This is a genomic window from Paractinoplanes deccanensis, assembly GCF_016862115.1.
Taxonomy (GTDB): Bacteria; Actinomycetota; Actinomycetes; order Mycobacteriales; family Micromonosporaceae; genus Actinoplanes; species Actinoplanes deccanensis.
In genome coordinates this window covers 1-55,765 of record NZ_BOMI01000192.1, presented here as the reverse complement: position 1 = coordinate 55,765, position 55,765 = coordinate 1, and the positions used below count along the sequence as shown (strand labels likewise).

Genomic DNA, 55,765 nt, shown 5'->3' with positions numbered 1-55,765 from the left:
CGCAAGCTGGCCCGCTCGCGGGAGCAGGCCGCCGCGCTGGTGGAGGCGGGCCGGGTGCAGGTGCGGGGGACCGTCGCGCGCAAGGTGGCCGCGATGGTCGACCCCGCCGATCCGGTGCTGGTCACCGGGGAGGACCCCGCCACCGAGTACGTGTCGCGCGGCGGCCACAAGCTGGCCGGCGCGCTCGACGCGTTCGGCAGGGACGGTCTGACCGTGACCGGGCGGCGCTGCCTCGACGCCGGCGCGTCCACCGGCGGCTTCACCGACGTGCTGCTGCGCGCGGGCGCGGCGCGGGTCGTGGCCGTGGACGTCGGCTACGGGCAGCTCGCCTGGCCGATCCGCAACGACGAGCGGGTGGACGTCTTCGAGCGCACCAACGTGCGCACCCTCACGCCCGACGTCATCGGCGGGCCGGTGGATCTCACCGTGGCCGACCTGTCGTTCATCTCGTTGCGGCTCGTGCTGCCCGCCCTGACCGCGTGCACGCGGGCGGACGGCGATCTCGCGCTGATGGTCAAGCCGCAGTTCGAGGTCGGCAAGGAGCGGGTGGGCGCGGGCGGTGTCGTCCGGGACTGGCAGCTGCGCGCCGAGGCGGTGCTGGACGTCGCCGCGGCCGCCGCCGGGCTGGGGCTCGGCGTGCGCGGGGTGACCGCGAGCCCGCTGCCGGGGCCGAGCGGCAACGTCGAGTTCTTCGTGTGGTTCCGGCGGGACGCGCCGCCCGCCGATCGTGCGGAGATCGAACGAGTGGTCGCCGCCGGGCCCATGATCGGAGTAGCTTCGCACGCGCCGGAGCAGCCGTCGGAGCCCGCGCCGGCCGCCCCCTTGGAGGACACATGACGCGCTCGGCCCTGCTGGTCACGCACACCGGCCGGCGGCAGAGCACCCAGCACGCGCGGTCCGTGGCGCTGGACCTGGTCGCGGCGGGATTCGAGGTCCGGGTGATCGCCGAGGAGGTGGCCGATCTCGATCTGCCGCCCGGGGTGACGCCGGTGAGCGGGCCCGCGGCGGCCGAGGGCGTCGAGATCGTGCTGGCGCTCGGCGGTGACGGCACGTTTCTGCGCGCGGCCGAGCTGGCCCGCCCGGTGAAGGCGCCGCTGCTCGGCATCAACCTCGGCAAGGTCGGCTTCCTGGCCGAGGCCGAGATCGAGCACATCGACCAGGCGGTCAAGGACGTCGTCGACGGCACGTACAAGGTGGACGAGCGGCTCACGCTGGACGTGCGGGCCGAGTACGACGGCCGGCTGATCGCCGAGTCGTGGGCGCTGAACGAGGTGAGCGTCGAGAAGGGGCAGCGGGCGCAGATGCTCGAGCTCCTCGTCGACGTGGACGGCCGGCCGCTCGCCCGGTACGGATGCGACGGTGTGGTGTGCGCCACTCCGACGGGCTCGACGGCGTACGCGTTCTCCGGCGGCGGCCCGGTGGTGTGGCCCGAGGTCGAGGCCCTGCTGCTCGTGCCGATCAGCGCGCACGCCCTGTTCAGCAAGCCGCTGGTCACCGCGCCGACGTCGTCGTTCGCCCTGACCGTCGACCCGTACACGTCGTTCGCCGTGCTCTGCTGCGACGGGCGCCGCACGTGGGACCTGCCGCCGGGCGCGAAGGTCACCGTCGAGCGCGGTCAGCTCCCCGTACGGCTGGTCAGGCTCGCACCCAGGCCATTCACCGACGTTCTCGTCGCCAAGTTCGCCCTTCCCGTGGAGGGCTGGCGCGGCAATCGCCGGTAACCGCAGTGGGCGATTGTCGGTGGGGACCGATACTGTCTGCCGTGTGCTGGAGGAACTGCGCATCACGGGGCTCGGTGTCATCGATGACACGACCCTGCGGCTGACGGCGGGCATGAACGTCATCACCGGCGAGACCGGTGCCGGCAAGACGATGGTGGTGACCGGCCTGGGCCTGCTCTTCGGCGGCCGGGCCGACGCGGGCCGGGTGCGCGCCGACCCGGGCCGGGCGGTCGTCGAGGGCCGCCTGCGGCTCGCCGGCAAGCTCGCCGACGAGGTGCGCGAGCGCATCACCGAGGCCGGCGCCGAGGTCGACGACGACGGCTCGGTGCTGCTCAGCCGCACGGTGACGATCGAGGGCCGGTCCCGCGCCCACGTCGGCGGCCGCAGCATGCCGGTGTCCATGCTGACCGACATCGGTGAGCGGGTGCTGGCCGTGCACGGCCAGTCCGACCAGCTGCGCCTGCTGCGCCCGGCCGAGCAGCGCGCCGCGCTCGACCGGTTCGCCGGCGCCGAGCACGAGAAGCTTCTGGAGACCTACCGTGAGGCGTACGGCCGCTGGCGTGCCGTCGTCGACGACCTGGCCGACCGGCGGCGCAACGCGCGCGACCGCGCCCAGGAGGCCGACCTGCTCAAGCTCGGCCTCGACGAGATCAGCCGGGTCGACCCGCAGCCGGGCGAGGACGAGGAGCTGCGCGCCGAGGTGCAGCGTCTCGAGCACGCCGAGGGCCTGCGGGTGGCCGCGACGATCGCCGCGCAGGCGCTGGCCGGCGGCGTCGAGGTGAGCGACGAGACGCCCGACGCGACCCAGCTGCTGGGCACCGCGCGGCGCACGCTGGAGGCGCAGGCCCAGGTCGACACGTCGCTGGGCGAGCTGGCCGGGCGCATCGAGGAGGCCGCCACCCTGGTGGGCGACGTGGCGTCCGAGCTGTCGGCCTACCTGGGCACGCTCGACGCCGACCCGGCCCGGCTGGAGCAGATCTACGAGCGGCGGGCCGCCCTGCGCAGCCTCACCCGCAAATACGCCGACGACGTCGAGGGCGTCATCGCCTGGGCCGAGAACGCGCGCACCCGGCTGTCGCAGCTCGACTCCTCCGACGAGCTGCTGGAGGAGCTCGACAAGGAGCGCCAGCGGCTCGCCACCCAGGTCGGCGAGCTGGCCGGGCGGCTGACCGCGGCCCGCTCCGAGGCGGCCGGCCGCTTCTCCGAGGCGGTCAGCGTCGAGCTGGCCGGCCTCGCCATGCCGCACGCGCGGGTCGAGGTCGCCGTGGTGCCGCGCACCGCCGGCAAGGAGGAGCCCAGCGTCGGCGACCTCGCCGTCGGGCCGGACGGCGCCGACGAGGTCGAGCTGCGGCTGCTGGCCCATCCCGGGGCCCCGTCGCTGCCATTGCAGAAGGGCGCGTCCGGCGGTGAGCTCTCCCGGGTGATGCTGGCGATCGAGGTGGTCTTCGCGGGCGCCGGCGGCCCCGAGACGCTGGTCTTCGACGAGGTCGACGCGGGCGTGGGCGGTCAGGCGGCGGTCGAGATCGGCCGGCGGCTGGCGCGTCTGGCCCGCACCCACCAGGTGCTGGTCGTCACCCACCTGCCTCAGGTGGCGGCGTTCGCCGACCGTCACCTGGTGGTCGCCAAGGACACCGGCGGGGCCATCACGACCAGCGGCGTGCGGGTGGTCGAGGAGACCGAGCGGGCGCGCGAGCTGTCCCGCATGCTGGCCGGTCTGCCCGATTCCGACCTCGGCATCGCGCATGCCGAGGAGTTGCTGGCGGTGGCCGGTCGCGAGAAGGTCGGCCGGTAGGAACGAGCGGGGCGTTATGCCCCTTTTGTGGGTGAGATCGCGCATGTCGCGTGCCAGGCGCGTGATCCGGCATGTCAGGATGGCCGTGATGCGACTTCCCACCTTGCGCCGAACCCGGAGCACCGATCCCGAGGCGATCACCGGCACCGCCCGGCTCGACCGGCGCACCAAGCGCCTGACCGGGCGGCTGCGCCCGGGCGAGATCGCCGTGATCGACCACGTCGACATCGACCGGGTGGCGGCCGACGCGCTCGTCGCCGTCGGCGTCAAGGTGGTGCTCAACGCGAAGCCGTCGATCTCGGGCCGCTACCCGAACCTCGGCCCCGAGGTGCTGATCAAGAACGGCGTGCTGCTCATCGACGACCTCGGCGAGGAGGTCTTCGAGCGGCTGCACGAGGGCGACCAGATCGTCATCGACGGTGACACCGTGCTGCTCGACGGCGAGGCCGTGGCCACCGGCGTGCGGCAGGACACCGAGACGGTCGCGCGCTCGATGGCCGACGCCCGCGAGGGCCTGTCCGTGCAGCTCGAGGCGTTCGCCGCCAACACCATGGACTACCTCAAGCAGGAGCGCGACCTGCTGCTCGACGGCGTCGGCGTGCCGGACGTGCGCACCCGCATCGCCGGGCGGCACGTGCTGATCGTCGTGCGCGGCTACGACTACAAGGACGACCTCGACGTCCTGCGCCCGTACATCCACGAGTACAAGCCGGTGCTCATCGGGGTGGACGGCGGCGCGGACGCGCTGGTCGAGTCGGGCTACACCCCCGACATGATCATCGGGGACATGGACTCGGTCACCGACGACGTGCTGCGCTGCGGCGCCGAGGTGGTCGTCCACGCGTACCCCGACGGGCGCGCCCCGGGCCTCGAGCGGGTGCACAAGCTCGACGTGCCCGCGCTGACCTTCCCGGCCGCGGCCACCAGCGAAGACCTGGCGATGCTGCTCGCCGACGAGAAGGGCGCGACGCTGATCGTCGCCGTCGGCACCCACGCCAACCTGGTCGAGTTCCTCGACAAGGGCCGCGGCGGCATGGCCTCGACGTTCCTCACCCGGCTCAAGGTCGGCGGCAAGCTCGTCGACGCCAAGGGCGTGAGCCGCCTCTACCGGCAGGGCATCTCCGGCTCGGCGCTGCTGCTCCTGGTGCTCTCGGCCCTGGCGGCCATGGCGTCGGCGGTCGCCGTGTCGACGATCGGCAAGGCGTACCTCACCGTGGTTTCCGAGTGGTGGGACAATCTGGTTTTCCAGCTCGGTCACCTCTTCTAGCCGATCTCCGGGGTCTTCGTCGTGATCAACTTTCGGTACCACGTGGTGTCGCTCACCGCGGTCTTCCTGGCCCTGGCCATCGGCCTGGTCGTGGGCACCGCCGCGCTCAACGGCCCGGTCGCCGAAAACCTCAAGAGCCAGATCACCGCGCTCAACAAGGACAACAGCAACAAGCGCGACCAGATCAACCAGTACCGCGAAGAGATCAACCGCAGCCAGGAGTTCGCCACCGAGATCGCGCCGGCGCTGCTCAACGGCAAGCTCACCGGCCGCAAGCTCGCCATCGTGGTGCTGCCGGGCACGGGTACGGGCGACAACGCGGACGCCATCGCGCAGATGCTCACCATCGCCGGCGCCACGATCACCGCGCGGGTGAACGTTCAGGACAAGTTCTTCGATCCCGCGGTCGAGGTGGAGCTGCTCGACCTGGCGAGCCAGTCGTCGCAGCCGACCATCTCGACCGAGGTCCTGCCGCTCAACAGCGACGGCGTCGAGACGGCCAGCGCGCAGCTCGCGCTCACGCTGCTGCAGCGCACCGGCGGCACGCAGCCGGCGGCCGGCGACGTGACGGCCGTGCTCACCGCGTACTCCGACCAGGGCTACATCAAGGTCGACGACAAGGCCGTGGGCGGCGCCGAGGGCGTCGTGATGGTCTCCGGCGAGCCGCCCGTCGACAAGGACGCGGCCAAGCGCAGCCAGTCGGCGCTGACCATGGCCGACCAGTTCAGCGGCGACGACCGCCCGCTGGTCGTGGCCGGGGCCGGCGTGGGCGACGGCAACCTCATCTCCGAGGTGCGCGGCGACCCGACGCTGGTCAAGCAGATCTCCACGGTGGACAACGCGAGCACCACCGACGGGCAGGTCGCGACCGGCCTCGCCACGGTCGAGCGGGTGGTGCAGGGCAAGGTCGGCCAGTACGGTCTCGCCGCCGGCGCCTCGTCGCTGGTGCCGAAGGCGGCGTCGTAGCGGCCGGTCACTAAACTCCCCAGCCATGGCCACTGGAGTCCTCAGGTCGTTCAGCGCCGGCGCGGCCGTCGCTCGCGCCGCCCTCGCCTGGATCCGCCGCGACCCCAAGGCGCCCGCCCTGGAGCGCACGAACTTCCACGGGCGCACGGTCACGCTGGCCGGCGGCCCGGCCCTGGCGCTCGGCGCGACCACCGCCGCCGCGCTCGGCGCCCGCGACGGCCGGTCCGCCGCGGCCGCGCTGACGGCGGGTGCCGTGGCGGGCGGCGTGGGCTTCTACGACGACGTCGTCGGCAACCGCCCCGAGCAAAAGGTGTTCAAGGGCTTCGCCGGCCACCTCGGCGCGCTGCGCGAGGGCATGGTCACCAGCGGCCTCGTGAAGATCGCCGGGGTGGGCGCGGGCGCCCTGGTGGCGAGCGCGCTGATCGGCAGCGAGCGCCGCGGCCGCCTCGGCCGCACGGCCGACGTGCTGCTCGGCGCCGGGGTCATCGCCGGCACCGCCAACCTGGTCAACCTGCTCGACCTGCGCCCGGGCCGGGCGATCAAGGCGGCTGCGGTCATCGGCGCGCCGCTCGCGCTCGGCAAGGGCGGCGGCATCGCGGCGGGCACGCTCGGCGCGGCCTCCGGCGTGGTCGCCGAGGACCTCGGCGAAGAGATCATGCTCGGCGACGCCGGGGCCAACGCGCTGGGCGCGCTGCTCGGCGTGGCCCTCATCTCGCGCACCGGCCCGGCGGGCCGCGCGGCCGCGCTCACGGTCCTCGCGTCGCTCACCGCGGCCAGCGAAAAGGTCAGCTTCACGCAGGTCATCCAGGACACGCCGTGGCTGCGCTACCTCGACGAGCTGGGCCGCCGCCCCGCGCAACCGTGACGGTCCGGCCGGCGGCGAGGATCGCCGGGGCCGCCGCGCTGATCACCGTCCTCACGGTGGTGGCGCGGATCGCCGGGTTCGGGCGCACCTTCGTCTTCCTGCACACGGTCGGGCACGGCCCGCTCGGCGACATCTACAACGCCGCCAACACGATCCCGAACATCGTCTTCGAGCTGGTCGCGGGCGGCGCGCTGGCGAGCCTGGTGGTGCCGCTGCTCGCCGGGCACGTGGCGGCCGGCGACCGGCGGCGCGTCGACGAGGTGGCCTCCGCGCTGCTGACCTGGGTGCTCGTGCTGCTGGTGCCGCTGGCGGTGCTGGTCGCGCTGCTCGCGGGGCCGATCGCGGCGCTCTTGCCGGACGTGCCGCCGCAGCACCAGGAGACGGCGGCGAGCATGCTGCGGGTCTTCGCACCCCAGCTGCCGCTGTACGGCATCGGGATCGTGCTCACCGGCGTGCTCCAAGCTCACCACCGGTTCGCGTGGCCGGCGATCGCGCCGCTGCTGTCGAGCGTGACCGTGATGAGCGCCTACCTGACGTACGCGGTGGCCGACGGCGCCCGGACCGACTTCGCCGGGCTGACGCGCGCCGGCGAGCTGACGTTGTCGGTGGGGACCACGGCGGGCGTGGTGGTGCTGGCGCTGTGCCTGCTCATCCCGCTGCGCAAGCTGCGCCTGCGGCTGCGGCCCGCGCTGCGCTTCCCGGGCGGCGAGGGCCGGCAGGCCGTACGGCTGGGCTGGGCCGGCGCGGTCACCGTGGGCTCCCAGCAGGTCATGACCGTCGTGGTGATCGCGCTCGCGGCCGGGGGCGGGCTCACGCTCTACAACGCCGCCCAGACGGTCTTCCTGCTGCCGTGGGCGGTGCTCGCGGTGCCCGTGGCCACGGCCGTGTACCCGTCGCTGGCGGCCGCCGCCTCGACCGGGGACGACGACGGCTATCGGCGCTCGCTGTCCGGCGCGGCCCGCTCGGTGATGCTGCTGGCCGGGCTCGGGGCGGCCGCGCTGATCGCGCTCGCCGGGCCGATCGCCTATCTGACCGGCGCCGCTCCGGCATCTTCCGGAATTGTCGGATTTGCGCCGGGACTGCTGGGGTACGCGCTCTTCGCGCTGCTGTCGCGGGCGCTCTACGCGCGCGGGGCGACGGTGGCCGCGGCCTGGTCCACGGCCGCGGGCTGGTTGGTGGCCGCGGTCGCAGCGCTCGCGCTGGCCGGCCTCGGCGACTCCCGCCAGGTGCTCGGCCTCGGGCTGGCGAACACGATCGGCATGACCGTGATCGGCGTGTTGCTGATCCTCGCGGTGTGGCGGGTCGCGGGGCGTGATGCGCTCTCCGGGCTTCCCCGAGCCGCCGCTGTGGCGGTCGTGGGCGGTGGCGTGGCGGCGCTCGCCGGGTGGGGCGTGGTGTTCGGAATCGGACGGCTTTTCGGCACGACCCCGACAGTCGCCGGGAGCATCGTGCAAGGCATGCTTGGTGGGCTCGTCGTGCTCGCCGTGTTCCTCGCGGTCGCCTATCCGGCGGCCCGGCGCGACCTGGCGCCCTTCGCGGCCACGCTGACTCGGCGCTTGCGGCGCGGCCGGAAGTGAGGGCGCGGCCGGAAGTGAGGGCGCGGCCGGAAGTGAGGGCGCGGCCGGAAGTGAGGGCGCGGCCGGAAGTCAGGGCGCGGCCGGAAGTCAGGGCGCGGCCGGAAGTCAGGGCGCGGCCGGCGGCGATGGCGTGGGCCGGAGGCGAGCGCGGGATCTTCGCGGTGACGGCGCGACGAGCAGTGAGGGTGCGGCCAGGAGTGACGGCGCGGTGAGCAATGACGGCGCGGACCGTAGTGGCGGTGCGGCCAGGATTGAGGGTGCGGTGCCGGCCGGAGTGACGGCGCGGACGGAGCAGCCGGAGTGAGGGAGGGGCAGGCCGTGGGGTGGCGCGGATCGGTGGCGCTGGTGCTCGCGACGAGCACGGGCGGGGTGGGCCAGCACGTCGGGTCGCTGACCCGGGGACTGGTCGCCGCCGGGTGCGACGTGATGGTCTGCGGGCCCGCGGCGACCGACGAGCTGTTCGGCTTCGCGGCCGCGGGGGCCACGTTCGTTCCGGTGGAGATCCCGGCCAACCCGGGCGCCCAGGACGCGGGCACCGTCCGCAAGCTGCGCGGCGTGCTGAGCAGCCGCCCGATCGACGTGGTGCACGCGCACGGGCTGCGCGCCGGCTTCGTGGCCGCCGTGGCGCGCACCGGAAAGCCTCTGATCGTCACCCTGCACAACACGGTCATGGCGCGCAGGGGGCTGCGCGGGCAGGCCGCCGCCCTGGTCGAGCGGGTCGTCGCCCGCAGCGCCACGCTCACCCTCGGCGCCTCCGAGGACCTGGTCGAACGGGCCGTCGCGCTCGGCGCCCGCAACGCCCGGCTCGGCGCCGTCGCCGCGCCCACGCTCTCGCCGCCGCGCCGCACCCGGGCCGCGGTGCGCGCCGAGTTCCGGCTGCGGCCCGAGACGCCGCTGATCGTCTCGGTCGGCCGGCTCCACCCGCAGAAGCGCTACGACCTGCTCGTCGAGGCGGCCGCCCGCTGGAAGGGCCTCGACCCGGCGCCCGTGGTCGTGGTCGCCGGCTCCGGCCCCAGCTACATGTCGCTGGCCCAGCTCGCGTCCCAGCTGCACGCCCCGTTCCACCTGCTCGGCCGCCGCTCCGACGTGCCCGACCTGCTGCTCGGCGCCGACCTCGCGGTGGTCACCAGCGACTGGGAGGCGCGGCAGCTGTTCGCCCAGGAGGCCCTCGAGGCCGGCGTCCCGCTGATCACCACGGCGGTCGGCGGGCTGCCCGGCCTGGTCGGCGACGCGGCCGTGCTGATTCCGCCGGGCGACGTCGACGCGCTCGACACCGCCGTTCGCGAGATGCTGGCCGACCCCGCCAAGCGGGCCGACTACGCGGCCCGCGGCCCGCGCCGGGCGTCCACCTGGCCGGGGGAGAGCGACACCGTGGCCGACGTGCTCGCCGCGTACGCCGAAGTGACGGACCGCGGGTGAAGGCTTTCGACCGCCTCCGCCGCGTCGCGCCGCCCCGGCGCCCCGGTAGCCGCGCCTGGGTCCCGTACCTGCTGGTGGCCCTCATCGCGGTGGCGAGCCTCGCCGGGCTGGCGATCCGGCCCGGCACCACCGCGACGCCCGGCAGCGCCGACTACGTCATCGTCGCCGGTGCCGCCGGCCTGCGCTGGGACGACCTCGACCCGCAGCGCACCCCGGCGCTCTGGCAGGAGGCCACCAAGGGCTCCGTCGGCTGGCTGTCGGTGCGCTCGGCGATGAAGGTGACCTGCCCCTCCGACGGCTGGCTGACACTCGGCGCCGGCAACTACGCGGCGTGGCCCCGGGCCGGCGCCGGCAGCCAGTGCGCGCCCGCCGAGCCCGCGCTCACCCAGCCCGACAACATCGGCGCCAACGTCACCGACCAGCGCTCGGTCGTGCAGAGCAACCAGGACCGCTTCTCGTACGGGGCGACGCCCGGCGCGCTGGCCGAGTCGGTGCGCTGCACGGTCGCCGTCGGCCCGGGCGCGGCGATCGCGGCGGCCCGCCCCTTCGGCCGCGTCGACAAATACCAGCCCACGCTGCCCGCCGACCCGGCCAAGCTGCTCTCCGACTGCGTGCTCTCCTTCGTCGACCTCGGCACCGTGAGCGGCAGCGGCGCCGCCCGCGAGGCCCAGGTCGCGAAGGCCGACGCGCTGCTCGCCCGGGTGGTGGCGGCGCGCCCCGAGCGGTCGCTGCTGCTGGTCGCGGGCGTCTCCGACACCGACCGCACGTCCCGGCTGCACGTGGCGATCGCCGAGGGGGAGGGCTGGAACGGCGGCTGGCTCACCTCGGCGGGCACCGGCCGCGACGGCTACCTCCAGCTCATCGACCTCGCCCCGACGATCCTGTCGGCGCTGGGCCGCCCGGCGCCCGAGAAGCTCTTCGCCGGGCGCGCCGCCACCGTCGCCGCCGGCCGGCCCGCGGACATCACCGACGCGATGCTCGGGGCGCACAACGCCGACCTGCGCGCCAAGGCACAGAACGCGGTGGCCGGCATCTTCTTCACCGTGCTCGCCGTCGTCCAGGCGCTGCTGTTCCTCCTGCTCGTGCCCGTGATGGTGCGGGCCCGGCGGCATGCCGGTCCGCGCGGCCCGGCGCTGCCGCCCAAGCGGCTGGTCGACGTCGCCGAGCTCGCCCTGATCGCCGGCGCCCTGGCCATCCCGGCGGCGCTGCTGGCCGACGCGACGCCGTGGTGGCGTTACGGCCATCCCGCCTGGGTCTTCGGCATCGTCACGGGCGTGTTCACCGTCATCGGCACCCTGGTGATCAGGGCCTCGCCGCGCTACGGCCGCACGCTGTGGCCGATGGGCGCGGCCGCGGCGGTCGGTGCCGTCGTGGTCGGCATGGACCTGCTCACCGGCGCGCGGTTGCAGCTCAACGGGGTCGCCGGATACTCGGCGACGCAGGGCGGGCGCTACGCGGGCGTCGGCGTGGTCGGCCTCGGCGTCTTCGTGGCCGGCATGCTGGTGACGGCCGGCTGCGTGGCCCAGTGGTTCAGCAAGCCGTGGCGGCCGGTCGTGGTGGTGCTCTTCGGCGGCGTCGGCGTGGTCGTGGTCGGCAGCCCCTACCTCGGCGCCGACCCGGTCGGCGCGGTCGCGGTCACCGCCGGCGTGTGCGTGGCCGCGGCGATCAGCACGGGCGGCTGGCTGACGTTCCCGCGCTTCGCGTGGGCGGCGGTCGCTGGGCTGGCGGTCACCATCGGCTTCGCGCTGGTCGACGTCAACCGGCCGGCGGCCGAGCAGAGCAGCCTCGGCCGGCTCCTCTCCGAGCTGGCCAACGGCACCGGCGGGCCGGCGATGCAGCGGGCCGCCGCCGCGAACGGTCAGACGTTGCTCAACAGCCCGCTGACGGTCCTCGCCCTGGCCGGGGTGCTGATGCTGGCGTTCTGCCAGTTCTCGCCGTGGGGCGGGCTGAAACGCGTGTTCGGGCTCCACCCGGCGCTGCGCGCGGCCGGCGCGGGCGTGACCGTGGCGACACTCGCGGCGGGAGTGCTCAGCGGCTCGGCGCTCACGGTCGCCGGCGCCGCGGCCGCCGCCGTCGTGCCCACGGCGGTGCTGACGGCACTGCGCGTGTTGCTGCACGCGGCGGACCGTACGCGACCGGAGGGCGAAACGGACGGACCGGGCGGTCCGCTTCTGCGCGAAGATCGCGCGATGTCCGGTTGACACGCGTCACGAGCAGCCCGAACGTGCGTCGTCGTTCTCAGGTGTTACGGTGGACTCCCGTGGATGGGGCAGAAGTTGGCCCCGGTCTGCACGTCGGTTAAACAACAGGCGACCACGGGAGCAAGGCCTTGGCCTCTACAGTGCGCGAAACGCGGCACATCTTCGTCACCGGGGGCGTCGCCTCCTCGCTGGGCAAGGGCCTCACCGCCTCCAGCCTCGGCAACCTTCTGACCGCGCGCGGACTGCGGGTCGTCATGCAGAAGCTCGACCCCTACCTCAACGTCGACCCTGGGACGATGAACCCGTTCCAGCACGGCGAGGTCTTCGTGACCGAGGACGGGGCCGAGACCGACCTGGACGTCGGCCACTACGAGCGGTTCCTCGACCGGTCGCTGTCCGGCAAGGCGAACGTCACGACCGGCCAGGTCTACTCGGCGGTCATCGCCCGGGAGCGGCGCGGCGAATACCTGGGCGACACCGTCCAGGTGATCCCGCACATCACCAACGAGATCAAGTCGCGGATCTTCGCGATGGCCGACCCGGACGAGAGCGGCCGCGTGCCCGACGTCGTCATCACCGAGGTCGGCGGCACGGTCGGCGACATGGAGTCGCTGCCGTTCCTCGAGGCGATCCGCCAGGTGCGCCACGAGGTCGGCCGGGACCACGTCTTCTACCTGCACGTCTCGCTGGTGCCCTACCTGGCGCCGTCGGGCGAGCTCAAGACCAAGCCGACCCAGCACTCGGTGGCGGCGCTGCGCAACATCGGCATCCAGCCCGACGCGCTGATCTGCCGCAGCGACCGGGAGATCCCCGAGAAGCTCAAGCACAAGCTGGCGCTCTACTGCGACGTCGACCGCGAGGCCGTCATCGCCTGCCCGGACGCGCCCAGCATCTACGACATCCCCAAGGTGCTGCACGACGAGGGCCTCGACGCGTACGTCGTACGCCGCCTGGGCCTGTCGTTCCGCGACGTGAACTGGTCGAGCTGGAACGACCTGCTCGAGCGCGTGCACCACCCGAAGCGCACGATCACCATCGCGCTGGTCGGCAAGTACGTCGACCTGCCCGACGCGTACCTCTCGGTGAGCGAGGCGATCCGCGCCGCCGGCTTCGGCAACAACGTCAAGGTGCAGCTGCGCTGGGTGCCCAGCGACGACTGCGAGACCACGGCGGGCGCGGCGGCGGCCCTCAAGGGCGTCGACGGCATCGTGATCCCCGGTGGGTTCGGCGTCCGCGGCATCGAGGGCAAGGTCAACACTTCCCGGTACGCCCGGGAGAACATGATCCCGATCCTCGGCCTCTGCCTGGGCCTGCAGTGCATGACGATCGACGCGGCGCGCCACATGGCCGGGCTGGCCGGGGCCAACTCGCTGGAGTTCGACGAGCGCGCCCCGTACCCGGTGATCTCGACCATGGCCGACCAGGAGGACATCGTCGCCGGCAAGGGCGACCTCGGCGGCACGATGCGGCTCGGCGCCTACCCGGCCACGCTGCGCGAGGGATCGATCGTCGCCGAGGTGTACGGCTCGACCGACATCTCCGAGCGGCACCGCCACCGGTACGAGGTCAACAACGACTACCGGGCCAAGCTGTCGGCGGCCGGGCTGGTCTTCTCGGGCACCTCGCCGGACGGGCGGCTCGTCGAGTTCATCGAGCTCGACCGCGAGACCCACCCGTACTTCGTGGCGACCCAGGCGCACCCCGAGCTGAAGAGCCGCCCGACCCGGCCGCACCCGCTCTTCGACGGCCTGGTCAAGGCGGCCATCGAGTACGCGTCGGCGGACGAGCTGCCGGTGGACGCGTCGTGACGTCGTTCGTGCATCAGACGGTCTCCAGCACCTCCCGCTACCGGGGCCCGATCTTCGAGGTCTTCAGCGACGAGGTGACCATGTCGGGCGGCGGCACGGCCAAGCGCGACGTGGTGCGCAACAAGGGCGCCGTCGGCGTCGTGGCCCTGGACGAGGTCGACCGGGTGGTGCTGATCAAGCAGTACCGGCACGCGGTCGGCCGGCGGCTCTGGGAGCTGCCGGCCGGCCTGCGCGACGTCGACGGCGAGGACCTCGCCGCCACGGCCGCCCGCGAGCTGGCCGAGGAGGCGGACGTCAACGCCGGCCGCTGGGACCTGCTGATCGACATGTTCAACTCGCCGGGCTTCAGCGACGAGACGATCCGCATCTTCCTGGCCCGCGACCTCACCGAGGTGCCGGACGCCGAGCGCTACTCGCGCACCGACGAGGAAGCCGACCTGGAGGTCACCCGGGTCGACCTCGACGAGGCGATCGCCATGATCTTCCGCGGGGAGATCACGAACGCGGCGGCCGTGGGCGGCCTGCTCGCGGCGGCCCGCGCCCGCGACGAGGGCTGGGCGACCCTGCGACCCGTCACCTGAGTATTCGCTGTCACACGGCCCGGCGGTTCTCCCGCCGGGCCGTCGTTGTTAGCGTCCGATCATGACAGGGCTTCACGCGGACGAGCGCTGGCGCGCGCACTGGGTGCCGGTCGACCGGCGCCTGCTCGGAATGGACAGGCGCACGCTGCTGCCGGCGGCCGTGGTCGTGCTGCTCTTCGTGATCGCGGTGTGGGTCGTGCCGGCGATCGACGACCGGGTGGCGGTGGACGACCCGATCCGGGCCGGCGACGTGATCCAGGTGGGCACGGACGTGCAGTTCGTACCGGTGGCCGGGGCGAACCTGCTCGCCGGGTTGCGGCAGGGCCAGCCGGGCCCGGCGGGGATCTATCCGGGGACGGCGGCCGTCTCGTACGGCGGGGTCACGTTCGAGGTCATCGCCGACACCTACCGCGGCACGCCGGCCGAGCTGCTGGCGCAGATCAAGAAGACGAACGAGGGGCTGCGCGTGCCCGACGACGCGGGCTTCCACGTGACCGGCGACCCGGTGACGATCACCAACGGGAGCGGCGACCACGGCGTCGCGGCCGACTTCGAGGGCACCAACGGCACCGGGCTGGTCGCGGCGTTCGTCTTCGGCGAGACCGGCGTCGAGGTCGAGATCGTCGGCCCGCAGCAGGTGCCCGAGGGCGTCACCCGGCAGGTCGTCACCATGCTCCAGTCCGTCGAGCCGATCGGGAGCGGATCATGACGATCGCCACGCGGGAGGCCGCGATCGCGCGCACGGGCTGGGGCAACCCGTTCACCCTGTGGCAGCCGCGCAACGCCTGCTTCTGGGTGTACGTGCTCGGCGTCGGCTACGGCGCCTGGGTCCTGTTCGGCACGATCAACGAGGGCATCCGCCTGTACGCGCCGGCGCTGACCGCCAGCGCGCTCATCTTCGCGATCTACGCGGTGCTGTTCTGGTGGTTCACCGAGCGCATCGACCGCTACTCCAAGCAGCCGCTGGCGCTGGTGGTGGCGGCGTTCGTCTGGGGCGGCTTCGCGGCCACGTGGGCCATCGCGCTCTCCGGCAACAGCGCGCTGATCGACCTGTACGGCAAGTGGTTCGGCGAGGGCTTCCAGCAGGCGTTCGGCGCGGGGCTGACGGCGCCGCTGTTCGAGGAGCTCGGCAAGGCGTCCGGCGTCCTGCTGCTGATGTTCATCGCCCCGCAGGTGGTGCGCACGGCGTACGACGGCTTCATCCTGGGCGCGTTCGTGGGGCTCGGCTTCGAGATCCTCGAGGACATCTCGTACGGCCTGAACTCGGCCTCCGACGAGTTCGGCTCCGACCAGCTCGGCACCAGCCTGCACACGGTGGGCCTGCGGCTGCTGACCGGGTTCTCGTCCCACATCCTCTACTCCGCGATCGCGGGCGCCGGCATCGTCTACCTGGTCGGCACGGTGGCCCAGCGCCGGCGGCCGGGTCTCGGCCTCGGGCTGGTCCTGACGGCGATGCTGCTGCACGGCCTCTGGGACGCGAACGTCGGCCTGGCGAACGGCAACGGCAGCGTCATCCTGCTGCTGATCATCGTGGAGATCGCGCTCGCCTTCGCCGCCGTGATCGCGGTCTTCCACCTGACGGTCCGCCCGGAACGAGAGGCGATGCGAGCGGTGATGGCGCCGGAAGCGGAGAACGGCGTGATCACGCAGGAGGAGCTGGACGCGCTGTCGGGCGGCTGGCGCCAGAGGCGGCGCTACCGGGCGGCGGGACAGGGGCGGGCGGCGAAGAGGGCCCGGCACCATCGGCTCGAGGCGGCGCACGATCTGGCGGATCAGCTGGCGGCGTCCGGCGGGGTGGAGAGTGGGCGGGTGGCTTTCGCGCGCTCTGAGCTGGAACGCCTGCGGACGTCTTAGCCCGCGGGTTCTGCGCTGATCCGGTGCTGCCGCTTGTCCACAGCTCGCGCGGTTGTCCAGTCGTTGTCCAGTCGTTGTCCACGTCGTTGTCCACAGGGGAACGGCGTTGATCTGGACTTTGTGGCAGGCTGTCGCTAAGAGGCCGGGGGCCCCCTGGGAGGGCGGGGTCCGGCTGACTTGTGACCGGTGCGGGCGCCGCTTGGCGCCCGCACCGTCGGTTCGGCGGTTACTTCTTGGCGGCCGGGGCCGCGGTTTCCTCGGCGCCCGTGCCCGCCTCCTCGCCGGCACCGGCTTCCTCGCCCGCGCCCGCCTCCTCGCCGGCACCGGCCTCTTCGCCGGCGCCCGCCTCTTCGCCGGCGCCCGCGTCCTCGCCGGCGCCCGCGTCGTCGCCCGCGCCGGCGCCGGCCGCTACGGCCTTGGCGTCGGCCAGGGCGAGGCAAGCCTGCAGCAGGCTCTGCTGGGCCGAGGCCACAGCGGCGGCGGCAGCGGCACCCGCGTCACCGGCCGCGCCCTCCTCGCCGGCGGCACCCTCTTCGCCCGCGGCGCCTTCCTCACCCGCGGCGCCTTCCTGACCCGCGGCACCTTCCTCGCCGGCGGCACCTTCCTCGCCGGCTGCGCCCTGCTCGGCCGCGCCGTTCCCGGCCGCGCCCTTCTCCGCGGCGCCCTTCTCCGCGGCGGCCTTCTTCGCGGCGGCGGCCTTCAACGCCTTGGCCCACTTCTTCGCCGCCGCCTTGTTCTCGGCCTTGGCCGCCGCCGAACCCGGGGCGGCTTCCTCGGCGCCCGCGTCCTCGCCGCCCTCGGCGGCTGCCGCGTCGGCGGCGAAAGCGTCGCATGCCGCCTCCAGCGCGGCGGCCGCGTCGACGGCGGCCTCGCCGGGCGGCTGCTCCTCGACCGGTGCCAGTTCCTCGCCGTCGCAGACGACCGCGCCGGCGTTGATCTGCACGTCCGCGCACGGGGAGACGTCGAACTGCTGGCCGTCGACCGTGACGACGTCGACCGCCTTCGTCTCGGCTCCGGTGTCGGCGTTCGCGAGCTGCACGCCCGCCGCGCCCAGCGCCACCACGACCCCCGCGACGACCACCGCGCCTATCGTCTTGCGACGACCACCCTGGTTCCCTTGACTCCGAAAACGCCGGTATGCGCGCGACCTCATGATCACTCCTCGTCGTTGGACGTCGATGTCACCTGGTTGCGGGCCAGTACGGGCACCGACGCCCGGACGGTTCAACGCGGCATCCGCAAAGGGTTCGCCCAGCGCGTTGTTTTCGCAGGTCAGCGAAGCGTAAAAAATTTCTCCCGCAGCAACGGCAGGACGATGCCGGGCCGCATCCCGGCCATGTGATCGACATCGGGAATCAGCACCACGTCCCAGCCGAGCGCCTTCAGCGAAGCGCTGTTCGCCGCGAGCCGGTCGGCTATCGGCACCCGGATGTCGCCCCATTTCGGGCCGTACTGAATGTTGTCGTCGGCGCCCGCGAATGCCGTTCGGGGAATGTGCAGCTTTTCCAGTGCCGCGCGTTCGTCGAACGACATGAGCGATTCGTACAGCGTCACGTATTGCGCGGTTTGCTCGGGCGACGCGGTCACGCCGACCGAGTCCCAGTCGCCGGGGGTGACCTCCTGCTCGGGCGGCGGGGATCCGGCCATCCGGTGCGCCGCCCGGGTGACCGCCAGCATTTCCGCATAGGGGCCGCCGAGCGGCGGATAGCCGCCCATGACCAGCGCGGTCATCCGGTCGGTGCGGATCGCCAGTTGCAGCCCGGCGAGGGCGAGCCAGGAATAGCCGTAGTACGCGAAATCGTCGCTGCCGGCGAGCGCGAGCAGGTCGGCGGCGACCGCGTCGGTCGTCAGCGTGCCGGGGGCGGGGTGGCGGGCGCGGTGTCCCTCGTAGTCGGCCGCCACCACCCGGAAGCCGGCGGACGCGAGGCCGGTGGCGAGCAGGTGCCCGGTGTCCGGCTCGGCGCCCCAGGCCCGCATCTGGGAGGCCTGCGGCTCGGGGGTGACGGCAGTGCTCATCGGCAGCAGAACGGTCGGTCCCGCGCCGAAGACCTCGACGTCCAAGGTGGTGCCGTCGTGCAGTCGCGCCATGTCGCAGCCTCCCGGAGAACAAACAATATACGATGTAAGGACTATCTCGTTATACACTGTAAGGACTATGGAGGACAACAGCGCGCACGTCCGGCGGCTGTGGCGTCATCGCGGCACGAGCCTGCCCACGCCCCGGCGCGGCCCCCGTCAGCAGCTCGACCTCGACGAGATCCTGCGGACCGGCATAGCCATCGCGGACACCGACGGGCTCGACGCGGTCTCGACGCGCGCGATCGCCGCCCGGCTCGGCCGCACGGCGATGGCGCTTTATCCGTACGTGGGGACGAAGGACCACCTCGTCGCGCTGATGCAGGACCAGGCCAGCGCGATGCCGGAGTGGGCCGACCCCGCGACCGGCCTGCGGGACGCGCTCCAGGGCTGGGCCGAGCGGCTGTTCGGCGTCTACCTCGCACACCCGTGGCTGACCGAGTTGCCCTGGTCGCGCGCCACGCAGGGCCCGCACGAGCAGGACTGGCTGGAGCGCCTGCTCACGATCCTCGACGCGTGGCACGTCGATCCGGGGCAAAGAGCCACCACCGTCACCATGCTGTACGCGACCGTGCGCGCGACGGCAGGCACCGCCGCCGGGTACCGGCGCGTGGACCCCGCCGCGTGGCTCGACCAGGCGCGGGAGACCGCCCGGCAGATCCCGGACATGCGCGAGCGCTACCCGCTGTCGACGGCCCTCACGCCGCACGCCGCCGACTGGCGCGACGCGCCCCGGGCCGCGTTGCGCGGCAGCGTCGAGCTGCTAGCCCAGGCACTCGTCCGGGAGTAGGAACCAGCGCAGCTTCTCGAACGCCGGGGGCAGCGCCAGCCGTACGCCGTCGACGGGCGCCCGGCGGCTCGTCAGGACGGCGCGCGCCTCGTCGAGGTAGCCGGCCAGCGCGTCCTCGCCGACGGTGACCGGCTGCGCGGCGGGCGTGTCGAGCCACACGTCGGACAGGCGCACCTCGGGCTCCGCGTGCCGCAGGTGGGTCCACCGGCCGGTGCGCGGGTCGAAGCGGTACTCCGGCAGCAGGTTCGCGCCGTGGCGGGCGATCAGCGCGACCGCCTCGATGAGGTAGCCGGCGGCCGTGTCGGAGATGAAGTAGTTGAGGTTGAGCCTGGTCCAGCCGGGCTTGATGCCCTCCCAGCCCTCCACGATCTCGCCGCGGAACTCGCGCGAGTGCGCTTCGTCGATGCCGAGCAGCCGGTGACCGTAGGGGCCGGCGCAGGAGCAGCCGCTGCGCGCCTGGATGCCGAACAGGTCGTTGAGCAGCGCCGCCACGTAGTTGTGGTGCAGGTAGCGGTCGCCGGCGCGCACCTGGAACGAGACGATCGACAGGCGGTCGGCGTCGAGGTCGCCCAGGATCGCGATGTTCTCCTCGGCGGTCCAGCGCTCGCGGGCCCGCTGCCACAGCTCGCGCTCGCGCTGCTCGATCAGCTCGGCGCCGACCCGGTCCTTGACGGCGAAGACCAGACCGGCGCGGATCGACTCGACGATCGCCGGGGTGCCGCCCTCCTCGCGCGCCACCGGGTCGGTCAGGTAGCGGTGGCCGCCCGGGTCCACGTACGCCACCGTGCCCCCGCCCGGAACCACGGGAACCCTGTTGGTGAGCAGGCGCTTGTCGACCACCAGCACGCCCGGCGTCTGCGGGCCGCCGGCGAACTTGTGCGGCGACAGGAAGACCGCGTCCTTGTCGGCCATCGAGATCGGCACGTACGGGCCGGCGGCCGCGTAGTCCCACACCGACAGTGCGCCGTGCTCCTTGAGGATCCGCGAGACCGCGGCGGTGTCGGTCTTGATGCCCGTCACGTTCGAGGCCGCGGAGAAACTGCCGATGCGCAGGGACCTGTCCGCGTACGCGACGAGCGCCGCCCGCAGCGCGTCGAGGTCCACGTGGCCGGTGTGGTCGGACTCGATCTCCACCACGTCCGCGATCGACTCGCGCCACGGCAATTCGTTCGAATGATGCTCGTACGGGCCCACGAAGATCACCGGGCGGTCGCGGGCCGGGATGTGGTCGCTCAGGCCGTACGTGTCGTCCAGGCGCTCCGGGATGCGGATGCCGAAGATGCCGGCGAGCTTGGCGACCGCCGCCGTGGCCCCCGACCCGCAGAAGATCACCACATGCTCGGGGCCGGCGCCGACGCTGCGGTGGATGATCCGGCGGGCCTCCTCGCGCAGCGCCCCGGTCTGCGCGCCCGTCGCGGACGCCTCGGTGTGCGTGTTCGCGTAGCGGGCCAGCACCCGGTCGCGGATGAAGTCCTCGACGAAGTCGAGCGCCTGGCCGGAGGCGGTGTAGTCCGCGTACGTGATGCGGCGCGGGCCGAAGGGGCCCTGGATCACCTGCCCGGAGCCGATCAAACCGTCCCGGATCCGCCCGAGCATGTCCATGGCCGCCTCCCCATTGAGGTAGAACAACGTAGCGAAGGCGCCCCGGTTCATCGCCCACCGGATATGACACGCCTTCGCCCCCTACCGTGCCGGACGATATATGAGACCGCTACGGTTCCCGCCGTGTCGGACATCTCCATCGCGCCGCTCGCCGGCCGCTATCGCCTGGTTCATCCGCTTGGCGAGGGTGGCATGGGCCGCGTCTGGCAGGCTCGCGACGAGCTGCTCGGGCGTGACGTGGCGGTCAAGGAGCTGGCCCCCGGCGGCCTGACCGCGGCCGAGTTGGGCGACCTGCGCGTGCGGGCGATCCGCGAGGCCCGGGCCATCGCCCGGATCGACCAGGCCAATGTGGTGCGCATCTTCGACGTCGTCCACGACGAGACGGGCACGCCCTGGCTCGTGATGGAGCTGGTCCGCTCGCGCTCGCTGCACCAGGCCCTCGCCGACGACGGCCCGCTGCCGGCGGCCGAGGCGGCCCGGATCGGCCTGGACGTGCTGGCGGCCCTGCGCGCGGCGCACCACGCCGGCATCCTGCACCGCGACGTGAAGCCGGCGAACGTCCTCCTGGCGTGGAACGGCCGCGTGGTGCTGACCGACTTCGGCCTGGCCGCGGTGGCCGGCGACTCGGCGATGACCCGCACCGGCGTGGTCCTGGGCTCCCCGTCCTACCTGGCGCCGGAGCGCGCCCTGGACGAGGAGGCCGGCGCGGCGGGCGACCTGTGGTCGCTGGGCGCGACCCTCTACGCGGCGGTGGAGGGCCGCCCGCCGTACGAGAAGTCGTCGCCGATGGCCACACTGGCCGCCCTGATGGTCGAGCCGCCCCCACCGCCGCGGAACGCGGGCGCGCTGCTGCCCGTCCTGGAACGCCTGCTGCAGCGCGACCCACGCCGGCGCGCGGACGCCGACGAGGCCGAACGGTTGCTGCGCGCGGTGCTCGCCTCCACGCCTGCGACCGGCTCCGCGTCGACCGGCCCCACGATGGCAGCCTCCCTGCTGACCGCCGCCGAGCCCGCCGTTTCCGAGCCCGCCGCGCCTGCGCCCGCCACCTCTGGGCCGGCCGCGGTTACTGCGCCTCTCACGCCCGCACCCGATTCGGGCGTTCCCCGGCGGCGGACGCGGCTCTGGTGGGCCGTCGCCGCCGCGGTGGCCGTCGTCGCGGCCGTGATCGGCGTGCGGCCGTTGCTGGCCGCCGAGCCGGCCGGCGGCACCGCCGCCCCGGTGGAGTGGCGCTCACCGGCCGCCGACGCGTCGTCGCTGCCCGCCGCCGCCCCGCCCTCGGCCGCCGTCCCGAAGCGGTCGGTCGCGGCCTCGGTCTCCCCGTCGCCACGGCGGCCCGCTCCCACCCGTACAGCCAAGCCGGCAGCGACCACCACCCCACCCGCACCGGCGGCGACCGGCGCGCCCACCACCCAGGCCGCCGCCCCGCCGCCCGCCGGCAGCCAGATCAGGAACCACGCCACCGGCACCTGCCTGGACGCCCCCGACCTCGACGGCGTCCTGCAGATGTGGCAGTGCCAGTCCGGCGACACGCAACGGTTCCTCTTCGCCTCCGACGGCACCCTGCGCGTGCGCGGCAAATGCGCCGAGACCGCCGGCACCGGCAACGGCGCCCAGCTGCGCCTGGCCACGTGTTCCGGCGCCGCCGCGCAGCAGTTCGTCCTGAACCCCGCGAACGACCTGGTCAGCAAGAAGGTCGACAAGTGCCTGGACGTGCCCGACAGCAACGCGGGCAACGCCGTGCCGGTGCAGATCTGGGACTGCGCCGGCACCCCCAACCAGAAGTGGAACTAGGGCTCGCTCAGCGCACGGCGGGTCGAACGCGGGCGGACGGACGGTCAGCGCAGGGCGTCGGCGATCGCCTCGGCGGGGGTCGCGGCCGGCCGTCCGATCAGGCGCCGCAGGTCGCCGGAGTCGGTGAACATCTCGTCGCGGCTCATGGCCAGGTCGGCACTGGCGAGAACGTTCGCCAGTTCCGCGGGAACGCCGGCGTCGAGCAGCGCCCGGGTGAACGTGTCGGCCGGGAGGTCGGTGTACCGGATGCGCCGGCCGGTGGCGACCGAGATGGCCGTGGCCAGCTCGGCCAGGGTGAAGGCGTGGTCCCCGCCCAGTTCGTACACCTCGCCGGCGTGGCCGTCGGTGGACAGCACGACCGCGGCGGCATCGGCGTAGTCGGCGCGCGTCGCGGCGCTGATCCTTCCCCGGCCGGCGGCCCCGATGAGGGCTCCGTCCTGCAGCACCCGGGGAAGCTGGGAGGTGTAGTTCTCCAGGTACCAGCCGTTGCGCAGCATCACGCTGGGCAGGCGCTCGCGCAGGTACTCCTCCGTGGCCTTGTGGGTAGGGGCGAGGCTTGCCGTGGACGTGCCCGCGTGAAGCATGCTTGTGTACGCGACCAGGGAGACGTTCGCCGCGACCGCGGCGTCGATGGCGCGCCGGTGGTTGGCGACGCGCTCGCTCGGAGTCGTGGTGGAGATCAGCAGGAGTCTCTCCGCGCCGCTGCGCACGCTCGAACGCGACGGCCTGCTGCTGCGGACGGTGTACCCCGAGGCCCCGATTCGCGTGGAGTACGAGCTGACACCGCTCGGCGAGACCCTGCGAGGTCCCCTGAAGGCGCTCACGGACTGGTCGGTGCAGCACATCAAGGAAGTTCTCGAAGCTCGTGAGGAGTACGACGAGCGCGCCGGGAAGCGATAGGGATCCGCCCCACCGGCGAAGAGCCCGCCGCGTCAGGGGGACGACCGGCGGGCGCCCGCGCGCAGGTGCTCCATCAGGGCGGACAGGCGGTCCTGGGGGAGGATGCGCCGGTTGCGGTGGCCGGCGGGGGAGCCGGCGCGCCAGATCGGGGTCTCGATGTCGGTGCCGTGGTGCGTGGAGATCCAGAGGGCCAGGGCGTCGTAGCCGGTGGCGGGGGCGAGCCAGACGCGGTCGAGGTCGGGCCAGGGGACGCGGCGGGTGCGCAGGATCGTGACGACCTTGACGCCGCCGGGGCCGGTCCAGACGCCCACCAGAACGATGCGCCAGGTCACGGTGATGAAGGCGGCGATCATCAGGGGTACGACGACCCAGGCGGCCGGCGCGGTCGTGCCGTTCACGGCGAGCGCGCAGAGCGGGAGCGGGCAGGCCAGGGTGAAGATGGTGGCGAGCACGTGGCGGGACAGGGTGCGGTCGGGTGACTCGTACGGCACCTCCCACCGGGGCATGAGCCGAGGGTAGGAGCGCCGGGCAACGCGGCTTGTGGATCAGTGTGTACGTTCGTACGCATGGATCGTCGTACCGCCCGTCGCCGCCTGGCGCTCTTCGCCCTTTTCTTCCTGCCCGGTCTGGGCATCTCGTCCTGGGTGACGCGGACGCCGGACATCCGCGATCAGCTCGGGGCGTCCACGGCGGAGATGGGGCTGGTGCTGTTCGGGCTGTCGGCGGGGTCGATGGTCGGCATCCTGTGCTCGGGCGCGCTGGTGCGGCGCTTCGGCACGCGGCCGGTCGTGACGGCCGGCATCCTCACCGCCGTGCTGAGCGCCCCGGTCGTCGGCGTGGGCGCCGCGGTGTCGCTGAGCGGCCTGGTCGCGGCGGGGCTGAGCCTGTTCGGGCTGGGCATGGGCGGCGCCGAGGTGGCCATGAACGTCGAGGGCGCCGACATCGAGCGCCTGATCGGGCGGCCGGTGCTGCCGACGATGCACGGCTTCTTCAGCTTCGGCACGGTCGTCGGCGCCACCATCGGCATGATCCTGACCGCCGTCCGGTTCTCGGCGGCGTGGCACCTGCTGATCATCGGTGTGCTCAGCGTTCCCGTGGCGCTGCTCGCCGTCCGCCACCTGCCGCCGGGTCTGGGCCGCGCCGAGAAAGCCCGCGTTGACGGCGGTGCCCCGGTCTGGCGCGACCCGCGGTTGCTGATCATCGGGGTGATCGTGCTGGCCATGGCGCTGGCCGAGGGTTCGGCCAACGACTGGCTGCCGCTGCTCATGGTGGACGGCCACGGCTTCGCCCCGGCGCTGGGATCCGGCGTCTACCTGGCCTTCTCGGCCGCGATGACGATCGGCCGCTTCACCGGCGACCGCTTCCTCGACCGTTTCGGCCGCGCCCCGGTGCTCGCCGCGAGCGCGGTCGTCGGCGGCGCCGGGGTGGCGCTGGTCGTGGCCGTGGACAACCAGATCGTGGCGGGCGCCGCGGTCGTGCTCTGGGGGCTGGGCGCGGCGCTGGGCTTCCCGGTCGCGCTCTCGGCCGCGGGCGACTCGGGCGACAACCCGGCCGCCCGGGTGTCCCTGGTCGCGACGGTCGGCTACGTGGCGTTCCTGGTCGGGCCGCCGGCGCTCGGCTTCCTCGGCGACCACTTCGGCCTGCGCCACGCGATGATCGCCGTCCTCGGCCTGCTGGCGGTCGCGGCCGTGATGGCCACGGCGCTCGCCCGGATGCCGCAGCGGTCCCTCGCCGCGAGCGCGGCCGACCGGTGACGCCTCGGCCGTCGTGAGGCGCTCGCCGCAGCGGTCGCTCGCGGGGAGTGCGGCCGGCCGGTGACGCCTCGGCCGTCGTGAGGCGCTCGCCGCAGCGGTCAGCCGGCGGGGCTGCGGCCGGGCGGTGACGCGAGCCGGCGTACCGCCTCGACGTAGCGGTCTGTCACGTGCTCCTGCACCAGGCGGCTCACCGGGCCGCCCGCGCGCGCGAGCAGGGAGGCCGGGCGGCTGAAGGCCCGGATCCGCACGTACACGGCGTCGGTCAGCTCGACGGCGAACGCCTCCTCGCCGCGCTCGGGGTGACCCGGCAGGGTGCCGTAGGCGAAGCCGCGGCGGTTCTCCTCCTCGATCGTGTAGACCACGAGGCACGGGATCGTCAGGCGCACCGGCCCCCACCCCGCGCGCAGCGTCACCGTGACGCCGGGGGCGGCCCTGTCGGCGCCGGCGGAAACGGCGAATCCGGCCGCCCGGTGCATCTCCCAGCGGAGGATCCCGTCGGCCGCCGCCTCGAACGCGGCCCGGCCGTCACCGACGCGGACATCGCGGCGCACGTGGCCGTAGCCCCCGGGCAGCGGCTCGTCGCGGGTGGCGCCGACCTCGGGATAGGTCAGGGCCACTGCTGCATGACCCAGATGGGCACCGGGTCGGTGACCTCGCGGACGACCTTCCAGCCGGCGCGGCGGTAGAGCTCGACGTTGACCGGCGTGCTGGTCTCGAGGACCGCGGGCAGGCCGTCCGCCGCGGCCCGGCGCAGGCCGACGTCCATCACGGCGCGGCCCCAGCGCCGGCCGGCGCTGCGCGGGTGGGTGCCGAGCACCCCGAGATACCAGAACGGGCCGTCCGGCAGGAGCGCGTGCACGGCGTCGTCGTAGGCGCGGACCCGGGCCAGCGCGCCGGCGGACAGCTGGTCGGCGAGGGTGTCGCCCGCCGCGGGCTGGGGGCTCGGCGGCTCCCAGATGGCGGTCGAGGCGCCGCGCTCGATCGTCCAGATGGTCTCCTTGCCGACCCGCTTGTCGAAGAGGTGCCCGAAGAAGGCCGCGGAGAACTCCGGGTAGGTGCGCTCGTCGGGAAAGAGGTGGCGCAGGACGGGGTCCCCGGCGAACGCGGCGATCAGGGACGCGACGATCTGGTCCCGGTCCGCGGGGGTGGCAACGGTGATCTCGGGAGTGGGCACGAGGTCAGACCCTACCCGCGCGCCGGTGCGGGCCAGGGGACCCGCACCGGCGTACCGCTCAGGCCCGGGTGATGGTGATGTTGTCGACGGCGGCCTCGACGAGCGACGCGGTCGAGGTGTCGGCGGCCTCCACGAGCAGGGTGACCGTCTGGCCGGCGTAGGGCGACAGGTTGATCGAGGCGGTCTGCCAGGCCGGCGCGCGGTCGGTGGCGGCGCCGGCCTGGGTGAACAGCGTCGTCGTGGTCGAGCCGGAGGTCACGCGGACGCGGAGGTAGTCGGCGCTGCTCGAATTGCTCAGGTGGGACAGGTACCAGGAGAAGCCGAGCGTCAGCGTGCCCGTGGGCAGCGTGATAGCGGGGGAGCGGAGGCTCGTGACGCCGCCGTCGACGTCGTTCGCGCCCGCGCCGGCGCCCGCCGTGGCGCCGGTGACCAGGTCGTAGGTGCCGCTCGCGGCCGTGCCCAGCTGGGAGGTGGTGGCCGCCGGGTCGCCGCGTTCGAGCAGGCCCGACGTGGCCGTGTCGGTGGTGCCGCGGGTCCAGGACGAGGCCGTCTCGAAGTCGTCCGACCAGACCGTGGTGCCGCCGCCGCCCGATGATCCGGCGAGCGTCCAGACGGCGTACGCGATGGCGTCGCTGTTGCGGTCGAGCGCGGTGTCGTTGATGTTCGCGATGGTGTCGCAGGACGAGTGGTAGCAGGGGTCGAACGCGGTGGCCGTGCCGCCCCAGAGCTGCACCTGCGCGGTGGTCTTGCGGCCCTCGGCGCCGGTGAAGATGCCGCCCGCGGGGATGCCGGCCGCGATGAACGGGCCGTAGTCGCTGCGGCCGTCGAAGTCGGTGCCGCGGGTGGGCACGCCGATCGAGGTGAAGTACGCGGCCAGCGTTTGCTCGATCTGGGCGGAGCCGGCGGGGCCCGGACCGGCGCCGGTGCCGTCGGAGTTGTCGCCGTCGTACAGGAAATAGCCGGGGTTGGGCGAGGCGACCATGTCGAAGTTGAGGTAGCCGGTGATGGCGGCCCGCTGCGCCGAGGACAGGGAGTTCACGTACGCCGTGGAGCCGCGCAGGCCCAGCTCCTCCGCGCCCCACCAGGCGAAGCGCAGGTGCCGTGCGGGCTGCAAGCCGGAGCGGGCGACGGCGAGCGCGACCTCCAGGTTCGCCGCCGAGCCCGAGCCGTTGTCGTTGATGCCCGGGCCGGCGGTGACGCTGTCCAGGTGCGCGCCGATCATCAGGGTGTTCGACGTGTTGCCGCCGGGCCAGTCGGCGATGAGGTTGTAGCCGGTCGCGCCGCCGTACGTGAAGGACTGCTGTGTCGTGGTGAAGCCGGCGGCGTCGAGCAGCCCCTTCACATAGGTGACGGAGGCCAGATAGCCGGGGCGGCCGTGCGCGCGGTTGCCGCCGTTCGCGGTGGCGATGCTCTGCAGCTGGGTCAGGTGGGCCTTGACGTCGGCGACGCTGATGTCGGGCGCCGCCAGGGTCGCGGCCTGCGCCGGCGCGGCGGCCATCGTGAGGCCGAGCGCGGCGATGACGAGGGGGATTCGCATGCGGCGAGCATCGCAGCGGCGGGGCCCAAATGATTCATACCAGTCGATTCATAATGCCCTTCAGCGCCGCCCACTGGAGCAGCATGACGGTCTTCGCGTCGGCGATCCGGCCGTCACCGATCATCGCCAGGGCCTCGTCGAAGCCGAGCTCGACCACCTCGATGTCCTCGCCCTCGCCGGCCACCCCGCCGCCCGGCCCGACGCGGTCGGCGCCGGTGTAGGGCGCGGCGTAGAAATGCAGCCGCTCGGTCACCGACCCGGGGCTCATCCAGACCGCGAAGACCGGCTCCAGGGCGCCGACGGCCACGCCCAGTTCCTCGCTCGCCTCGCGGCGGATCGCGCTCGCCGGGTCGTCGTCGTCCAGCAGGCCGGCGGCCGTCTCGATGAGCATGCCGTCGGGGTGGCCGTTGACGTAGGCGGGATAGCGGAACTGCCGGCTGAGCAGCACGGTGCGCCGCGCGGTGTTGTAGAGAAGGATTGTCGCGCCGTCGCCGCGGTCGTACGTCTCGCGCTGCTCGCGGGTCCAGCGGCCGTCGCGGTGGCGATAGTCGAAGGTCGTGCGGCGCAGCACGTGCCACGCGGTGGCCACGAGCTCCACGTCGCGGACCACCACGTCCGGGTTGCCGCGCAGGTCACGCCCCACCTGGTCGAGGCCGGTGCGGCCGCGGGCGTCGGGCACGTCGATTCCCAAGGTCATGCCGCGTACCGTACAGTGCGCATGAGCCGACAACAATGAGGAGAAACACGCAATGCTGCCCGCGGAGCGCAAGGACTTCCTGCTGGCCCGGCTGCGCGCCGACGGCAAGGTGGTCGCCAAGGACATGGCCGCCGAGCTCGGCATCGCCGAGGACAACATCCGGCGCGACCTGCGCGAGCTCGCCGCCGCCGGCCTCTGCCAGCGGGTGTACGGCGGTGCGCTGCCCGCCGCGCCCGCCGCCGCCGACTACGCCACCCGCACCTCGGTGGCCACCGACAGTAAGCAGCGGGTCGCCGCGACGGCCGCCGGCCTGATCCGCCCCGGCGCCACCGTGCTGCTCGACGGCGGCACCACGGCGCTCGCCCTGGTCGCGGCGCTGCCGCCGGGCCTGGAAGCGTCGATCATCACGCACAGCGTGACGGTGGCGGCGGCGCTGGTCGGCCACCCGGGCGTCGACGTCTTCGTGCTCGGCGGGCGGCTCTTCAAGCACTCGGCGGTCACCTCCGGCGCGGCCGCGGCGGAGGCGGCCCGGTCGGTGAGCGCCGACCTGTTCTTCCTCGGCGTCACGGGGGTGCACCACCAGGCGGGCCTGACCACCGGCGACCCCGACGAGGCGGCGATGAAGCGCACCCTGGCGTCGCGGGCCGCCGACACCTACGTGCTGGCGAGCGCCGAGAAGATCGGGGCGGCCTCCCCGTACACGGTCCTGCCCTTCGAGGAGATCGCCGGGGTCATCACCGACGTCGACGCCCAGCCCCTGCGCGACGCGGGCGTGCCGATCATCGCGGCCGGACAGGCAGCCCCGCCGCCACACGCCAGGGCTGCGGCTCGAACGGCCCCTCGTTGAGCACCGTCGTCAACAGCTTCACCCCCGCGGCGAACTCGTCGGCCAGCTCGAAGTCGTCGTCGGCGTCACGCGCGGACTCGCGCACCGGATGCATGTTGTGGTTGTCCGCGCACCAGCAGGCCACCTCGACCGTCGACTCGACACCGAGCCGCCCGTCCGGCTGCCACGCGATCTGCAGCGACAGCTCCAGCCAGTCGTCGCGGGTGTCGTACAGCGTGATCGTGGTCCCCACCAGCACGCGCCTCGTGCCGTCCGGCTCCACATGCTCCGGATACCACCGCCAGGCCACCCGATCGGCCGAATGATGCCGCTCCAGCCTCGTCGCCAGCTCCCGCAGCCGCCCCTCCGCCCTCGCGAAACCGGCGGGCAGCACCTCGTGCAGCGGAACGTACGCAATGGACGAAACCGGCCCGGCCATGCCCGATCCCTCCGAACTAGCACCCACCCCGTGATTCGCACCTTACTGCCCCCATTTCGTACGGGCGAGCGGACAGCCCTCGCGCTTGAACCCTCGCCTTTCGCGTGCGTCGACATAAGGGAGGCCCGGGGAAGGAGAAAACGATGGAGCTGAGGGACCAGGTGGTCGTGGTCACCGGCGGCGGCAGCGGTATCGGCCGGGCGCTCGCGGAGCGCTTCGCCGCCGAGGGTGCGCATGGCGTCGCGGTCGTCGACCACGACGCGGCGGCCGCCCGCGCCGTCGCCGAGCGCATCGGCGGCATGGCCATCGTGGCGGAACTCACCCGCGAGTCCGAGGTGCGGCGGGTCGTCGCCGAGGCCGTCGGCCGGTACGGCCCGATCGACCTGTACTGCTCCAACGCGGGCATCGTCGAGCCGGTCGGCGGCTACGACGTGCCGGACGAGGGCTGGCAGGAGCACTGGAACATCCACGTCATGGCGCACGTGTGGGCGGCCCGCTGCCTGGTGCCGGAGATGGCCCGCCGGGGCAGGGGCTACCTGCTCAACACGGCGTCGGCCTGTGCCCCGCCCTGGTCGAGACCCCACTGGTCGCTCAGGTCGACGACGGCCCGGTCGGCCGGGCCGTGCGCGCGGGCGGGCGAGCCGTCGAGCCGGCGGAGGTCGCCGACATCGTCGTGAAAGGCCTGCGCGACGAGCGCTTCCTGATCCTGACGCACCCGGAGAACGCCGAGGTGGCCGCCCTGCGCGCGACGGACCCGGCCGCCTACTTGGGCGCGATGTCGGCGCTGTGGCAGGCGGTGGACGGCCCGGCCGGCTGATTTGCCGCTGGTTTCGACGTCTGTCAACCTCGAAGCATGTCGAACCAGGCCGTAGCCGATTGCTGCGCACCATTGGCACAGAGCCGCGTCCCGTCCGAGGCGGTGGGCACCCTGGCACAGGCGTTCAAGGCCCTGGGCGACCCGATCCGCCTCCAGCTGATGTCGATGATCGCCTCCGCCCCCGGCGGCGAGATCTGCGTCTGCGACCTGACCCCGGCGTTCGAGATCTCCGGGCCGACGATCTCGCACCACCTGAAGGTCCTCAAGGACTCGGGGCTGGTCACCGCGCAGCGCCGGGCCAGCTGGGTCTACTACCGGGCGCAGGCGTCGCTGATGCGCCGCTTGTCGGCCCTGCTCGACGTCCCGGACGAGCCGCCTGTGCGGTCGTGACGGACGAGCCGTTCACGCATCCGTGACCGCTGGGCCGGGCGGTGGACAGAACGTTCGTTCTGCCTGACCTGCGGGCGGGTGGGTGGCGGCTTTCGTTGCAGGACAGCCCGGCGGCCGCGGCAGGGAGGCCGGGACGGCAGCGGGCCGGGCTCGGGAAGGTGGGGCCTTGCGGAAAGGCGTACCGAAGGGGGTCAGGCCAGCCCCCGGTCCCGGGCGAGCTTGTCGACGGCGTTCTTGGCGTCCAGCAGTGAGGCGCCGGTGTGGTCGCGGTAGGCCTTGACGGCCTTGATGGTCTCGCCCTGCATCAGATATCCGACAACGTCGGGCAAGTTCGGCGTGGGTTCCGTGATCTCCAGGCGTTGCATGATCAGGTCTAGCTTGCGCTCGAGGGCGGCCAGGCGGGCCTGTTCGCGCGAGCGTGCGGTCCCGCGGCTGCTCAGGGCGAAGAACACGACGATGACCAGGGCGGACGCGAGCCAGATCTCCATGATGGCCATCGAAGCAGGTGGGCGCCACTGGTGATTCTTTTCGCGCTCGGGCGGCCGGGTGGGCGGAACTGTCGGACCCCCTGCCTATGCTCGCGAACGCGATCGGCCGACCGGCCGTGATCAGCACCGATGCGAGTCGTAAGGGGGTGGCGGCGCCGTGGCCGGGGGTGACGACGACGAGTTCGGGGGCGACCCGTGGCGGCTAGCGGGGCTGCCGGGCGGCCTTCTGCAGGCGAGCTACCTGACCAGCCGGCACGCCGCTCAATACCGGCTGATCGTGCAGGTCCTGCTCGACGAGCAGCAGCACACGCTGACCGGGGTCGCGGCCGGTGACCTGCCCGACCTGCTGCGCGATCACGTGGTGCGGGCGGGTGCCGACCCGGCGGTGCTCGACGAGTCCGTCTTCAACCTCAAGCAGCGCATGGCGGCCCTCGAGAAGTGGGGCGTCGTGATCGTGTTCCAGGACCGGACCGACCGCGACGCCGACTTCGTGCTCAACTGGGACCGCTACCAGCTCACCGAGATCGCGGCCGAGCTGCACCGGGCGGTGATGTCGCTCGGGCACGACCTGGCGTCGGCGGCCGCGGCGACGCTCGCGCCGAGCGTGCTGACCGCCAACCTCAGCGTGCTGCGTGACGCGGCGCCGGTCGATCCGGCCGCGGCCGCCTCGGCGTGGTCGGTCATCCAGACCACCCACCAGGCGATGGCGCGGGCCGCCGCGAGCTGGCAGGCGCGGCTCGCGGGCGCGCTGGCCGGCACCCCCGACCAGAGCAAGATCAACACCGTGCAGGAGACGCTGCGCCGCTACGTGGACATGTGGGGCGGCGGGGTCGACACCCATTCCGAACGGATCACCGCGCTCATCGAGGAGCTGGCCGAGGTCGACGCGCTGACCTGGCGGCGCATCGCCGTGCACCACCTGGGCGCCAACGCCGACGACGCGGCGATCGACGAGCTCACCAGCTCGTACGAGGAGACGTTGGCGGTGCTGCGGTCCTGGTTCGACGGGCCGGAGTGCCAGGCGCGCCGGCTGCGCCGGCAGATGCGCGACACGATCGGGCCGCTGCTGCGCGGCCAGCGCACGCTCGCGGCGGTCGGCGGCCACGTGTCGCGCCGCGCCGAGCTGCTGGCGCTGGCGGCGCGGCTCGACGCGGCCCCCGACGACGACAGCGCGTGGGACGTCTGGTGCGCGACGACCGGGCTCTTCTCGGCCCGCCACCTGCCCGGCGAGGCCCCGATGGCGGCGGGACACCCGTCGTTCTGGGAGGCCGAGCCCGTGCCCGTCGCCGCCCGGCTGCGCCGGCAGGGCCCCAAGGCGACAGCGGGCGCGCCGGCTCGCATCGCCGACCGGTCCGCGAGCCGGCTCGCCGCGCGCGTCCACACCGAGCACCTGCGTGACGCGGCCGCCCGCACCGAGGCGGCCGTCCTGGGCCGGTCGGGGCTGCGGTTGTCGCAGTGGGACGAGCTGACCGCGCCCGAGCTCCAGATGCTGATGGTGCTGCTCGGCGTGGTCGCCTCGGCCCGCGCCGACCGCGACGGGGTGCGCACGGCCACCTCCGGCGACGCCCGCTGGCGGCTGCGCGCCGAGCCCGCGCCGGCCGGCGCCCCGGCCGCGGTCGTGCACACCCCGGAGGGCCGGCTGGTGCACCCCGACATCCGGCTGCACATCACCCCGGCGGGAGCACAGCGATGAAGACGACCGCCTCGGCGCGCGAGGCACAGCAGGCGTTCACCGGGCTGCTCGCCCGGCCGCTGGTCACCGCGGCGACCGACCCGCGGCTCTACCGGCTCGTGCTGCGCCATCAGCAGGCCGTGACCGACTTCGCCCGCCGGCTCGGCTACCGGGTGCAGCGGGTCGGCCAGGCCGTACGGCTGATCCGCGTGCCCCTCGACGGCGCGGTGACCCGGCCGCCGCGCCCGTCCGAGGCGCCCGACCGGCGGCTGCTCGCCCTGGTCTGCCTGCTCGCCGCGTGCTGCGAGGACGTGGCCGGCCGGGTCACCCTCCAGCGGCTCTCCGACATGGTGCGCGACCTGTCCGCCGGCTACGACCCCGACGACCAGGCGCAGCGCCGCCAGCTGCGCGACGCGGCGGCCTACCTGGCGTCGTGGGGCGTGCTGCGGCCGCACACGAGCGACGAGCGGCTGCTCGACGAGTGGACCGAGTCCGGCGTCGGCCCCGGCGCGGGCTACGAGGTCGACCGCGACGCGCTGCTGCTCATGACCAGCCCCGACGTCATGGATCTCGCGTTCAACCCCCAGCCGGTCACCGCCGCCGGCCAGACGGTGCGCCAGCTGCGGGCGCTCCTGGAGACCCCATTCGTCCCGTACGCCGACCTGACGGCCGACGAGGCGGAGGCGCTGCGGGCGAGCCGGGGCGCCCGCGCCGCGGACGTGGCCCAGATGACCGGCGGCGCCGTCGAGGCGCGAGCCGAGGGCATGCTCGTGGTGCTCACCGACGACGAGCACAAACCGCCCACGGTCGCCGACTGGCCGCGCGCCCGCGCCGTCGACTGGGTGGCGCTGCTCATGGCCGACCAGGCCGGCCGCGACGGCACCCGGCACGCCGACGGCACCGTGCACCTGACCGGCGACCAGGTCGACGCGGTCGTCGACGACCTGATCGGCTGGCGCGGCGACTACATGACCGTCCCGCAGCGCACCGTGCCCGGCACGGTCCGCCGCGACGCCGAGCGGATGCTCACCGAGCTGGGCCTGCTGCGCGTCGCCCGGGACGGGTCGTGGACCCTGCTGGCCGCGGCCGGCCGCTACCGCGACCCCGACGTGACCATCACCGACAACACGGAGCCCGTCCGATGACCCTCACCCCCGAAGCCACCGACGAGCAGCTCGCCACGTGGCGGGACTCCGCCTCGCACGGCGGCCTGCCCTCGCCGGTGCGGTCGCGCTGGCAGGTGCTGCGCGCGGGCTGCGTCGGGCTGTGGGAGTTCGACGCGGCCGAATACTGGTTCGCCGACGGGCGCGCCCAGTTCGTCGGCGCCAACCAGTCGGGCAAGTCGACGCTGATGGCGCTCACCACGCTGATCATGCTGTCCGGCAGCCTCGACCGGCAGTACATCGACACGTTCGGCCAGTCCGACAAGTCGTTCCGCTACTACGTCGAGCCCACCGACGACGCCCGCGACCGCCGCGAGGCCACCGGCTCCACCCACCGCGGCTGGGCCTGGGTCGAATACGGCCGCCTCGGCGACGACGGCCCCGAGTTCTTCACCACGCTGCTCTACGCGCAGGCCAAGCGCGGCGTCAGCCAGCTCGACCCGGTGTGGATCATCTGCCGCGGCTCGGCCCGGGTCCGCCACGGCCTCACCCTGGCGGTGGGCTCGTCCGCCGTGGAGCCCCGCGAGCTCGCCGGCGTCGAGGGCCTCGAGGTGATGCGCAGCGGCAAGCGGTACGCGGCGAGGATCGCCTCGGACCTGTTCGGCTTCTCCGACGACGACCGGTTCGCCACGGTGCTCGAGATGCTCAAGGTGCTCCGCACGCCACACCTGGGCCAGAAGCTCAACCCGGACTGGTTCACCGAGCAGATCCGGATGAGCCTGCCCGCGGTGGCCGAGTCCGAGGTGGACAAGCTGGCCGACGGCTGGCAGCAGCTCGAACAGCTCAGCCGCGACCGCGACCACGCGGTGACGGCGCGCGACGCGGTCGGTGTCTACCTCGCGCGGGCCTGGCGGCCATGGGCCGACGCCCTGCTGCGGGCCCGCGCCGACGACCTGCTGGCCGCGGAGGAGGCGGTGGCGGCGGCCCGGTCGGCGGCGGCGTCGGCCGACGAAGGGCTCGACAAGGCGCGGGAGGCGCTGACCGAGGAGACCGGCCGCAGCGACGAGCTCGAAAAGGCGGTGCAGCGGGCCCGGGCGGCGCTGACGCAGCTGTTGCGCTCGGCGGCGTATCGGGACGCGACGGGGCGCGCGCAGAACGCGGAGCGGATGCGGCGCGACGCGGGGGCGGCGACGGTGGCCGAGGCGGCCGCGCGCAAGAACCTGGCGGGCACGATGGCGGCGCTCGAGGCGGCGGGGGCGGCCCATTCCGAGGCGGCCGGGCGGCTCGATCTGGCGCGCGCGGCGGCTTCTTCGGCGATCTCCCACGCGGAGGCGGCGGTGGCGGCCGCCGGGCTGGGTGGGTCGGCTGCCGCGCTGGGTGGGTCGGCTGCCGGCCTGGGTGGGTCGGCTGGCGGTCTGGGTGGGTCGGCTGGCGGGCTGGGTGGGTCGGCTGGCGGGCTGGGTGGGTCGGCCACCGGGTTGGGGTCGCGGGCCGGCGGTCCGGGATCGCGGGCTCGCTCGGCGGCTGCCGAGTGGGCCGCCAGTGGCGACGTCGACCGCATCGATGCGGCGGTCGCGGCGCGGCGCTCCCAGGTGGCGGCGCTGCGCAAGCTGGCCCGGACGGCCGCGGGGGCGGTGGGCCGCTGGCAGGCCGAGTCGGCGACGGCTTCCCGGCTGCGTGACGACTGGCGGGCGCGGTCGGCGGCCGCTGAGACGGCGGCTTCGGCGGTGACCGACGCGGTGCAGCAGCTCTCCGACGACCTGGAGCGGTGGGCGGTCGCCCTGCCGGCCGCGGTGCCGCCGGTCGCGCTGCGCGACGACTGGGTGCGCGAAGTGGTGGCGCAGACCCACGCGGCGCGGCCGCGGGAGGTGCTGGGCGGGCTGCTCGCCCGGGAATGGCTCGACCCGTCGGTGGGGCCGCTGACCGAGGAGATCGCGGCGCTGCGTGCCGAGGCGCGCGCGGCGGGGCAGCGGGCCGACGAGGCCGACCGCGAGGCGGCGCTGCTCGGCGAGGCGGGCGATCCCCAGCCGGCGGCGCCGTCGGGCTGGCTGCGGCGGGAGCGGCCGGCGTTCCCGGCGGCGGCGGGGGCGCCGCTGTGGCGGCTCGTCGACCCGGCCGGCGGGGTGGCGGGGGAGGAGCTCGACCACATCGAGGCGGCCCTGGCCGCGGCGGGGCTGCTCGACGCGTGGGTCACCGAGGACGGCGAATGGTCGGGCGATCGCGACGGCGCCGACTCGATCGCCGCGCCCGGTGTGGGTGTCGGCGCTGCGCCTGCTGCAGGTGAAGGGTCCGCTGCCGGCGTTGCGCCTGCTGTGGGTGCCGGGTCTGGTGTTGGCGTTGCGCCTGCTGTGGGTGCCGGGTCTGGTGTTGGCGCCGGCGGGGCGGTCGTGCCGTTGGCGTCGGTTCTTCAGCCGGCTGAGGATGCCGGGGCGCTGGCCGGCACGGTCGAGCGGATTCTCGCGCGCATCGGCTATGTCCCGGCCGGGCAGCCGCTCGCCGGCGACCTGGTCATCGCGGGGGACGGCCGCTGGCGCACGCCGGTTGCCCAGGGGCTGGCCGGGCGTGCGGCCGACGGTGCCGAGCTGATCGGTGCCGCCGCCCGGGCGGCCGCGCGGCGGCGGCGGATCGCGGCGCTTCGCGAGCAGGCCGCGCGCGATCGGGGGCTCGCCGAGGAGTCGGCCCGGCGGGCCGAGGAGGCGGCTCAGCGCAGCGCCGCGCTGCGGGCTGCGGCCACGGCCGCGCCGAGCGACGCCGATGTGGTCGCCGCCGCGATCAGTCTTGCCGCCGCGAACGCGGAGCGCGACCGGGCCGAGACGGCGCACGCGGTCGCGGCCGACCGGGCCCTGGCGGCCAAGAGCGAGGCCGACGAGGCCACCGCGGCGGTGACCGGATACGCCGACGAGCACGGCCTGCCCACCTCCGACGAGCAGCTGGACGCCGTGGGCGCCGCCCTCGACTCCGCCGCGCTGTCCGCCGGCTCGCTGCGGCTGGCCCTCAAGGACCAGGACGTCGCCGAACGGGCCGTCGCGGCGGCCGTCACCGGCGTCGAGGCGGCCGAGGCGGCCCGCACCGCCGCCGACCGGGCCGCCGGGGAGGCCGCGGCCGCCGCGGCGAAGCTCGACGCCGAGGCCAGCGAGGCCGAGGCGTCGGTGAGCCTGGACGACAAGGAGCAGTTCGCCCGTTCCGCCGAGCTGGAGGAGCGGATCCGCGAGCTCGACACGTCGATCGCGGCGAGCCGCCAGCGCGGGCTGACGCTCGCGGCCGCCGCCAGCACGGCGCAGGGCGAGGCCCAGCGGCGCCACGACGCGGTCAGCTCGGCGATCGCCGCCCGCGAGGCGGCGGCGCGGGCGTGGTGGGTGCCGGTCGACGCCGGGCTGGCCGCCGCGCGTGGCATCGGCCCCGACGGGCGTGGCATCGGCCCCGACGGGCGTGGCATCGGCCCCGACGGGCGTGGCGTCGGCCCCGACGGGCGTGGCGTCGGCCCCGACGGGCGTGGCGTCGGTCCCGACGAGCCGGTGAGATCCGCCGATCGCGCCGAGGAAGGCTTCGCCGATGGTCCGGGCCGGACCCTCGAAGACGCGCTGTGCCAGGCGCGCGCCGTGGTGGACGCCGTGCGGCCGCCGTCCTGGCCGGAAAACGCGGCCGACCGCGAGCGGCGGGTCGACACCGCGATGCAGCGGGCGTTGCGGGGCGCCATGACGGAGCTCCAGACGCTGCTGGAGGCGTCCGGCGGGCGTTCGGTGATCGTCAACGAGGCGGACGACGCGCGCCCGCTCCCCTCGATCACGCTGGTGGTCGACGCGGCCGGGGCGCCGCTCGACCCGCCCGCCGCGGTGGAGCGGCTCGACCAGGCGGTGGCCGAGCTGTCGGCCACCCACGACGAGAAGCTGCACCAGATGTACGCGGAGCTGCTGTCGTCGACCTTCATCGACCACCTCGCCGACCGGATGACCCGGGTCGTCACGCTGCTCACCACGGTCAACGAGGTGCTTCTGCGGCACCCGACCGGCGCCAACAAGACCGTCCTGCAGATCCGGCGCCGCCCCGCCGACGGCCAGCAGCACGGGTTCAACCTGCTCAAGGCGCTCGAGGAGGGCCGCATCGAGTCCGACGCGGCGCAGGAGCAGATCCGCCTGTTCCTCGGCGACCGGCTCCGCGAGGCCCAGGACTCCGGCGTCATCGCCACCGACGAGTGGGTCGGCCACCTGGCCCGGCTGCTCGACTACCGCGCCTGGTTCGACTGCGTCTGCTACTACCGCGTCGAGGGCGGCGACTGGAAGCCGCTGACCAAGCAGGTGCACGGCGTCGACTCCGGCGGCGGCAAGGTCGTCACCCTGCTCCAGCCGCTGCTGGCCACGCTGGTCGCCCTCTATTCGCGCTCGGCGGACGCGCCCCGCCCGCTCTGGCTGGACGAGGCGTTCGAGGGCGTCGACCCGGCGAACCGCGCCACCATGCTGCGGCTGCTCGTCGACTTCGACCTCGACTTCCTGCTCGCCGGCCCGGCACCGCTGGTCGCCGCCGCGCAGGTGCCGGCCGCGGCGGTGTGGACGGTGTCCCGCGCCCCCGCGCCGCTGGCCGGCGTCGACCTGTCACTGATGCTGTGGGCCGGCCGCACCCTCGAGGCCATCCCGGTCGCCGACGTGGCCGCCACGGTCCTCGCACCGCGCCGCCCGGCCGACGACCCGGACCGCCCCGACCTGTTCGCCGACCTCACCGAGGCGTCCTGACCGAGGCGTCCTGACCGAGGCGGCCCCGGCCGTGGCGGCCTGGCGGAGGCGGTCTGACCGAGGCGGCCCGGCGGAGGGCGGGGCGCCTAGTACGGATCGCCGGGCGGGGGCTCGGCGGTCTGCCGGCCGGCGTCGTCGACCAGGCCGGGCGCCATGCTGCCGCCGTGGGCCTTCTCCTCGGGGCGCCGGCGCTCGGCGGGCGTGTCGGCGTCGCCGTCCGCGTTCGCGGAGCCGGGGCCGTCCTGCGTGGCGTACTCGGCGTACTCGGTCTCGGGGCTGACGTCACTCATGATCGCTCTGTACCCCGCACGGCCGCGCTTGAACGACGGCGCCGGGTGCAATCGGGGCGTGGATCGTGGGGCTGGTGGGAATGCCGGTGCCGATGTCGGGAATGCGCTGATGCCGCGGCCGGTGGATCCACTGCCATGGTGGGCGACTTACCGTACTGTCCAAATCGGGCAGAGATTCCTTACTCAGCGTCGAGTGGAAGGGACGGTGTCGGCGGTGAAGGTCGGCATTCCGAGCGAGGTCAAGAACAACGAGTTCCGCGTCGCCATCACGCCCGCGGGGGTCTACGAGTTCCGGCGGGCCGGGCACGAGGTGTACGTGCAGGCCGGTGCGGGCGCCGGGTCGTCGATCGCCGACGGCGACTACCAGGCGGCCGGGGCGACGATCGTGCCCGGCGCGGACGACGTGTGGGGCACCGCCGAGCTGATCCTCAAGGTCAAGGAGCCGATCGCGGAGGAGTACCCGCGGATGCGCCCGGGCCAGGTGCTCTTCACGTACCTGCACCTCGCCGCCTCCAAGGAGTGCACCGACGCGCTGCTCGACCGCAAGGTCACCGGCATCGCGTACGAGACCGTCGAGCTGCCCGACCGCTCGCTGCCGCTGCTCGCCCCGATGTCCGAGGTCGCCGGCCGCCTCGCCCCGCAGGTCGGCGCGTACCACCTGATGCGCTCCGGCGGCGGCCGCGGCGTGCTGATGGGCGGAGTGCCCGGCGTGTACGCGGCGAAGGTCGTGGTCATCGGCGCCGGCGTCTCCGGCATGAACGCGGCGGCGATCGCGCTCGGCATGCAGGCCGAGATCCTGGTGCTCGACCGCAACATCGCCAAGCTGCGCGCGGCCGACGCCGACTACCGGGGGCATCTGCAGACCGTGGCCTCCAACGCGTACGAGATCGAGAAAGCCGTCCTCGACGCCGACCTGGTGATCGGCGCCGTGCTGATCCCCGGCGCCAAGGCCCCGAACCTGGTGCCCAACGAGCTGGTGGCGCGGATGAAGCCGGGCAGCGTGCTCGTCGACATCTCGATCGACCAGGGCGGCTGCTTCGAGGACTCGCGGCCCACCACCCACGCCGACCCGGTCTACCAGGTGCACAACTCGCTGTTCTACTGCGTGGCGAACATGCCGGGCTCGGTGCCGCACACGAGCACCTACGCGCTCACGAACGTCACCCTGCCGTACGCTCTGGAGCTGGCGAACCTCGGCTGGCGGCAGGCGCTGCGGGCCGATCCCGCGCTCGCGCTGGGCCTCAACACCCACGACGGGCACGTCACCTACGGACCGGTCGCGGAGGCACACGGCATGCAGACCCTGTCAGTGTCCGAGGTGCTCACCTGAGCCTCCAGCGTGTGATCACCGCCTACCTCGACCATCTGACCGTCGAGCGTGGGCTGTCGCGCAACACCCTGGCCTCGTACCGGCGGGATCTCGATCGGTACGCCGCGCGCCTCGCTGAATCCGGCATCTCCGATTTGTCGGAGGTGAGCGCCTCGGCGATCACCGATCATCTCGCCTTCCTCCGCGACGACGGCCTCGCGTCCTCCTCCGCGGCCCGGGCGATCAGCGCCGTCCGCGGCCTGCACCGTTTCGCGGCCCGGGAGGGGTACGCCGGCGCCGACGTCTCGGCCGAGGTGCGCCCGCCCGCGCCGCCGAAGCGCCTGCCCAAGGCGCTCGACGTCGACCAGGTGACGCGGCTGCTCGCGGTGCCCGATGACACGCCGCTGGGGCTGCGCGACAAGGCGCTGCTGGAGTTCCTCTACGGCACCGGGGCGCGGATCTCCGAGGCGGTCGGCGCGGACATCGACGATCTCACGCTCGACGGCGAGCCGTCGGCGGTCCTGCACGGCAAGGGCGGGCGCACGCGGCTGGTCCCGGTGGGTGGTTACGCGCGGGCTTCCCTGGACGCCTATCTCGTACGGGGAAGGCCCGCGCTCGCGGCGAACGGGCGCGGCACGCCGGCGGTGTTCCTGAACGCGCGCGGCGGCCGGCTGTCGCGGCAGAGCGCCTGGACGATCCTCCATCGAGCGGCGTCGGCGGCCGGGTTGCCGGTGGACGGTCCGCACGCGGTCTCGCCGCACACGCTGCGTCACTCGTACGCGACCCATCTGCTCGACGGCGGCGCGGACGTGCGGGTCGTCCAGGAGCTGCTGGGACACGCGTCCGTCACCACGACGCAGGTGTACACCTTGGTCACCGTGGAGCGGCTGCGCGAGGTGTACGCGACCGCTCACCCGCGCGCTCGTTAGACGCTGCGCATCCATCTCGGCTTTCTTGAAGCGACACGCCGATGGCTGACCCCGGTGGTGCGGCGCGCGTGGCGTAGAGTCGGGCATCGGCTCTGGCATTACCCGAGTCGGGAGGGGGCGAAGGCATGGCGGGGAACGGCGACCGGGCGGAGGCCTGGACCTCGACGCTCCGAGAGCAGCAGAGCTCTCTCGACCTCGGCGCCGACCTGGGCCCGGCCGACCCGACGGCGTACACGATGCGCCGTCCGATCCCCGAGCCGATGCCGACCGACCGGCACGGCCCCGCGCGGATCATCGCCCTGGCCAACCAGAAGGGCGGCGTCGGCAAGACCACCACCACGATCAACCTGGGCGCGGCGCTCGCCGAGTACGGCCGCAAGGTCCTGCTCGTCGACTTCGACCCCCAGGGCGCCTGCTCGGTGGGCCTCGGCGTCAACCCGCACAACCTCGACCTGAGCGTCTACAACCTGCTCATGCAGGACGACGTCGCCACCGAGGACGTCATCATCAAGACCGATGTGGCCGGCCTGCACCTGCTGCCCGCCAACATCGACCTCTCCGCGGCCGAGATCCAGCTGGTCAACGAGGTCGCCCGCGAGATGGCCCTCGCCCGGGCGCTGCGCTCGGTCCGCAAGGAGTACGACTTCATCCTGATCGACTGCCAGCCCTCGCTGGGCCTGCTGGCGATCAACGCGCTGACCATCGCGCACGGCGTGCTCATCCCGCTGGAGTGCGAGTTCTTCTCGCTGCGCGGCGTGGCGCTGCTGCTCGACACGATCGACAAGGTGCGCGAGCGGCTCAACTTCGACCTCGAGCTCGAGGGCATCCTCGCGACCATGTACGACAGCCGCACCACCCACTGCCGCCAGGTGCTCCAGCGGGTCGTGGAGGCGTTCGGCGACAAGGTCTACCAGACGGTCATCACCAAGACGGTGAAGTTCCCCGAGTCCACGGTGGCCGGCGCGCCGATCCTCACCCTCGACCCGGCCTCCTCCGGCGCCCGCAACTACCGCCAGCTCGCCCGCGAGGTCATCGCCGCCAAGGCGGAGCGCGGCTGACAAGGTGCTCTACGCGCTCGGTGAGCCGGTGGCGTTCGTCGCCCTGGTCGTCTCCTTCCTGCTCGGCCTGGTGCTGCGTGCCCTCGCCATCCGCTTGACGTCCCGCTCGCTGGGCCTGTCCGACCGCCGCGAGTCGATCACCCCGCGGCTGCGCGAGGACGTCGACCCGTTCGGCGCGGTCGCGGCGGCGATCGGCGGCATGGGCTGGGGCAAGATGCTCTCGGTCGACGAGGTGCCGCGATGGCGCGGGCGCGGCCGGGCGGTGGCGGTGTTCCTGTCCGGGCCGCTGGTGTGCATCGTGGCGTCGCAACTGCTGATGCTGGCCTACTCGCTGGCGTACCCGGAGAACTTCCTGGCCTTCATCGGGCCGGCCGACGTGCTGCTCGGCATCGACCTGCCGGTGGGGGAGCAGGTGCTGCTGTCGCTCGCGGTGGGGCTGCTCTGCTTCGGCATCCTGGCGATCATCCCGATCCCGCCGCTGGACGGGTTCGGCGCGCTCTACTCGGCGCTGCGCACGCCCGGCAACGGCATGCAGTGGATGCGCCTGTGGTTCGAGGACAAGAACATCGGCGTCCTGGTGCTGCTGATCCTCTGCCTGTTCCCGTTCGGGGCGCCGTTCCTGCTGCGCATCCTCGACGCGCTCGGCCTGGTCTTCGTACGCCTCTGGGGTTGATCTTTGCCCGCCTCCGCGCCGTTTGTGGATTTGTCCCGTTTAACCGGTACGGAGCGGAAGGGGCGCGGTGAGCACTGAGCAAGTTGTCGTACCGGTGGTCTACGGTCAGCAGGTGCCTGAAGAGCCTGTCTCCCCGCTCTCGCCCGAGGAAGTCGCGGCCGCCGACGACTCGGGCAAGTTCCTGGTGCGGCTCGACAACTTCACCGGGCCGTTCGACCTGCTGCTCCAGCTGATCGGCAAGCACAAGCTCGACGTCACCGAGGTCGCGCTCCACCAGGTCACCGACGACTTCATCGCCTACATCCGGGCCATGGGCGACGACTGGGACCTCGGCGAGGCCAGCGAGTTCCTGCTCGTGGCGGCCACCCTGCTCGACCTCAAGGCGGCCCGCCTCCTGCCGGCCGCCGACGTCGAGGACGAGGAGGACCTGGCCCTGCTCGAGGCGCGCGACCTGCTCTTCGCCCGGCTCCTGCAATACAAGGCCTTCAAGGAGGCCGCGGCCCACATCGCCGAGCTCGAGCTCACCGGCGGCAAGCGCTGGCCCCGGGCCGTCTCGATGGAGCCGCGGTACGCGGAGGCGCTCCCCGACCTGGTCCTCGGCATCGGCCCCGAGCGGCTGTTCAAGCTGGCCCTCAAGCAGTTCGTGCCCAAGCCCGGCCCGCCCCAGGTCTCGATCGCCCATATCCACCAGGTGCGCGTCAGCGTCCGCGAACACGCGGCCCTGCTCCGCGATCGCCTCCGCCGGGCGGGCTCGGCCACGTTCACCCTGCTGGTGGCCGACTGCGACAACACGCTCGAGGTGGTGGCCCGGTTCCTGGCGCTGCTCGAGCTCTACCGCGAGGGCCTGATCGACTTCGACCAGCCGGTGTCGCTCGACGAGCTGACGGTCCGCTGGATCGGCGGGGACGCCCCCGACATCGAACTCGACATCGACGACTACGAGGGCACCAAGCCGGCGGAGGGCGAGGAGGCGCCGCCGAAGGCAGGCCAGGCGTCGTCAGATCCGGAGAGCGCGGACGTCGTGGACGGCGCCGAGCTGCCCGACGGCGCGTTCCCTGCCGATGCGGAGTTTTCCGACATTTCCGAGCCTTCGTCGGGGTCGGTCGGCGGCTCCGAGCCTTCTGGCTCCGGGGAGTCCGACATCTCCGAGTCGATGATCGAGCCTCGGTCTTCCGCGCCTCATGACTTCGGCTCGGCGGAGTCTGTCTCCTTGCTCGGGTCGTTCGGTGGGCCGGATCCTGCCTCGCCGTCCGTCGCGCCGGGCGGTGTGCCGAGCCCAGATTCTGCCTCGCCGTCCGTCGCGGCGGGCGGTGTGCGGAGCCCAGATTCTGCCTTGCCGTCCGTCGCGGCGGGCGGTGTGCGGAGCCCAGATTCTGCCTTGCCGTCCGTCGCGCCGGGCGGTGCGCCGAACCCAGATTCTGCCTCGCCGTCCGTCGCCCTGGACGGTGCGCCGAACCCAGGCTCGGACATAAGCGATATGTCGGTTAAGGGCGCTCCGCCGCTTGAATCCGACGATGCCTGGCGCGGCTCCGGGCCGATGATGAACGGCGGCGTCGGTGGTGCTGGGCGGGACGAGAGGGGCGTCGGGCGGGACGAGAGTGGCGTCGTTGGTGCCGGGCGGGGCGAGAGTGGTGTTGGTGGCGGTGGGCCCGATGTGGCGCAGTCGGCGGATTCGGCCGGGGCTGAATCGGGGAAGGGCGAGGCGGGCCGACTTGACGTCGGCGGTCCAGGCGATGATCTTGGGGGGGTAGACGACGAGGCGGAGGGACGATCGTGAGCAGCGAGGAGCAGCCGGAATCGCTTGCGGCTCAGGCTGCCGCCTGGGTGCCGCCGTGGGAGCGGGCGCAGCGGTCGCCGGATCGCAAGTTCCAGTCCGAGGCCGAGGACGAGGCGCGCCCGGAGCGGGACGGTGTCGAAGGGCCGGCTTCGGGTCACGGTGATGACGAGTCCGTCGGCTCCGATCGCGACGAGACCGACGGTTCCGGCGAGGCTGAGGCGGGGGGTCGTTACTGGTCGGCGGCCACGCCTACGTCGTCGAGCGGGGACGACGGCGGTGATGACTTCTCGGGCGCGCATCCTGTCGGCTCGGGGTCGGGTCTGGGCGATCCGGGGGCTTTTGGTGACCGAGAGTCTGCGGGGTCAGGGCTGGGCGATCCGGGGGCTTTTGGTGACCGAGAGTCTGCGGGGTCAGGGCTGGGCGGTCCGGGAGTTCTTGGTGACCGGGAGCGTGCGGGGTCGGGGCTGGGCGGTCCGGGAGTTCTTGGTGACCGGGAGCGTGCGGGGTCGGGCCTGGGCGGTCCGGGGGCTCTTGGCGGCCTGGAGCGTGCCGAGTCGGGGCCGGTCGGGCAGGGGGGCGGGGCCTCGGACAACCGGCAGCTGGGGGATGACGGGGACGAGCTCGAAGAGGCGGGGCTCGACTCGGATGACGACTTCGACCCGGCTTTCGAGGGGGTGAACCCGGCGACGGAGGCGCCGGCCCTGGGGGAGGCCGGCGAGGACGAGGTCGCGGTTGACGCGCCCGCTGGTGGGGTGGGTGCCGATCCCGTTGAGGTCTCGCCTGGGCCTGAGCTGCCGTTGCCTGAGTCGATCGAGGATGCCGTTGAGGCGGAGGTCCAGGACGACGACGGGGCGCCGGTGGATGCGCCGCTGCCGGAGGACGGGGACGACGCGGGGGACGTTTTCGACGCGGCGGCCGATGATGACGTCAGCGATGACGGGGAGAACGATCTGCCGTTCGCGGACGAGGTGCCGGAGGACGCGGGGCAGGACGACGACGATGACGTCTCGGACGACGACGATTTTGCCGGCGCCGGGGCGGATGACGATGACGAGCCGCGGGAGGCTGCGGCCGAGCGGAGCGAGGGGGCTGCCGTCGCGGCGGCGGTGCCCGGGCAGGCGAGCCGCCAGGCCCGGGACGGTGCTGCTGCGGTTGGGGGCGCGGCGACCCGTACAAATGATGATGATCTTCCGGGGTTGAGTGACGACGCGGAGCTGGCGGCGGCGCTTGAGGCGATCATGTTGGTCGTGGATGAGCCGGTGGCGGAGATGCAGCTGGCGCAGATCCTGGAGCAGCCGACCGAGCGGGTCGGGGCGATGCTGGAAGATCTGTCGGCGCGGTACACGGCGGCTGGGCACGGGTTCGACCTGCGGCGCGTGGCGGGTGGCTGGCGTCTCTACACGCGGCCGGAATACGCGGCGTACGTGGAGCGGTTCGTTCTCGACGGGCAGTCCGTTCGGCTGACCCAGGCGGCGCTGGAAACACTGGCCGTAGTCGCCTACAAGCAGCCGGTGACCCGGTCGCGCATCTCCGCCATCCGCGGTGTGAACTGCGACGGGGTCATGCGTACGCTTGTGACGCGCGGCCTGATCGAGGAATGCGGCACGGAGAGCGAAACCGGGGCACACCTGTATCGCACGACGGCGCTTTTCCTGGAAAAACTGGGTCTCAACTCGGTCGACCAGTTGCCGCCGCTCGCTCCGTTCCTGCCCGACGACGTGGAAGAAGTGCTCGATGCCTCAGGCTGACACCGCCGAACGCCTCCAGAAAGTGCTGGCGGCCGCCGGTGTTGGATCCCGCCGCGCCTGCGAAGACCTGATCTTCCGCCGGCGCGTGACGGTCAACGGCAAGATCGCCAAGCTCGGCGACAAGGCCGACCCCAACACGGACGAGATCCGTGTCGACGGGCAGCGGATCATCACCGACACCAAGCTGGTCTACCTCGCCATGAACAAGCCCCGCGGCGTGGTGTCGTCCCTCGACGACGAGAAGGGCCGCACCGAGCTCGCCGACTTCCTCGGCCAGTTCGAGCAGCGCCTCTACCACGTCGGCCGCCTCGACGCGGACAGCGAGGGCCTGCTGCTGATCACCAACGACGGCGAACTGACCAACAAGCTGACCCACCCCAAGTACGGCATCCAGAAGACGTACCTGGCCGAGGTCATCAACGGCCCGCTGTCGCGCAACGTCGGCCGCAACCTGCTCGCCGGCGTCGAGCTCGAGGACGGCCCCGCGAAGGCGGACGCGTTCAAGCTCGTCGGCGCCCTCGGCAAGACGGCCCAGGTCGAGATCACCCTGCACGAGGGCCGCAAGCACATCGTGCGCCGCATGATGGACGCGGTCGGCCACCCGGTCACCAGGCTGGTCCGCACGTCGGTCGGGCCGATCCGGCTCGGCGACCTGCGGCCGGGCGGTTTCCGGCATCTGTCGAACGCTGAGGTCGCCGCCCTGTTCAAGGCCGTCGGCGACTAGGTTCGCGGGGCGCTGCCTAGCACAGAGTTCGGCGGGCGCGCGGTTTCCACAGTCCGGCTCGTCCACAGCCCGCGCGGCCTGGTTTCGGCGGTGGAGCGTCAGCGACACGTTCGGGCTCGTCGGCTCGGGGACCTGGTGCCCGGCTGCGCGCCGCCGCCGACGATGCTCCAAGCTCCGGATCCTGTGTCGTCCGGCCCGGAGCAGGGGCTGTCGAGCCGGATTGACCGCCGCCCGTGGAAGCGCCGCGCACTACGCCGAAGCGTCGAGCTGATGGCCGTACCGAGAGATCCCCACACCACGTCGAGATCGGGATTGCGCCTGTCCCCGGCATGGTCGGGCGGGGACAGGCGCATCGTTGTGGTGGGGCTTCACTCCGGGCGGTAGTTGGGGGAGTCGCCGGCCAGGCTGCGGGAGTCGTAGCCGGAGCGGTCCGCTGTGCCGCCGCCCTTTTCGCCGGTGCGGTCCTCGGGGGCTCGGTCGGCTCGGTCGTCGGATGTGGTGCCCGGGTCCACCGAGTGACCGGGTGGGCGTAGCGACGCCTCGTACGCGGTGGTGCCGTCGGGCTCGTCGCCCTGGCGGATGTCTATGCGGTGTGGTTGGTCCGTCATGATCTCCGGATTCCCCGCGCGGCGGGCAACTAACGGGCATATCTGGCGGGTTGGTGGGCACGCCTCCCTCTTATGAAGCGTGGGCAGTCGGCTGCGGTTGCGGCGTCGAGCGAGTGGGTGGGGGACGACGGTGTCCGGCAGCCCGGTGGTGAGGTGCACGCCTGGCAGGCCGGCACCAATCAGACGCTCTGCGGGCTGGCGTTGAGCCGGACACGGTTGCGCCGGTTTCCGCATGTGCGGTTCGACTTCCGGGCGACCGACGTGATCACGCCGGAGGACGAGGTGCGGCACATCTGCCCGCGGTGTGTGGCGGCTACCTCGCGGCGCGGCGAGCGGAACTGGACCCGGGTGTCGCCGCGGCCGTGATCCGGGCGCGGGATGTGTCGAGCAGCCGGCGCAGGGCGCGGTGGAAGTCGGCGCGTTCGGTGCCGGTCCACGTGGCGGTGAGATCGGCGAAGACGGCTTCCTGCCACGCGTGGGCGGCCTCGAGGAGTTCGGCGCCGGCGGGGGTCACGCTGATCGTGCGGCGGCGGGCGTCCTGGAGTGACGGGGCGGCGGTCAGATAGCCCTCGGCGGTCGCGTGGGCGATCATCCGGGAGGCGCCGGACTGGTCGATGCCGAGCTCGGCGGCCACGTCGTTGACGGTGATCTCACCGAGGCCGCGGAGGGCGTGCACGGCCTCGGTGACCTGGACGTCGCGGCCGCGGTCGGCTTCGGCGGCGGTGCGGCGCGACCAGTGGCGGACGAACTCGAACAGGGTCTGGCCGGCACTCATCGCGGCGGCTCGGCAGTGGCGTCGGGATGCGGCGCCCGGTCGGCGGCGTGATCCGGCCCAGCGGCGGCGTGGCCTGGCCCAGCGGCGGCGTGGCCTGGCTCAGGGGCGGCGTGACCTGGCTCAGGGGCGGCGCGGCTCGGCTCTGCGGTGGCGTGGCCTGGCTCTGCGGTGGCGTGGCCTGGCCCTGCGGCGGCGTCCGTCGGCTTGGGCGGTCGGGCGGCGTCGGTCGGCTGCGGGCCGCCGGTGAGGCGCTCAGCGGGTGTGGAAGTGTCCCCCGAGCCCGCCAATTGCTGGGCGGCGTCGAGGGCCTCTCCGAGACTCGGGTAGCGGAGCACGGCGTCGACGCGGTCGGCGTTGACCCTGAAGACGGTGGCGACGCGGGTCCAGTCGGGGCTGCCGGGCCAGCGTGCCTCCTGCTCGGCGACGGTGATGTGCGCGGTGATCGGGTGGAGGGCGGTCGCGCGGATCTCGATGCCCGAGCGGACGATCCACTCCGCGAACTCGTCGCGGGTGATGGGGGCGGTGCCTCGGGGGCCGCTCACCAGGACCGGGTCGGTGACGGTCCGGCGGGCGGCCTCGAGGTCACCGTCGTTGACGGCTTGGTGCCAGCGGTCGATGGTCACCCGTTCATTGTATGCGTATCGCATACGTTGACGACCAGCTTGCCGACCGTGTGCTTGCGGGCGAAGTCGGTCAGGGCGCGCACACCCTCGTCGAGCGAGTAACGGGCGCTGATGTACGGCGTGAGCGCCGCCACCTCGCGCATGCCGCCCAGGTCGCCGTCCACGTCCAGGACGAGCTCGAAGCGGATGTCGTCGCGGTCGATCATGTCGGGGCTCGGGGGCGGGAACGTGATCGTGAAGAGCCGGCCGCCGGGCTTCAGGGTGCGCGCGGCGTCGCGGAGCTGGTCGGTGGGGCGTACCAGATTGAGAACGAGATCGACGCCGGCCGGGTAGTCGTCGTAGCCGATCACCTCGCTGGCGCCGAGCCGGAGCAGCAGGTCCGCGTCGCCGGGGTGGCCCGTGGCGATCACGCGCGTGTGGCGCAGCAGCGGCAGCAGCGTGGTGCCGACGCCGCCGGTAGCGCCGATGACCAGGACCGTCTCGCCGGGCTTCGGCTCGGCGGGGGCGATCAGCGCGTGCGCGGTCAGGCCGACGGTGGGCAGCGCGGCGGCGGTGACGACGTCGAGCTCGGGCGGGCGGTGCGCGATGAACGGCGTGCCGGCCTCGAAAACCGCGTACTCGGCCAGCGTCCCGGTCGTCACCGAAGGCCGTTTCGCGCCGGCCAGCGCTCCGAGGGCGCGCGGGACCGAGTGGCCAAAAACCTCATTCCCGATGTCGTACGCCGTCACGCCGTCACCAACCGCAGTGACCGTGCCCGCGAAGTCGTTGCCGAGAACATGCGGGAACGTCAGCGGTACGGGATAGGCGCCGCTGGGGATGACGAGGTCGCCGGGATTGAGCGAAGCGGCGGCGATCCGCACCTGGATCTGACCCGGACCGGCCTGCGGAACGGGAACGTCGGCGAGCTCGAAGCCCTCGGGCGGGCCGAAGTCGCGGGCAACGATGGCTTTCATGGCATCTCCTCAAAAGCGACAAAAAGGGAGGTCGGGGTGGGGCAGTGGGGGATCGCGAGCGGGGAGCGTTGGAGCGGGAGGGGTGGGCGGGGAGCGTTGGAGCGGGAGGGGTGGGCGGGGACCCGTTGGAGCGGGGTGGTGCGCGGGGATCGGCGGAGCGGGATCGGCGGAGCGGGGAGCGTTGGGGCGGCGGGGCAGGGAGCGGCGGTGCGGAGGCGGCCTTAACCGGACCGTGCGGTCACGTTAGAGCCAAACGGACCGGGCGGTCAACTTGTTAAGCTGGGCTCGTGATGAGGGAGGGCGCCGAGCGGCCGTTGCGGGCGGACGCGGCGCGCAACCGTTCGTCGTTGTTGGCCGCGGCGGCGCGGGAGTTCGCCGAGCGCGGCCCGGACGCCTCGGTGGCCGACATCGCGCGGCGCGCCGGCATCGGCAAGGGCACCGTGTTCCGGCACTTCCCGACCAAGGAAGACCTGCTCGCCGCGGTGGTGCTCGACCGGATCGAGGACCTCGCCGCCCTGGCCGCGCGGCTGGCGAACGCGGACGACGCTGGGGCCGCGCTGCTGGAGTTCATGGACGAGGCCGCGGGCCGGCAGCAGCAGCTCGACCTGTCGTTCCTGCGCGAGTCGGGCGAGGTCAACGAGCGGCTGGCGGGAGCCCGCGAGCGGCTGTTCGCGGCGATCATCGCGCTGGTCGAGCGGGCTCAGGCGGCGGGAGCCGTACGCGGCGACATCTCAGGCATGGACGTCATCCTGCTGATGTGCGCCCCGAACCACGTGGTCAGCTTCGTGCCCGACGCGCCGCCGGATCTGTGGCGGCGCTACCTCGGCATCATCTTCGACGGCCTGCGGCCCGAGGGAGCGCGACCCCTGCCGCATCCGGCGCCTTGAGGCGGCCTGTGCCCATCCGGCGCCTTGAAGCGGCCTGTGCCCGGAAGGGCGCGGCCGCTGTCATATCCGGTTCCGTGATCCGCGTGGCGTCCCGCGTTCGGTGACTTCCGTCGATACCTTTGCCGGATGGAGTCCGAACAGCGACTCGCCGCGGCCCTGGAAGCCCTCGGCATCGAGCCGGATACCGACGGCCTCACCGACACGAACGCGCGGCGCGCCTGGTTCGCGAGCGCGCTGCTGGGCGCGGCGCAGGCCGAGGCGATGGCCGCCGACGCGCTCATCATGAGCCGCGAGGCCCGGTACGCGCTCTGGCAGCGCCAGCTCATCGCGTCCGGCTCGATCGAGGATCCGGACGCGCTGGTGCAGTGGCAGGTCCGCCGGGCGTGCGCGCCGCTGCCCGCGATGGCGCAGGAGAACCGCACGGACCCCGTCCCGCTCGCGGCGGCGCAGGCAGCCGAGGGACTTCAGATGCTGCTGACGGTCGGCGCCGCCACGCGCGGAGCGGTGGAGCAGGGCGACGTGAAGCGGCTCGCCGCCCAGGCCGGGCGCCTGCGGGAGGCGCGCAAGGTGCTGCAAGCGGCGCTGGACAACACCGACGACCTGCTTGAGATGTTGCGCTCGGTGGACCTTTAGAAGTCGCTCAGGGCCGCGAGCACGGAGGCGTACATCCTGGTCTTGATGGTCTCGAGGGTCGGGCCGGCCTTGGCGGCGTGCGCCTCGGCGAGCGCGATGGCGGCGCCGCGGACCTCGGACTCGGCCACCGCGCTGTCGACGATCTGGCGGGCGTGCGCCTCCTCGCCGCCGAAACGGCGGGCGGTGACCATGGCCTCGTGCGCCGTCTGCGGGGTCAGGCGCGCCTGGATGAGCGCGGACATGCCGGGCGTGAACGGGATGTTGATGTCGGCCTCGGGCAGGCACCAGAAGCCCCGGTCGGCACGCATGACGCGGAAGTCGTGCGCCAGCGAGAGCATGGCGCCGGCCGCGAAGGTGTGACCCTGGAGGGCGGCGACCGTGACGAACGGGAAGCTGAGGACCCGGGCGAGCAGGGCGTGCACGCGGGCGCCGTAGGCCGCGAACTCGTCCGGGTGCTCGAAGAGCCACTCGAGGTCGAGGCCGTTCGACCAGAACTTGCCGGTGGCGGCGGTGACCAGCGCGCGCGGGCCGTCGCCCTTGGCCACCTCGTCGAGCAGCGCGTTCACCTCGGTGAGCCAGTCGGGGTGGAAGCGGTTCTCGCCGTCGCCGAGATCGAGGACGTGGACGGAGTCGAGTCTTTCCAGAGTTGGCACGGTGGGCTCCCCTCGTAGCTACTGCTCGGTAACATACCGCCGGCTCGCGTTGCAGGACAGCCCGGCAGCCGCGGCAGAGGGATCGGGACGGCAGCTAGCCGGGCCTGTCGCACGGGACCTTGCGGAATCCCGTACCAAATGGGTTGTCACCAACCCTGATTCGTCGGCGGTCCGTGCTCCGGGCACAATGGGAGGGTTGGTCGGGCGGGCAAACCCTGGAGGAACGGTGGCGGAAGAAGTACGGCCGGAAAAGTGTGTGGTCGCGGTCGACGGCCCGTCCGGATCCGGCAAGTCCACCGTTTCCCGGCGGCTGGCGGCGGCGATCGACGGTGTCTACCTCGACACCGGCGCCATGTACCGGGCCGTGACCTGGGCTGTCCTGCAGGCCGGGGCGGACCTCGCGGACCAGGACGCGATCGCGAAGGTCGCGCTGGAGACCGAGCTGTCGATCGGGACCGACCCGTCCGCGCCCCATTTCGCCGCAAATGGGGTCAATGTCGACGCGCCCATCCGAGGTGTCGAGGTCACCCAGGCCGTCTCCGCGGTCGCTGCGGTCCCTGCCGTACGCCGGCACCTCGTCGCGCTCCAGCGGGCGATCATCACCGGCCACCCCCGGATCATCGTCGAGGGCCGTGACATCGCGTCGGTCGTCGCGCCGGACGCGGACCTGAAGGTCTACCTGACGGCCTCGTCGGCGGCCCGCGCCCAGCGGCGCAGCGCCGAGGACGCCACCTCCGACGTCGCCGCCACCGAGGCGTCGCTGCTCCGCCGCGACAAGCTCGACTCGTCCCGCGCGGCCGACCCGCTGCGCCAGGCGGACGACGCCGTCGAGGTCGACACGACCGAGATCGGCATCGACGAGGTCGTCGCGTACCTTTTGAATCTTTTGAACAGCAAGGTGAAGTCGTGAGTGACTTTCCCGCGGAGCTTCTCTCCGTGGATGTCCCGGCCGGTCCCGTGCCCGTGGTGGCCGTCGTCGGCAGGCCCAACGTAGGCAAGTCCACCCTGGTCAACCGCATCATCGGCCGCCGCCAGGCCGTCGTCGAGGACGTTCCGGGCGTGACCCGCGACCGCGTGCCCTACGACGCCCAGTGGAACGGCCGGCGCTTCACGGTCGTCGACACCGGCGGCTGGGAGCCCGACGCGAAGGACCGCGCGGCCGCCATCGCGAAGCAGGCCGAGCTGGCCGTGCAGACCGCCGACGTGGTCGTCTTCGTGGTCGACGTCTCGGTCGGCGCCACCGACGTCGACGAGGCCGCCGTCAAGATGCTGCGCCGCTCGCACAAGCCGGTGATCCTGGTCGCCAACAAGGCGGACAACCAGAACCTCGAGATGGAGGCGGTGTCCCTCTGGTCCCTGGGCCTGGGCGAACCACATCCGATCTCGGCCCTGCACGGCCGCGGCTCCGGCGACCTGCTCGACGACATCCTGTCGGCCCTGCCCGACCCGCCCCCCATCGTCGAGGACGGCCCGCGCGGCCCCCGCCGCGTGGCGCTGGTGGGCCGCCCCAACGTGGGCAAGTCGTCCCTGCTCAACCGCGTGTCCAAGGAGGAGCGCGCCGTCGTCGACTCGGTGGCCGGCACCACCGTCGACCCGGTCGACAGCCTCGTCGAGATGGACGGCGAGGTCTGGCAGTTCGTCGACACGGCAGGACTTCGCAAAAGAGTCAACCAGGCTTCCGGTACGGAGTACTACGCGTCCCTGCGCACCGCCGGCGCCGTCGAAGCCGCCGAGGTGGCCGTAGTCCTGCTGGACGCCGCCGAGCCGATCAGCGAGCAGGACCAGCGCGTGCTCACGCAGGTCGTCGAGGCCGGCCGTGCCCTGGTGATCGCCTTCAACAAGTGGGACCTGGTCGACGCGGACCGCCGCTTCTACCTGGACAAGGAGATCGACCGCGAGCTGAAGCGCATCCCGTGGGCCATTCGGGTGAACATCTCGGCGAAGACGGGGCGCGCGGTCGACAAGCTCGCTCCGGCCCTGCGCCGTGCGCTGGCTTCGTGGGAGCAGCGGATTCCCACCGGCGCCTTGAACCAGTGGCTGACGGCTTTGACCCAGGCCACCCCCCATCCGGTACGAGGGGGGCGCGCGCCGCGGATCCTGTTCGCGACGCAGGCCGGGGTGGCGCCGCCGCGCTTCGTCCTCTTTACGACCGGGCCGCTGGACGCTGGCTACCAGCGGTTCGTGGAGCGCAAGCTGCGCGAGGAGTTCGGCTTCGAGGGGTCGCCCGTCGAGATCTCCGTGAAACCCCGGAAGAAGACGGGGCCTGGGGGGCGGGGTAAGGCTCATGGGTAGGGCTTGGTAAGCTTTCGGAGTTGCCGCGCGGTGTTGGTGCCAGGTGGCGGCGGGCTGTAGCGCAGCTTGGTAGCGCACTTGACTGGGGGTCAAGGGGTCGCAGGTTCAAATCCTGTCAGCCCGACCAGCTTTTTCAAGCCGTTGGCAAGGACGAAAGTCCTGGTCAGCGGCTTTTTCAATGGACGATCGTCGCTCGACCAAGATCGCCCTAGTGGGTCTTGTGGTCACGGGCGTGGTCACATCGATGGCTACCGTGGATCTCACCTGCTCGATCGTGTGACCACGGGGGATGACCATGACAGTCGGCTCGTACCAACTCTCCAACAAGAAGACCCTCTGGTACTTCGTCATCGACCTGCCTCCCGCTGACGACGGGAAACGGCGTCAGTACAAGCGGCGCGGGTATCCCAGCGAAACGGCGGCCGAGAAAGCGGAAACCGAAGCGCGTAAGGCGTACGGCGAAGCCAGCATCGGCGCCGACGGCAGTGTCGCGGCCGAGCTGAACGGCTGGTTGTCGGAGCGGGAACTCGACATCGAGGAGACCACTCAGGACAACTACCGCAACCTCTTCCGGATGTACGTGTATCCGCACATCGGTGGCCGGCAGCTCTATGACCTCGACAGGCGGGCCGTTCAGGACTTCTACAAGACGCTGCTGAAGGAAGGCGGCGCCAAAAAGAAGCCGTTGTCCCCGACGACCGTCCGGACCGTGCACCGGGTACTAATGAAAGCGTTCCGCGATCTCGGTATCGAGCTCGGTCAGGTGCGGCAGCCACGCCCGGCGGAGCGTGAGGATCAGGGCCGTAAAGGGGTGTGGACGCCGGCGCAGTCGAAGCAGTTCCTCAGGTTCCACCGCGATTCGCGGCTGTATGCGGCGTGGGCGCTCGCGGTGGTCGCCGGTACTCGCCGCGGGGAGATCGCCGGGCTGCGGTGGTCGAAGGTCGATCTTGATAACGGGGTCGTCTACATCCATATCCAGCGGACCATCTGCGGCAATAA

At 73.1% G+C, this 55,765-nt stretch carries 52 protein-coding genes, 1 tRNA gene and 1 pseudogene (1 of these 54 cut by a window edge); 37 read left to right on the top strand and 17 right to left on the bottom strand.

What is annotated here, in order from left to right; genetic code table 11:
• The 13 genes from Ade02nite_RS45705 to Ade02nite_RS45640 form a co-directional block, all read left to right on the top strand.
• Positions 1 to 837 carry the 3' portion of a TlyA family RNA methyltransferase gene (locus Ade02nite_RS45705; protein WP_203777695.1) on the top strand. Its footprint begins 39 nt before the window's first position, so only the last 837 of its 876 coding nucleotides appear in the window; the start codon falls outside the window, past its left edge; it ends in the stop codon at positions 835 to 837.
• Positions 834 to 1,721 carry an NAD kinase gene (locus Ade02nite_RS45700; protein WP_203777694.1) on the top strand — a complete coding sequence of 296 codons (888 nt, stop codon included), beginning with the start codon at positions 834 to 836 and terminating at the stop codon, positions 1,719 to 1,721. Before Ade02nite_RS45705 ends, Ade02nite_RS45700 begins: the two co-directional genes overlap by 4 nt.
• A gap of 43 nt (positions 1,722 to 1,764) precedes the next feature.
• Positions 1,765 to 3,513, top strand: coding sequence for a DNA repair protein RecN (gene recN / locus Ade02nite_RS45695; protein ID WP_203777693.1), 1,749 nt, complete (start codon positions 1,765 to 1,767; stop codon positions 3,511 to 3,513).
• Between the two features lie 88 nt (positions 3,514 to 3,601).
• Positions 3,602 to 4,780, top strand: a complete 1,179-nt coding sequence (steA, locus tag Ade02nite_RS45690; RefSeq protein WP_203777692.1) for a putative cytokinetic ring protein SteA — start codon at positions 3,602 to 3,604, stop codon at positions 4,778 to 4,780.
• A gap of 21 nt (positions 4,781 to 4,801) precedes the next feature.
• A complete protein-coding gene (locus Ade02nite_RS45685) occupies positions 4,802 to 5,746 on the top strand; it encodes a copper transporter (RefSeq protein ID WP_203777691.1) in 945 nt (314 codons plus the stop codon).
• Between the two features lie 25 nt (positions 5,747 to 5,771).
• A complete protein-coding gene (locus Ade02nite_RS45680; RefSeq protein WP_203777690.1) occupies positions 5,772 to 6,611 on the top strand; it encodes a hypothetical protein in 840 nt (279 codons plus the stop codon).
• On the top strand, positions 6,608 to 8,188 hold the full coding sequence (murJ, locus tag Ade02nite_RS45675; RefSeq protein WP_203777689.1) for a murein biosynthesis integral membrane protein MurJ: 1,581 nt from the start codon (positions 6,608 to 6,610) through the stop codon (positions 8,186 to 8,188). Before Ade02nite_RS45680 ends, murJ begins: the two co-directional genes overlap by 4 nt.
• A 300-nt stretch (positions 8,189 to 8,488) precedes the next feature.
• Positions 8,489 to 9,607 (top strand): glycosyltransferase family 4 protein, encoded by a 1,119-nt coding sequence (locus Ade02nite_RS45665; protein WP_203777688.1) that lies wholly within the window; start codon positions 8,489 to 8,491, stop codon positions 9,605 to 9,607.
• Entirely contained in the window at positions 9,604 to 11,808 is a 2,205-nt protein-coding gene (locus tag Ade02nite_RS45660; protein WP_203777687.1) for a hypothetical protein, read from the top strand. The genes Ade02nite_RS45665 and Ade02nite_RS45660 overlap by 4 nt, the downstream gene beginning before the upstream one ends.
• Before the next feature lie 128 nt (positions 11,809 to 11,936).
• Positions 11,937 to 13,616, top strand: a complete 1,680-nt coding sequence (gene pyrG, locus Ade02nite_RS45655; protein WP_203777686.1) for a CTP synthase — start codon at positions 11,937 to 11,939, stop codon at positions 13,614 to 13,616.
• Entirely contained in the window at positions 13,613 to 14,197 is a 585-nt protein-coding gene (locus Ade02nite_RS45650; protein WP_239169545.1) for an NUDIX domain-containing protein, read from the top strand. The genes pyrG and Ade02nite_RS45650 overlap by 4 nt, the downstream gene beginning before the upstream one ends.
• 61 nt (positions 14,198 to 14,258) lie before the next feature.
• Positions 14,259 to 14,906 carry a hypothetical protein gene (locus tag Ade02nite_RS45645; protein WP_203777685.1) on the top strand — a complete coding sequence of 216 codons (648 nt, stop codon included), beginning with the start codon at positions 14,259 to 14,261 and terminating at the stop codon, positions 14,904 to 14,906.
• On the top strand, positions 14,903 to 16,051 hold the full coding sequence (locus Ade02nite_RS45640) for a PrsW family intramembrane metalloprotease (protein ID WP_203777684.1): 1,149 nt from the start codon (positions 14,903 to 14,905) through the stop codon (positions 16,049 to 16,051). The genes Ade02nite_RS45645 and Ade02nite_RS45640 overlap by 4 nt, the downstream gene beginning before the upstream one ends.
• Positions 16,052 to 16,277: 226 nt before the next feature.
• Here Ade02nite_RS45640 and Ade02nite_RS45635 read toward each other — a convergent pair whose 3' ends face one another.
• Both Ade02nite_RS45635 and Ade02nite_RS45630 read right to left on the bottom strand, forming a co-directional pair.
• Entirely contained in the window at positions 16,278 to 17,132 is an 855-nt protein-coding gene (locus Ade02nite_RS45635; RefSeq protein WP_203777683.1) for a hypothetical protein, read from the bottom strand.
• A 191-nt stretch (positions 17,133 to 17,323) separates the two neighbouring features.
• On the bottom strand, positions 17,324 to 18,112 hold the full coding sequence (locus tag Ade02nite_RS45630) for an alpha/beta fold hydrolase (protein ID WP_239169544.1): 789 nt from the start codon (positions 18,110 to 18,112) through the stop codon (positions 17,324 to 17,326).
• A gap of 94 nt (positions 18,113 to 18,206) precedes the next feature.
• Here Ade02nite_RS45630 and Ade02nite_RS45625 point away from each other — a divergent pair, with 94 nt between their 5' ends.
• Positions 18,207 to 18,917: a TetR/AcrR family transcriptional regulator gene (locus Ade02nite_RS45625; RefSeq protein ID WP_203777682.1), complete on the top strand. Its 711-nt coding sequence runs from the start codon at positions 18,207 to 18,209 to the stop codon at positions 18,915 to 18,917.
• Here Ade02nite_RS45625 and Ade02nite_RS45620 read toward each other — a convergent pair.
• Entirely contained in the window at positions 18,891 to 20,519 is a 1,629-nt protein-coding gene (locus Ade02nite_RS45620) for an aminotransferase class V-fold PLP-dependent enzyme (protein WP_203777681.1), read from the bottom strand. The two genes, Ade02nite_RS45625 and Ade02nite_RS45620, sit on opposite strands and share 27 nt — an antisense overlap.
• A gap of 123 nt (positions 20,520 to 20,642) precedes the next feature.
• Here Ade02nite_RS45620 and Ade02nite_RS45615 point away from each other — a divergent pair, with 123 nt between their 5' ends.
• A complete protein-coding gene (locus Ade02nite_RS45615; RefSeq protein WP_239169543.1) occupies positions 20,643 to 22,310 on the top strand; it encodes a protein kinase domain-containing protein in 1,668 nt (555 codons plus the stop codon).
• Positions 22,311 to 22,354: 44 nt separating this feature from the next.
• On the opposite strand, the gene Ade02nite_RS45610 is transcribed toward Ade02nite_RS45615, so the two are convergent.
• A complete protein-coding gene (locus tag Ade02nite_RS45610) occupies positions 22,355 to 23,020 on the bottom strand; it encodes a Rossmann-fold NAD(P)-binding domain-containing protein (RefSeq protein ID WP_239169542.1) in 666 nt (221 codons plus the stop codon).
• On the opposite strand from Ade02nite_RS45610, the gene Ade02nite_RS45605 reads away from it, so the two are divergent.
• Positions 22,983 to 23,210 carry a winged helix-turn-helix transcriptional regulator gene (locus tag Ade02nite_RS45605; RefSeq protein WP_239169541.1) on the top strand — a complete coding sequence of 76 codons (228 nt, stop codon included), beginning with the start codon at positions 22,983 to 22,985 and terminating at the stop codon, positions 23,208 to 23,210. The two genes, Ade02nite_RS45610 and Ade02nite_RS45605, sit on opposite strands and share 38 nt — an antisense overlap.
• Positions 23,211 to 23,242: 32 nt before the next feature.
• Here Ade02nite_RS45605 and Ade02nite_RS45600 read toward each other — a convergent pair whose 3' ends face one another.
• Entirely contained in the window at positions 23,243 to 23,716 is a 474-nt protein-coding gene (locus Ade02nite_RS45600) for a hypothetical protein (RefSeq protein ID WP_203777678.1), read from the bottom strand.
• A gap of 60 nt (positions 23,717 to 23,776) precedes the next feature.
• Between Ade02nite_RS45600 and Ade02nite_RS45595 the strand changes: the two genes are divergently transcribed.
• Positions 23,777 to 24,964, top strand: coding sequence for an MFS transporter (locus Ade02nite_RS45595; protein ID WP_203777677.1), 1,188 nt, complete (start codon positions 23,777 to 23,779; stop codon positions 24,962 to 24,964).
• Between the two features lie 98 nt (positions 24,965 to 25,062).
• Here Ade02nite_RS45595 and Ade02nite_RS45590 read toward each other — a convergent pair whose 3' ends face one another.
• Genes Ade02nite_RS45590 through Ade02nite_RS45575 form a run of 4 tightly spaced genes read right to left on the bottom strand, consistent with a single transcriptional unit; the run spans position 25,063 to position 28,372 of the window.
• Entirely contained in the window at positions 25,063 to 25,581 is a 519-nt protein-coding gene (locus Ade02nite_RS45590) for a DUF1990 domain-containing protein (RefSeq protein ID WP_203777676.1), read from the bottom strand.
• The gene (locus Ade02nite_RS45585) at positions 25,572 to 26,138 is read right to left on the bottom strand and encodes a GNAT family N-acetyltransferase (protein ID WP_203777675.1); all 567 of its coding nucleotides are present in this window, start codon (positions 26,136 to 26,138) and stop codon (positions 25,572 to 25,574) included. Before Ade02nite_RS45585 ends, Ade02nite_RS45590 begins: the two co-directional genes overlap by 10 nt.
• Before the next feature lie 58 nt (positions 26,139 to 26,196).
• Positions 26,197 to 27,675, bottom strand: coding sequence for a M28 family peptidase (locus tag Ade02nite_RS45580; RefSeq protein ID WP_203777674.1), 1,479 nt, complete (start codon positions 27,673 to 27,675; stop codon positions 26,197 to 26,199).
• A gap of 34 nt (positions 27,676 to 27,709) precedes the next feature.
• Positions 27,710 to 28,372, bottom strand: coding sequence for an NUDIX domain-containing protein (locus tag Ade02nite_RS45575; protein WP_203777673.1), 663 nt, complete (start codon positions 28,370 to 28,372; stop codon positions 27,710 to 27,712).
• Positions 28,373 to 28,424: 52 nt separating this feature from the next.
• Here Ade02nite_RS45575 and Ade02nite_RS45570 point away from each other — a divergent pair, with 52 nt between their 5' ends.
• On the top strand, positions 28,425 to 29,219 hold the full coding sequence (locus tag Ade02nite_RS45570; RefSeq protein ID WP_203777672.1) for a DeoR/GlpR family DNA-binding transcription regulator: 795 nt from the start codon (positions 28,425 to 28,427) through the stop codon (positions 29,217 to 29,219).
• Here the strand turns inward: Ade02nite_RS45570 and Ade02nite_RS45565 are convergent.
• On the bottom strand, positions 29,152 to 29,637 hold the full coding sequence (locus tag Ade02nite_RS45565; RefSeq protein WP_203777671.1) for a hypothetical protein: 486 nt from the start codon (positions 29,635 to 29,637) through the stop codon (positions 29,152 to 29,154). The two genes, Ade02nite_RS45570 and Ade02nite_RS45565, sit on opposite strands and share 68 nt — an antisense overlap.
• Positions 29,638 to 29,780: 143 nt before the next feature.
• On the opposite strand from Ade02nite_RS45565, the gene Ade02nite_RS45560 reads away from it, so the two are divergent.
• From Ade02nite_RS45560 to Ade02nite_RS45555, 3 genes are read left to right on the top strand one after another with little or no spacing between them, the layout of a single operon-like run.
• A complete protein-coding gene (locus Ade02nite_RS45560; RefSeq protein ID WP_239169540.1) occupies positions 29,781 to 30,314 on the top strand; it encodes an SDR family NAD(P)-dependent oxidoreductase in 534 nt (177 codons plus the stop codon).
• The gene (locus tag Ade02nite_RS50050; RefSeq protein ID WP_239169539.1) at positions 30,311 to 30,454 is read left to right on the top strand and encodes a hypothetical protein; all 144 of its coding nucleotides are present in this window, start codon (positions 30,311 to 30,313) and stop codon (positions 30,452 to 30,454) included. Before Ade02nite_RS45560 ends, Ade02nite_RS50050 begins: the two co-directional genes overlap by 4 nt.
• Before the next feature lie 36 nt (positions 30,455 to 30,490).
• Positions 30,491 to 30,844 carry an ArsR/SmtB family transcription factor gene (locus tag Ade02nite_RS45555; RefSeq protein ID WP_203777670.1) on the top strand — a complete coding sequence of 118 codons (354 nt, stop codon included), beginning with the start codon at positions 30,491 to 30,493 and terminating at the stop codon, positions 30,842 to 30,844.
• Between the two features lie 191 nt (positions 30,845 to 31,035).
• Here the strand turns inward: Ade02nite_RS45555 and Ade02nite_RS45550 are convergent, their stop codons facing one another.
• On the bottom strand, positions 31,036 to 31,332 hold the full coding sequence (locus Ade02nite_RS45550; protein WP_203777669.1) for a hypothetical protein: 297 nt from the start codon (positions 31,330 to 31,332) through the stop codon (positions 31,036 to 31,038).
• Between the two features lie 157 nt (positions 31,333 to 31,489).
• Between Ade02nite_RS45550 and Ade02nite_RS45545 the strand changes: the two genes are divergently transcribed.
• The 3 genes from Ade02nite_RS45545 to Ade02nite_RS45535 are packed head-to-tail and all read left to right on the top strand — an operon-like array spanning position 31,490 to position 38,834.
• Positions 31,490 to 33,025 (top strand): DUF2397 domain-containing protein, encoded by a 1,536-nt coding sequence (locus Ade02nite_RS45545; RefSeq protein ID WP_203777668.1) that lies wholly within the window; start codon positions 31,490 to 31,492, stop codon positions 33,023 to 33,025.
• On the top strand, positions 33,022 to 34,149 hold the full coding sequence (locus Ade02nite_RS45540) for a TIGR02678 family protein (RefSeq protein WP_203777667.1): 1,128 nt from the start codon (positions 33,022 to 33,024) through the stop codon (positions 34,147 to 34,149). Before Ade02nite_RS45545 ends, Ade02nite_RS45540 begins: the two co-directional genes overlap by 4 nt.
• Positions 34,146 to 38,834: an SbcC/MukB-like Walker B domain-containing protein gene (locus Ade02nite_RS45535; RefSeq protein ID WP_203777666.1), complete on the top strand. Its 4,689-nt coding sequence runs from the start codon at positions 34,146 to 34,148 to the stop codon at positions 38,832 to 38,834. Before Ade02nite_RS45540 ends, Ade02nite_RS45535 begins: the two co-directional genes overlap by 4 nt.
• An 86-nt stretch (positions 38,835 to 38,920) precedes the next feature.
• Here Ade02nite_RS45535 and Ade02nite_RS45530 read toward each other — a convergent pair whose 3' ends face one another.
• On the bottom strand, positions 38,921 to 39,124 hold the full coding sequence (locus tag Ade02nite_RS45530; RefSeq protein WP_203777665.1) for a hypothetical protein: 204 nt from the start codon (positions 39,122 to 39,124) through the stop codon (positions 38,921 to 38,923).
• Between the two features lie 214 nt (positions 39,125 to 39,338).
• On the opposite strand from Ade02nite_RS45530, the gene ald reads away from it, so the two are divergent.
• From ald to Ade02nite_RS45490, 7 genes and pseudogenes are all read left to right on the top strand, one after another.
• Positions 39,339 to 40,454, top strand: a complete 1,116-nt coding sequence (gene ald / locus Ade02nite_RS45525) for an alanine dehydrogenase (RefSeq protein WP_203777664.1) — start codon at positions 39,339 to 39,341, stop codon at positions 40,452 to 40,454.
• Positions 40,455 to 40,468: 14 nt separating this feature from the next.
• Positions 40,469 to 41,362, top strand: a complete 894-nt coding sequence (locus Ade02nite_RS45520) for a site-specific tyrosine recombinase XerD (protein WP_239169547.1) — start codon at positions 40,469 to 40,471, stop codon at positions 41,360 to 41,362.
• A gap of 125 nt (positions 41,363 to 41,487) precedes the next feature.
• Entirely contained in the window at positions 41,488 to 42,420 is a 933-nt protein-coding gene (locus Ade02nite_RS45515) for a ParA family protein (protein ID WP_203777663.1), read from the top strand.
• A 4-nt stretch (positions 42,421 to 42,424) separates the two neighbouring features.
• Positions 42,425 to 43,093 carry a zinc metalloprotease gene (locus tag Ade02nite_RS45510; protein WP_203777662.1) on the top strand — a complete coding sequence of 223 codons (669 nt, stop codon included), beginning with the start codon at positions 42,425 to 42,427 and terminating at the stop codon, positions 43,091 to 43,093.
• Positions 43,094 to 43,187: 94 nt separating this feature from the next.
• Positions 43,188 to 44,040, top strand: a pseudogene (locus Ade02nite_RS45505) (segregation and condensation protein A); the annotation flags it as partial.
• A gap of 1,798 nt (positions 44,041 to 45,838) precedes the next feature.
• A complete protein-coding gene (gene scpB / locus Ade02nite_RS45495) occupies positions 45,839 to 46,618 on the top strand; it encodes an SMC-Scp complex subunit ScpB (protein ID WP_239169546.1) in 780 nt (259 codons plus the stop codon).
• Entirely contained in the window at positions 46,605 to 47,342 is a 738-nt protein-coding gene (locus Ade02nite_RS45490) for a pseudouridine synthase (protein WP_203777661.1), read from the top strand. The genes scpB and Ade02nite_RS45490 overlap by 14 nt, the downstream gene beginning before the upstream one ends.
• Positions 47,343 to 47,710: 368 nt before the next feature.
• On the opposite strand, the gene Ade02nite_RS45485 is transcribed toward Ade02nite_RS45490, so the two are convergent.
• The 4 genes from Ade02nite_RS45485 to Ade02nite_RS45470 all read right to left on the bottom strand — a co-directional run bounded on the left by Ade02nite_RS45485 (position 47,711) and on the right by Ade02nite_RS45470 (position 50,301).
• Positions 47,711 to 47,950, bottom strand: a complete 240-nt coding sequence (locus tag Ade02nite_RS45485; RefSeq protein WP_203777707.1) for a hypothetical protein — start codon at positions 47,948 to 47,950, stop codon at positions 47,711 to 47,713.
• A gap of 313 nt (positions 47,951 to 48,263) precedes the next feature.
• Positions 48,264 to 48,725, bottom strand: a complete 462-nt coding sequence (locus tag Ade02nite_RS45480; RefSeq protein ID WP_203777660.1) for a MarR family winged helix-turn-helix transcriptional regulator — start codon at positions 48,723 to 48,725, stop codon at positions 48,264 to 48,266.
• On the bottom strand, positions 48,722 to 49,348 hold the full coding sequence (locus tag Ade02nite_RS45475; RefSeq protein WP_203777659.1) for a hypothetical protein: 627 nt from the start codon (positions 49,346 to 49,348) through the stop codon (positions 48,722 to 48,724). Before Ade02nite_RS45475 ends, Ade02nite_RS45480 begins: the two co-directional genes overlap by 4 nt.
• A complete protein-coding gene (locus Ade02nite_RS45470) occupies positions 49,345 to 50,301 on the bottom strand; it encodes an NADP-dependent oxidoreductase (RefSeq protein WP_203777658.1) in 957 nt (318 codons plus the stop codon). Before Ade02nite_RS45470 ends, Ade02nite_RS45475 begins: the two co-directional genes overlap by 4 nt.
• 290 nt (positions 50,302 to 50,591) lie before the next feature.
• Between Ade02nite_RS45470 and Ade02nite_RS45465 the strand changes: the two genes are divergently transcribed.
• Both Ade02nite_RS45465 and Ade02nite_RS45460 read left to right on the top strand, forming a co-directional pair.
• The gene (locus Ade02nite_RS45465; RefSeq protein ID WP_203777702.1) at positions 50,592 to 51,188 is read left to right on the top strand and encodes a TetR/AcrR family transcriptional regulator; all 597 of its coding nucleotides are present in this window, start codon (positions 50,592 to 50,594) and stop codon (positions 51,186 to 51,188) included.
• A 126-nt stretch (positions 51,189 to 51,314) separates the two neighbouring features.
• On the top strand, positions 51,315 to 51,821 hold the full coding sequence (locus Ade02nite_RS45460) for a DUF6245 family protein (RefSeq protein WP_203777657.1): 507 nt from the start codon (positions 51,315 to 51,317) through the stop codon (positions 51,819 to 51,821).
• Here the strand turns inward: Ade02nite_RS45460 and Ade02nite_RS45455 are convergent.
• Positions 51,818 to 52,474 (bottom strand): enoyl-CoA hydratase-related protein, encoded by a 657-nt coding sequence (locus tag Ade02nite_RS45455; RefSeq protein WP_203777656.1) that lies wholly within the window; start codon positions 52,472 to 52,474, stop codon positions 51,818 to 51,820. The two genes, Ade02nite_RS45460 and Ade02nite_RS45455, sit on opposite strands and share 4 nt — an antisense overlap.
• A 226-nt stretch (positions 52,475 to 52,700) precedes the next feature.
• Between Ade02nite_RS45455 and cmk the strand changes: the two genes are divergently transcribed.
• The 4 genes from cmk to Ade02nite_RS45435 form a co-directional block, all read left to right on the top strand.
• On the top strand, positions 52,701 to 53,384 hold the full coding sequence (cmk, locus tag Ade02nite_RS45450) for a (d)CMP kinase (protein WP_239169538.1): 684 nt from the start codon (positions 52,701 to 52,703) through the stop codon (positions 53,382 to 53,384).
• Positions 53,381 to 54,766 carry a ribosome biogenesis GTPase Der gene (der, locus tag Ade02nite_RS45445; RefSeq protein ID WP_239169537.1) on the top strand — a complete coding sequence of 462 codons (1,386 nt, stop codon included), beginning with the start codon at positions 53,381 to 53,383 and terminating at the stop codon, positions 54,764 to 54,766. Before cmk ends, der begins: the two co-directional genes overlap by 4 nt.
• Before the next feature lie 50 nt (positions 54,767 to 54,816).
• Positions 54,817 to 54,893, top strand: a tRNA-Pro gene (locus Ade02nite_RS45440).
• Positions 54,894 to 55,061: 168 nt separating this feature from the next.
• A partial coding sequence (locus Ade02nite_RS45435; RefSeq protein WP_203777654.1) for an Arm DNA-binding domain-containing protein occupies positions 55,062 to 55,765 on the top strand: 704 nt, incomplete at its 3' end.

What these genes read in the sequence shown, in the direction of transcription:
- Ade02nite_RS45700 (WP_203777694.1), top strand. Translation starts at nt 834, where the DNA reads ATGACGCGCTCGGCCCTGCTGGTCACGCACACCGGCCGGCGGCAGAGC.
- steA (WP_203777692.1), top strand. Translation starts at nt 3,602, where the DNA reads ATGCGACTTCCCACCTTGCGCCGAACCCGGAGCACCGATCCCGAGGCG.
- Ade02nite_RS45680 (WP_203777690.1), top strand. Translation starts at nt 5,772, where the DNA reads ATGGCCACTGGAGTCCTCAGGTCGTTCAGCGCCGGCGCGGCCGTCGCT.
- Ade02nite_RS45645 (WP_203777685.1), top strand. Translation starts at nt 14,259, where the DNA reads ATGACAGGGCTTCACGCGGACGAGCGCTGGCGCGCGCACTGGGTGCCG.
- Ade02nite_RS45640 (WP_203777684.1), top strand. Translation starts at nt 14,903, where the DNA reads ATGACGATCGCCACGCGGGAGGCCGCGATCGCGCGCACGGGCTGGGGC.
- Ade02nite_RS45625 (WP_203777682.1), top strand. Translation starts at nt 18,207, where the DNA reads ATGGAGGACAACAGCGCGCACGTCCGGCGGCTGTGGCGTCATCGCGGC.
- Ade02nite_RS45620 (WP_203777681.1), bottom strand. Translation starts at nt 20,519, where the DNA reads ATGGACATGCTCGGGCGGATCCGGGACGGTTTGATCGGCTCCGGGCAG.
- Ade02nite_RS45600 (WP_203777678.1), bottom strand. Translation starts at nt 23,716, where the DNA reads ATGCCCCGGTGGGAGGTGCCGTACGAGTCACCCGACCGCACCCTGTCC.
- Ade02nite_RS45595 (WP_203777677.1), top strand. Translation starts at nt 23,777, where the DNA reads ATGGATCGTCGTACCGCCCGTCGCCGCCTGGCGCTCTTCGCCCTTTTC.
- Ade02nite_RS45580 (WP_203777674.1), bottom strand. Translation starts at nt 27,675, where the DNA reads ATGCGAATCCCCCTCGTCATCGCCGCGCTCGGCCTCACGATGGCCGCC.
- Ade02nite_RS45575 (WP_203777673.1), bottom strand. Translation starts at nt 28,372, where the DNA reads ATGACCTTGGGAATCGACGTGCCCGACGCCCGCGGCCGCACCGGCCTC.
- Ade02nite_RS45570 (WP_203777672.1), top strand. Translation starts at nt 28,425, where the DNA reads ATGCTGCCCGCGGAGCGCAAGGACTTCCTGCTGGCCCGGCTGCGCGCC.
- Ade02nite_RS45565 (WP_203777671.1), bottom strand. Translation starts at nt 29,637, where the DNA reads ATGGCCGGGCCGGTTTCGTCCATTGCGTACGTTCCGCTGCACGAGGTG.
- Ade02nite_RS45560 (WP_239169540.1), top strand. Translation starts at nt 29,781, where the DNA reads ATGGAGCTGAGGGACCAGGTGGTCGTGGTCACCGGCGGCGGCAGCGGT.
- Ade02nite_RS45555 (WP_203777670.1), top strand. Translation starts at nt 30,491, where the DNA reads ATGTCGAACCAGGCCGTAGCCGATTGCTGCGCACCATTGGCACAGAGC.
- Ade02nite_RS45550 (WP_203777669.1), bottom strand. Translation starts at nt 31,332, where the DNA reads ATGGAGATCTGGCTCGCGTCCGCCCTGGTCATCGTCGTGTTCTTCGCC.
- Ade02nite_RS45540 (WP_203777667.1), top strand. Translation starts at nt 33,022, where the DNA reads ATGAAGACGACCGCCTCGGCGCGCGAGGCACAGCAGGCGTTCACCGGG.
- Ade02nite_RS45535 (WP_203777666.1), top strand. Translation starts at nt 34,146, where the DNA reads ATGACCCTCACCCCCGAAGCCACCGACGAGCAGCTCGCCACGTGGCGG.
- Ade02nite_RS45530 (WP_203777665.1), bottom strand. Translation starts at nt 39,124, where the DNA reads ATGAGTGACGTCAGCCCCGAGACCGAGTACGCCGAGTACGCCACGCAG.
- Ade02nite_RS45515 (WP_203777663.1), top strand. Translation starts at nt 41,488, where the DNA reads ATGGCGGGGAACGGCGACCGGGCGGAGGCCTGGACCTCGACGCTCCGA.
- Ade02nite_RS45490 (WP_203777661.1), top strand. Translation starts at nt 46,605, where the DNA reads ATGCCTCAGGCTGACACCGCCGAACGCCTCCAGAAAGTGCTGGCGGCC.
- Ade02nite_RS45485 (WP_203777707.1), bottom strand. Translation starts at nt 47,950, where the DNA reads ATGACGGACCAACCACACCGCATAGACATCCGCCAGGGCGACGAGCCC.
- Ade02nite_RS45480 (WP_203777660.1), bottom strand. Translation starts at nt 48,725, where the DNA reads ATGAGTGCCGGCCAGACCCTGTTCGAGTTCGTCCGCCACTGGTCGCGC.
- Ade02nite_RS45470 (WP_203777658.1), bottom strand. Translation starts at nt 50,301, where the DNA reads ATGAAAGCCATCGTTGCCCGCGACTTCGGCCCGCCCGAGGGCTTCGAG.
- Ade02nite_RS45465 (WP_203777702.1), top strand. Translation starts at nt 50,592, where the DNA reads ATGAGGGAGGGCGCCGAGCGGCCGTTGCGGGCGGACGCGGCGCGCAAC.
- Ade02nite_RS45460 (WP_203777657.1), top strand. Translation starts at nt 51,315, where the DNA reads ATGGAGTCCGAACAGCGACTCGCCGCGGCCCTGGAAGCCCTCGGCATC.